This is a genomic window from Anaerohalosphaeraceae bacterium, from assembly GCA_037479115.1.
GTDB lineage: Bacteria > Planctomycetota > Phycisphaerae > Sedimentisphaerales > Anaerohalosphaeraceae > JAHDQI01.
The window spans coordinates 57672-102376 of record JBBFLK010000006.1; the positions used below are offsets into that span (position 1 = coordinate 57672).

The 44705-nt window shown below is 55.1% G+C and carries 41 protein-coding genes (1 of these 41 only partly in view); 6 read left to right on the top strand and 35 right to left on the bottom strand.

Annotation, left to right across the window (positions count from 1 at the left end; translation table 11 throughout):
- Both WHS88_04420 and WHS88_04425 read right to left on the bottom strand, forming a co-directional pair.
- Positions 1-312, bottom strand: partial view of a thiamine pyrophosphate-dependent enzyme gene (locus WHS88_04420; GenBank protein MEJ5259417.1) — the 5' portion only. Its footprint begins 561 nt before the window's first position; only the first 312 of its 873 coding nucleotides appear in the window; its start codon is at positions 310-312; its stop codon lies beyond the left edge, outside the window.
- Positions 312-2024, bottom strand: coding sequence for a 2-oxoacid:acceptor oxidoreductase subunit alpha (locus WHS88_04425; protein MEJ5259418.1), 1713 nt, complete (start codon positions 2022-2024; stop codon positions 312-314). The genes WHS88_04420 and WHS88_04425 overlap by 1 nt, the downstream gene beginning before the upstream one ends.
- Before the next feature lie 357 nt (positions 2025-2381).
- Here WHS88_04425 and WHS88_04430 point away from each other — a divergent pair, with 357 nt between their 5' ends.
- Entirely contained in the window at positions 2382-3590 is a 1209-nt protein-coding gene (locus tag WHS88_04430) for a putative peptidoglycan glycosyltransferase FtsW (protein ID MEJ5259419.1), read from the top strand.
- Positions 3587-4702, top strand: a complete 1116-nt coding sequence (locus WHS88_04435; protein ID MEJ5259420.1) for a UDP-N-acetylglucosamine--N-acetylmuramyl-(pentapeptide) pyrophosphoryl-undecaprenol N-acetylglucosamine transferase — start codon at positions 3587-3589, stop codon at positions 4700-4702. The genes WHS88_04430 and WHS88_04435 overlap by 4 nt, the downstream gene beginning before the upstream one ends.
- 13 nt (positions 4703-4715) lie before the next feature.
- On the opposite strand, the gene WHS88_04440 is transcribed toward WHS88_04435, so the two are convergent.
- The 26 genes from WHS88_04440 to polA form a co-directional block, all read right to left on the bottom strand.
- Positions 4716-6119, bottom strand: a complete 1404-nt coding sequence (locus tag WHS88_04440; GenBank protein ID MEJ5259421.1) for a hypothetical protein — start codon at positions 6117-6119, stop codon at positions 4716-4718.
- Between the two features lie 15 nt (positions 6120-6134).
- A complete protein-coding gene (locus tag WHS88_04445) occupies positions 6135-7073 on the bottom strand; it encodes an ABC transporter ATP-binding protein (GenBank protein MEJ5259422.1) in 939 nt (312 codons plus the stop codon).
- A 113-nt stretch (positions 7074-7186) separates the two neighbouring features.
- Complete coding sequence (locus WHS88_04450; protein MEJ5259423.1) at positions 7187-8353, bottom strand: type II secretion system F family protein; 1167 nt, start codon at positions 8351-8353, stop codon at positions 7187-7189.
- A gap of 4 nt (positions 8354-8357) precedes the next feature.
- Positions 8358-10079 (bottom strand): ATPase, T2SS/T4P/T4SS family, encoded by a 1722-nt coding sequence (locus WHS88_04455; protein MEJ5259424.1) that lies wholly within the window; start codon positions 10077-10079, stop codon positions 8358-8360.
- Positions 10080-10096: 17 nt separating this feature from the next.
- The gene (locus WHS88_04460) at positions 10097-10432 is read right to left on the bottom strand and encodes an STAS domain-containing protein (GenBank protein ID MEJ5259425.1); all 336 of its coding nucleotides are present in this window, start codon (positions 10430-10432) and stop codon (positions 10097-10099) included.
- Positions 10429-11670 (bottom strand): HD domain-containing phosphohydrolase, encoded by a 1242-nt coding sequence (locus tag WHS88_04465; GenBank protein ID MEJ5259426.1) that lies wholly within the window; start codon positions 11668-11670, stop codon positions 10429-10431. Before WHS88_04465 ends, WHS88_04460 begins: the two co-directional genes overlap by 4 nt.
- Before the next feature lie 39 nt (positions 11671-11709).
- Positions 11710-12093, bottom strand: a complete 384-nt coding sequence (locus tag WHS88_04470; GenBank protein MEJ5259427.1) for a response regulator — start codon at positions 12091-12093, stop codon at positions 11710-11712.
- A 37-nt stretch (positions 12094-12130) separates the two neighbouring features.
- Entirely contained in the window at positions 12131-13525 is a 1395-nt protein-coding gene (locus WHS88_04475; GenBank protein ID MEJ5259428.1) for an ATP-binding protein, read from the bottom strand.
- Positions 13526-13575: 50 nt separating this feature from the next.
- Positions 13576-14778, bottom strand: a complete 1203-nt coding sequence (locus WHS88_04480) for a tetratricopeptide repeat protein (GenBank protein ID MEJ5259429.1) — start codon at positions 14776-14778, stop codon at positions 13576-13578.
- Positions 14779-14864: 86 nt separating this feature from the next.
- Positions 14865-16568: a secretin N-terminal domain-containing protein gene (locus WHS88_04485; GenBank protein ID MEJ5259430.1), complete on the bottom strand. Its 1704-nt coding sequence runs from the start codon at positions 16566-16568 to the stop codon at positions 14865-14867.
- 16 nt (positions 16569-16584) lie between these two features.
- Entirely contained in the window at positions 16585-17163 is a 579-nt protein-coding gene (locus tag WHS88_04490) for a hypothetical protein (protein MEJ5259431.1), read from the bottom strand.
- A 32-nt stretch (positions 17164-17195) separates the two neighbouring features.
- Positions 17196-17750, bottom strand: a complete 555-nt coding sequence (gene pilO, locus WHS88_04495) for a type 4a pilus biogenesis protein PilO (protein MEJ5259432.1) — start codon at positions 17748-17750, stop codon at positions 17196-17198.
- Entirely contained in the window at positions 17747-18406 is a 660-nt protein-coding gene (locus WHS88_04500) for a PilN domain-containing protein (GenBank protein ID MEJ5259433.1), read from the bottom strand. The genes pilO and WHS88_04500 overlap by 4 nt, the downstream gene beginning before the upstream one ends.
- Positions 18406-19566, bottom strand: coding sequence for a pilus assembly protein PilM (gene pilM / locus WHS88_04505; protein ID MEJ5259434.1), 1161 nt, complete (start codon positions 19564-19566; stop codon positions 18406-18408). The genes WHS88_04500 and pilM overlap by 1 nt, the downstream gene beginning before the upstream one ends.
- Complete coding sequence (locus WHS88_04510; protein MEJ5259435.1) at positions 19566-20102, bottom strand: prepilin-type N-terminal cleavage/methylation domain-containing protein; 537 nt, start codon at positions 20100-20102, stop codon at positions 19566-19568. Before WHS88_04510 ends, pilM begins: the two co-directional genes overlap by 1 nt.
- Before the next feature lie 350 nt (positions 20103-20452).
- Entirely contained in the window at positions 20453-20893 is a 441-nt protein-coding gene (locus tag WHS88_04515) for a hypothetical protein (GenBank protein MEJ5259436.1), read from the bottom strand.
- Between the two features lies 1 nt (position 20894).
- On the bottom strand, positions 20895-21338 hold the full coding sequence (locus WHS88_04520; GenBank protein ID MEJ5259437.1) for a type II secretion system protein: 444 nt from the start codon (positions 21336-21338) through the stop codon (positions 20895-20897).
- A 1-nt stretch (position 21339) separates the two neighbouring features.
- Entirely contained in the window at positions 21340-21759 is a 420-nt protein-coding gene (locus WHS88_04525; GenBank protein MEJ5259438.1) for a type II secretion system protein, read from the bottom strand.
- A gap of 45 nt (positions 21760-21804) precedes the next feature.
- Complete coding sequence (locus WHS88_04530) at positions 21805-22272, bottom strand: hypothetical protein (GenBank protein ID MEJ5259439.1); 468 nt, start codon at positions 22270-22272, stop codon at positions 21805-21807.
- A 315-nt stretch (positions 22273-22587) separates the two neighbouring features.
- Positions 22588-23031, bottom strand: a complete 444-nt coding sequence (locus tag WHS88_04535; GenBank protein MEJ5259440.1) for a prepilin-type N-terminal cleavage/methylation domain-containing protein — start codon at positions 23029-23031, stop codon at positions 22588-22590.
- Between the two features lie 811 nt (positions 23032-23842).
- Entirely contained in the window at positions 23843-24295 is a 453-nt protein-coding gene (gene tnpA, locus WHS88_04540) for an IS200/IS605 family transposase (protein ID MEJ5259441.1), read from the bottom strand.
- Between the two features lie 578 nt (positions 24296-24873).
- Positions 24874-26271 carry a putative oxidoreductase C-terminal domain-containing protein gene (locus WHS88_04545; protein ID MEJ5259442.1) on the bottom strand — a complete coding sequence of 466 codons (1398 nt, stop codon included), beginning with the start codon at positions 26269-26271 and terminating at the stop codon, positions 24874-24876.
- 14 nt (positions 26272-26285) lie between these two features.
- Positions 26286-27668: a Gfo/Idh/MocA family oxidoreductase gene (locus WHS88_04550; protein ID MEJ5259443.1), complete on the bottom strand. Its 1383-nt coding sequence runs from the start codon at positions 27666-27668 to the stop codon at positions 26286-26288.
- Positions 27669-27695: 27 nt separating this feature from the next.
- The gene (locus tag WHS88_04555) at positions 27696-28724 is read right to left on the bottom strand and encodes a PmoA family protein (protein ID MEJ5259444.1); all 1029 of its coding nucleotides are present in this window, start codon (positions 28722-28724) and stop codon (positions 27696-27698) included.
- Positions 28721-29758, bottom strand: a complete 1038-nt coding sequence (locus tag WHS88_04560) for a uroporphyrinogen decarboxylase family protein (protein MEJ5259445.1) — start codon at positions 29756-29758, stop codon at positions 28721-28723. Before WHS88_04560 ends, WHS88_04555 begins: the two co-directional genes overlap by 4 nt.
- A gap of 70 nt (positions 29759-29828) precedes the next feature.
- Positions 29829-32588, bottom strand: a complete 2760-nt coding sequence (polA, locus tag WHS88_04565; GenBank protein MEJ5259446.1) for a DNA polymerase I — start codon at positions 32586-32588, stop codon at positions 29829-29831.
- 159 nt (positions 32589-32747) lie between these two features.
- On the opposite strand from polA, the gene WHS88_04570 reads away from it, so the two are divergent.
- The 3 genes from WHS88_04570 (at position 32748) to WHS88_04580 (ending at position 35484) form a co-directional block, all read left to right on the top strand.
- Positions 32748-33023 (top strand): hypothetical protein, encoded by a 276-nt coding sequence (locus tag WHS88_04570; GenBank protein ID MEJ5259447.1) that lies wholly within the window; start codon positions 32748-32750, stop codon positions 33021-33023.
- Positions 33020-34435: an ATP-binding protein gene (locus WHS88_04575; GenBank protein ID MEJ5259448.1), complete on the top strand. Its 1416-nt coding sequence runs from the start codon at positions 33020-33022 to the stop codon at positions 34433-34435. The genes WHS88_04570 and WHS88_04575 overlap by 4 nt, the downstream gene beginning before the upstream one ends.
- Positions 34436-34578: 143 nt before the next feature.
- On the top strand, positions 34579-35484 hold the full coding sequence (locus tag WHS88_04580; protein ID MEJ5259449.1) for an endonuclease/exonuclease/phosphatase family protein: 906 nt from the start codon (positions 34579-34581) through the stop codon (positions 35482-35484).
- Between the two features lie 6 nt (positions 35485-35490).
- On the opposite strand, the gene WHS88_04585 is transcribed toward WHS88_04580, so the two are convergent.
- From WHS88_04585 to tsaB, 7 genes are all read right to left on the bottom strand, one after another.
- Positions 35491-35793, bottom strand: coding sequence for a zinc ribbon domain-containing protein (locus WHS88_04585; GenBank protein ID MEJ5259450.1), 303 nt, complete (start codon positions 35791-35793; stop codon positions 35491-35493).
- A 2-nt stretch (positions 35794-35795) separates the two neighbouring features.
- Complete coding sequence (locus WHS88_04590) at positions 35796-36422, bottom strand: nucleotide exchange factor GrpE (protein ID MEJ5259451.1); 627 nt, start codon at positions 36420-36422, stop codon at positions 35796-35798.
- A gap of 12 nt (positions 36423-36434) precedes the next feature.
- Complete coding sequence (gene dnaJ / locus WHS88_04595; GenBank protein ID MEJ5259452.1) at positions 36435-37571, bottom strand: molecular chaperone DnaJ; 1137 nt, start codon at positions 37569-37571, stop codon at positions 36435-36437.
- Between the two features lie 88 nt (positions 37572-37659).
- Positions 37660-39276 (bottom strand): chaperonin GroEL, encoded by a 1617-nt coding sequence (gene groL, locus WHS88_04600; GenBank protein ID MEJ5259453.1) that lies wholly within the window; start codon positions 39274-39276, stop codon positions 37660-37662.
- A gap of 55 nt (positions 39277-39331) precedes the next feature.
- The gene (gene groES, locus WHS88_04605) at positions 39332-39622 is read right to left on the bottom strand and encodes a co-chaperone GroES (protein MEJ5259454.1); all 291 of its coding nucleotides are present in this window, start codon (positions 39620-39622) and stop codon (positions 39332-39334) included.
- 53 nt (positions 39623-39675) lie between these two features.
- Positions 39676-41337, bottom strand: a complete 1662-nt coding sequence (gene groL / locus WHS88_04610; protein MEJ5259455.1) for a chaperonin GroEL — start codon at positions 41335-41337, stop codon at positions 39676-39678.
- A 275-nt stretch (positions 41338-41612) separates the two neighbouring features.
- Positions 41613-42326 carry a tRNA (adenosine(37)-N6)-threonylcarbamoyltransferase complex dimerization subunit type 1 TsaB gene (gene tsaB / locus WHS88_04615; protein ID MEJ5259456.1) on the bottom strand — a complete coding sequence of 238 codons (714 nt, stop codon included), beginning with the start codon at positions 42324-42326 and terminating at the stop codon, positions 41613-41615.
- Positions 42327-42552: 226 nt separating this feature from the next.
- Between tsaB and WHS88_04620 the strand changes: the two genes are divergently transcribed.
- The coding region (locus tag WHS88_04620; protein ID MEJ5259457.1) for a hypothetical protein at positions 42553-44705 on the top strand (2153 nt) is incomplete at its 3' end.

Consider the following 44705-nt stretch of genomic DNA (forward strand, 5'->3'; position numbering starts at 1 on the left):
AAAGTGGTTTCCACCTTCGCCGTACATATCGCCGTCGCCGCTTTCGGCGATCACCGTCAGATTTGGATTGACGGCAGAAATCGCAAACGCCGCCGGCAGCGCCCGCCCGTGCAGACCGTTGAAGTAATGGCAGTTGAAATAATGCGGCAGTTTGGCGGCCTGCCCAATCCCTGAAACCATAACCAGATTGTGCGGGTCTATATCCAGTTCCGCCAGGGCCTTCTGCAGCACGCGCAGAATCCCGTAGTTGCCGCAGCCGGGACACCAGGCAATATCCAGCTTGCCAGGATAAAATACTTTTTCATCCAGCATTATTTCAAAATCTCCTTGAGCCGTCGGACAACCTCTTCAACCGTAAAGGCCGCTCCGTTGTATTTGAGAATTCTGTGGGTGATTTCGACATCCGCATACGCTTTCAGAAGCCGGGCAAACTGCCCGCCGGCATTGCCTTCTAAGCAGATTCTTGTTCGGGCCGGAGCCAGAATCGCAGCTGTGGAAGGGTGCAGCGGAAATACCTGCGGAAAATGCACCAGCCCTACGTCCTCGCGTCCGAGGACCTCAAGGGCTTCCTGAACAATCGGCAGCGTGGAGCCCCAGCAGATAACCAGGTGTTCTTTCTTCGGAGCCGGCCGCACCATCGGAGCGATTGCCTGCTCAATCAGGAATTTCTCTTTGCTCCGGCGTTTTTCAACCATTTTGGTTCGAAGATTCAGGTCTTCCGTAATCCGGCCGAACTCATCGTGTTCATCGCTGTCCACCGCGACCAATCCCCGGCCCAATCCCGGAATGCCGCGCGGCGAGAGTCCCGATTCCGTCAGAGCAAATCGGAGATACCCTTCCTGCGTTTCAACAAAATGATGATTTACCCGGACATCGGAAAGGTCAAAGGGCTCCGTATTGTAGTAGGTATCGGCCAGATACTGGTCTGTCAGAACGAATACGGGCACCTGGAATTGGTCGGCCAGGTCAAAGGCGTGTCTGGTCAGCTCAAAGGCCTGCTGCAGATTGCCCGGCGCCAGAATGGCCCGCGGGAACTCTCCGTGTCCGGCATACAAGGCCAAATCAAGGTCGGCCTGCTCCGTTCGGGTCGGCAGGCCGGTCGCCGGTCCGGGCCGCTGGGCCAAGTGAATCACCAGCGGGCTTTCGAGCATGCCCGCCAGACTGAACCCTTCCGTCATTAAAGCAAAACCGCCGCCGGAGGTGCTGGCAATGCCTCTGGCTCCGGCATACCAGGCCCCCAGAGCCATATTAATCGCCGCTATTTCATCCTCGGCCTGCTCGACGACAACCCCGAATCGTTTCCCATGTTTGGCCAGAAACGTCAGGAGCCCCGTCGAAGGCGACATCGGATAGGCCCCGATGAAATTGCATCCCCCTGCCAACGCCCCGAAACCAACGGCCTCTATACCTTCCATGACGATTTGGTTTTTGACACGCGAGTCGGGTTGGAGACGAATATCCAATAGACCGGACTGGACCAGACGAAGCCCCTGCTCAAAACCGGCCCGGATGGCTTTTTTGTTTTCCTCTACGATTTTTTGTTCCTTGCCGGCGAAACGCTTCTGAACAAAATCCTCCAGTGTCGCTCCTTCAACATGAAAAACAGCCCCCAGCAGCCCTACGGCCACCGTATTCGAATAAAGTTTATTGCCGATAGCCGAAGCAATCTGCTCAAAAGAGATATCTATGGTCCGGATTCCAGCCGGTATTTCCTGTTCAAACTGTTCCTTTTCTCCGAGGATGATGGTGGTAGGACTGATTCGTTCGGAAACATGGCTGACTCCGCCGGGGGCTAAAGCCAAAAGCAAATCAATCCGCTCTACCGGTGCCGAAACCGGAACGGACCCGACACGCAGACTGGTGGAATTCATCCCCCCGCGGACACGGGACATATATTCTTTGGTGGCAAAGATATGGTATCCTGCGGATTTGAGAATTTTCACAAGGGCCTGCTCAACCGTCTGGATGCCCATGCCTGCAGGCCCAACCAAGACAACAGAATAATCTTTATGCTCCGTATTCACTGAGCCCTCACTGCTGAATTCAGACAAAAGTTTACTTCTTCTTTTTGTACAGACAAACAAAAAAACTGTTCAGATTTTATGAATCCAAAATGCACACAGAAACAACGGAAAACAAAAAACGCCCTATCTCATTTATTTATAAATAGATACGAAACTTCGAAACGAACTTTCAGTTCCGATTTTCTTTGAACCGCAACGCCTTTCCCGCAGGAAATGGACATGGATTTCCTAAAAAAGACTTGAATGACAGTCAACCCTGCCGCTATATCCGAAACACCCGTGGAGAAACTGAAAAAGCATTCGGAAGCGATTTTTAACCGGAAAGACGGCTTGATGTCGAAAAGATAAGAAATGAGCATGATGCTTTCAAAAACAGTCAAAAAAAATCCGCCGAAGAAAATATACGGGTGGCGGGAAAAACCGACCTCCCCTATCGGGGATATCGGCATTGAAATCGTCGTTCTGCTTTTGATGGCCACCGGAACGGTCTTTGTTTACTCTGCCGGAGCCACGCTGAATCCTATTTTGGAAAGGGCTCATTTCTATGAGACCCCTATGTTCAAACAAATTGTTTTTTTCCCGCTGGCCGTCGGCGTTCTGCTGCTGATGAGACAGGTCAATTATCAGTGGTTTCATCTGCGGCGTCCTCTCTGGAAATCCCTGACATTTTATCTGGTCATTGTGAGTTTTCTCCTTCTGGTTGCTGTGCTTTTATTTGGACAGGAACGAAACCAATCCAAACGCTGGCTGGACCTGATGCCCGGACCGGGGTATCTGAGCTTTCAGCCGTCCGAGCTGGCCAAATGGGTGATGATATTGTTTACGGCCGCCTATCTGGACAAAGTCGGCGATGAAATTCGGTTTTTCACAAAACGGTTTCTTCCGCTTTGCAGTATTGTCGGCCTGGCCGTCTTTCTGATTGTTATTGAAGACTTTGGAACCGCCGCCTTTATCGCCCTGATTGTTTTCCTGCTGCTGTGGCTGGGCGGAGCCGCCTGGTGGCATCTGATATCCCCCTTGGTTCTGGCCTTGCCGGGTTTCTTTGCCGCCGTGATGATTTCGCCGACCCGAATCAACCGCATTAAAAGTTTTTTCTCGTATCTGTTTGATGAACAGGGACTTCCTTACCAGGCCCAGCAGTCGCTGAAAGCCATCAGTACAGGGGGATTGTGGGGTGCCGGCTTAGGCCGCGGAGTCTTCAAATACGGCCACTTGCCCGAAGACACCACCGACTTTATTTTTGCCGTGATTTCGGAGGAACTGGGCTTTATCGGAGCGATGTGGGTTCTGCTCTTGTTTATCCTTTTCGTTCTTTTCGGTCTTCGAATCATCCTGCGATGTGAGGACCGATTCGGAAAGCTGCTTTCCGCGGGCATTGTTTTTGCAATCAGTATTCAGGCGGCTGTGAACATCGGTGTCGTCACTGTGGTGCTGCCGACCAAAGGCATTCCTCTGCCGTTTGTCAGCGCAGGCGGAACGAGTCTGCTGCTGACGGCGGCCGCCACCGGACTTTTGCTGAATATCGCCCGACAATCTTCCGAATCCGAGGAGCTTCCAAACCCGTGAATTCCGGCCAGATTCAGCATATTTTTTTTGCCGGCGGCGGAACAGGCGGCCATTTGTATCCGGCCCTGGCCGTCGCAGAAAGAATCCAGGAACAATATCCCAACACGGAAATTACTTTTTTCTGCAGCCCTCGCGAAGTGGACGCCAAAATTTTAAGCCCGAGCAGATTTAATTTCCTGCCCCTGCCTGCTGTGGGACTGTCGAAATCTCCGTTACAGGCCATCCGCTTTTTTGGGCAGTTTTTGAAAAGTTATTATTTTACAAAGGAAATCCTTCGTCCGGTGCGGTCTGAAGCCGCCGTTGTCGGAACGGGCGGTTTTGTCTGCGCACCGGCCGCGGCGGCGGCTCGCTCTCTGCACATCCCCATCTTTTTAATCAATGTGGACAGTGTACCCGGCAAAAGCAACCGACTGACGGCTCGCTTTGCCCGGCGGATTTTCGTCCAATTCGAGCAAACTCGGAACTGTTTCGGCCGCTTCAGCGAACGGGTCGATGTGGTCGGCTGTCCGCTTCGGAAAGACTTTTTTGCCCCGCCGGAAAATATTCACAAAGCATACGATTTAGACCCGAACAAAAAGATTCTGCTGATTACGGGGGCCTCCAGCGGCTCGATGAGCATCAATCAGGCCGTCCTGGAGATTCTTCCCTCCCTGGAGCGGTTCGCTGCAGATTGGCAGGTCGTTCATCTGACGGGCATGGCTCATTATCAGTGGGTGCGTACGCAGGCCGGCAATCCGGCTGTTCTCTATCGGGCGATTGATTACTGTCATCAGATGCCCGCCCTGCTGAAGGCCTCTTCGCTGGTTGTAGGGCGTGCCGGAGCCGTCAGCATAGCGGAATATGCCACGGCGGGTGTGCCGGCCGTCTGCCTGCCCTATCCGTATCACAAAGACCGGCACCAGTTTCTGAATGCCAAACCGCTGGCCGACGCAGGCGGTGCCATCATTATCGAGGACGACATTCGGCAGCCCTCCAGGACCCGACAGGCCCTTTCCCAGACCCTCACGGACCTGATGAGCAGCCCGCAGAAACTGGCTCGAATGGCGGCTGCCGCCAAAACACTCGGACGGACAGACGCCGCCGAACGGATTGTCCGCTGTCTGTTCGAATAACGGCTGTGGGAAATCAGGAAACTCCGGCCATCGCCTTTCGGGTATCCATCATCCATTTGTACCGCCCGAAAATCTGGAAAATCGGCGCTGTGCACAAAAACAGATTCGGGAAAACGGGCGGAAGAGGAATCTGCCACGGATACCGGGAAGACACATACACCAGATAGCCCAGCGGGCTGAAAACGGACAGGTATTCCGAGTCAAAAAGCCCCGAAAGGATAAACGGCAGAAACAGATACAAAACTATTACAAACCCTGTCAAAAAAATGATTTTGGAATGGCTCTTATAAAACACAACCGTCAGCTCCAACAGCCCCAGCCACACCAGATAAAACGTAAATACAACCCCGGCAAAAAGCAAGAACGGCGCTGCTGACAGCGCAAACAAACGGCACACCGCCAGACAAAATCCCAGCCAAATCAGATAAATCAGGACCGACAGCAACGGATTGGAACGGCGAAGCAGTTCGAAAACCGACAGTTTCTCGGTCGGAAATCCTCGCGATAATTCAAGATATTTTTCGTAGGTTCGGCAGGCCCCTGTCGGCAGCAGAACCACCGGAACCAATCCGGCTATGCAGAACCCGATAAAAATCTTTTCATGCTGCCAGGCCTGTCGATACGGATAAAAGAACCCGAACAGCAGGATAAGAAAAAGCAGCTGAAACAGCAGCGCACCCTTCCAGGAAAACAGGGACTCATATTCATAGGTAAGCCATCGCCGGTTTCCGAGAAAAGCCCACACCGAAAAGTACAGCAACACCCCGCTGACGGCCATCAGCAGGGGCATCCGCCAAAAATAAAACGAAACGTCCATCGCCTTGTTGGTATTGTAAATCAAAGCCGGGAAAAACGGCAGGCCGAAGATAAAAAACAACACCAAAAACAGAAGGAACGGATTGCCCCGTTTGGGAGAGGAACGCAGCGAAAGCAGCAGCGACAGCAAACACAGAAAAAGTCCAACGGAAAGCAAAAGAAGTGTTATCTGCAGCAGCAGACTCCAGGAAACCCGGCCCAGAAGGCCGAACATCGCAAAAAAGAGAAAATTGGCGGCCGCCGCCGACAAAACAATCAGATTGCGTCCGAGAACAATCCCAACAATCTTCTGAACCGCCGACAGCGGCAGAAGACGCAGAAAATCATAGGCCTTCTGAAGCATCAGGTTCGGAATCACACCCCCTGTGTTGGAGGGGGCCAGGACCCAAAGAAGAATGCCCTGAAACACCGTAAACTGGAAAAACAGACTCCGAAACGGCTGCCAGGGCTCCTGCTGAATCAAAACAGACTGACGGGCATAAAACATAAGATTGACAATCAGAATCAATCCCACCAGGGATACATAAACAACTCCGTAAATCCAGCCCTGTTCAGGACGCAGCAGCGAATACTGATACCGTCGAATCAGCGGATTGGCCATATCCTCCTCCTTTTATCAGGAAAAAACATTTCCTTTTTCCGATATCGCCAGGAACAAGTCTTCCAGGTCTTTTTTTTCTTCGGTAAGCTCCGCAACCAATACACCGCGTCCGACCAGAAACGCATTCAGCTGCGCCGCCGTCTCCAGACCGCCTCGGACAGACAGACGAATGACCGTATCGCAGCTGTCCTTTACCGCCGCATCCGGAAACTCACGAAGGGCGGCAAGGGCTTTTTGCGGGTCCCCCAGCACCCTGACCCGAACGATTCGCTCGGGCAGGCACAATTCCCGAATCTGCTCAACGGAACCGAAGTATCGGATTTGTCCCTTGTCCATTATCGCAATATGGGTGCAGAACTCCGACAACTCGTGCAGAATATGAGAGGAAATCAGAATTGTTTTCTTTTCATCAGCAAGCCGTCTGAGGATATTCCGGAGATTGATGCGGGCAATCGGGTCCAGCCCGGATGCCGGTTCATCCAGAAGGTAAAGTTCCGGCTCGTGCACCATCAGTACCGCCAGGCCCATCCGCTGAACCATTCCGCGGGAAAGATGCCTGCAGAGGTCGTGTTTTTTGTCCGCCAAATTGACATATTCGAGCACCGAATCAATTTTCCGGGGGATTTGGTCAGACGGAATGCCGTAAGCGCGGGCGGTAAAATCCAGACACTCCCAAAGGGTCAAATCGTGATAGAGATTAAAGAAATCGGGAAGATAACCGATTCGCCGGCGGATTTCGAGAGGATGACGGCGAAGGTCTATCCCCATGATTGAGGCGGTTCCGTCGGTCGGCGGCAGCAGCGTAGCCAGCAGTCGAAGCAGGGTTGTTTTTCCGGCACCGTTGGGACCGATGAGCCCAACCACCTGTCCCTGCTCAATGGTAAAAGAAACATCCTGAACCGCCGCTAAAGGCCCGAACTCCTTTCGAAGCCGCTGAGCTTCCAGCACCTGCATCCTTTTTTCCTCCATTTTGCGAAGCCGATAAATGGTTCGGAGGAGATTTTACTCAGGAATCCCAAAAACTCCAACAAAAAACCGGAATATTTCGGAGCCGGAAGCTGCCGGAATTATTGAGAAATGACGCTGGAAATCCGGAAGACAGGCAGCAGCAGCGCTACCGCCAGCGTTCCGATGACCGCTCCCATAATGATAATCATCAGCGGTTCAATCAGGGAGGTGGCTGTTCGAATGGAATTTTGAAGTTTCTTTTCGAGAAAAACGGAAATTTTGTCGCAGACCTGTCCGAGCTGGCCGGATTTTTCTCCCGCCCGGAGCATCTGAAGAATCCCGGAGGCAATCAGACCGCTGTACGGCGAGAGCATCAGGGCATCCGACAGCTGATAGCCATCGCGGATTTTTCGGTCCGCCGTCTCCCAGAGGCACTGGAAATAATAATTGCCGCAGGTGGTTTTCATCACATCCAGCGCATCCAGCAGATTGACACCGGTATTGACCATCGTCGCCAGTACCCGCATCGAGCGGGTCAGGACAGTATCAATATACATCCCGCCGAAAATGGGCAAATGCACCTTCATCCAGTCCAGCGCTTTTCGCCCCGTCAGAGTCTGTTTCCACGCCGAAAACGCAAACCCTCCGACAATCAGCATCGTCATCATCGAAGCCAAAAAGGTCGGATTCCCCAAAAGGGCGCTGAAATCCACCAGAATCTGGGTTAATTTGGGCAAAGCCGTGCCGCGGGCCTCATAAATTCGAGTAAACCGCGGCAGGACAAAGAACATCAGAGAACCGGTGGCTGCTACAGCCATCAGCAGCATCACAACCGGATAAATCATCGCACTTTTGACCTGTTTTTTGGTCTCTGCATCCGCCGTCAGATACCCGCTGAGCACCCGGAGCATCTCCGCCATCCTGCCGGAAACCTCGGAAGCCCGGACCATGCTGATAAACATCGTGCTGAAAATCTTCGGATAAACCGACAAGGCGGCGGAAAAACTTTCGCCGTTCTTAATGCGGTCCGCCAGGTCCTGCGCCACTTCCCGGAATACGCCGGGACGCATCTGGTCCGCAATGGCTTCAATCGCATCGCTGAGCACAACCCCGCTGTCCAGCATCACAGACAGCTGCGTGGTAAAAAGAATCAGGTCGGCTTCTTTGACCCTTGCGGCGGACAGCGCCGGATTGAGCCGGTGCGGCTCCGGACGAACCGTTTTCGTCGGATGGGCCGGCTTCTTCGGCAAAGGACGTTCCAGTGTTTTCGGAGCGGAGACCGGCATCGATTTAATCCTCCATCGTGACATTGGCCACGCGCAGCACTTCATCGATGGTGGTGATGCCCGCCGCCACCTTCTCGATTCCGTCCAGGTGCAGCGGCTTCATTCCATTCTGAATTGCCGCCGCCCGCAGTTGCTTTAGGGTCGCCCCCTGCGTAATCATCTCCAGAATCTGGTCATTCGGGATAAACAGCTCATGGATGGCGATTCGTCCGATGTAGCCGGTGTTCCGACATTTCTTGCATCCAATGCCCCGGTAAAATGTCGGCAGTGAACCGACCCATTTTTCCACAGCCCGCCGAATGCCTGCCGAAGGCGTGTACTGGTCTTTGCAGGTCGGGCAGATTTTCCGGACAAGACGCTGAGCCAGCACCCCGATCAGCGAAGCACTGACCAGATACGGCGCTACGCCCAGGTCCAGAAGACGCGTGACAGCCCCCGGGGCGTCATTTGTGTGAAGCGTTGACAGAACCAAATGCCCCGTCAGGGCCGCCTGAACGGCGATGTTGGCGGTTTCTTCATCCCGAATTTCGCCGACCATGATAATATCCGGGTCCTGACGCAGCAGAGACCGCAGGGCGCTGGCAAAGGTGAATTTGGACAATTCGTTGACCTGAAACTGGTTGACCCCGTGAATATTGCACTCGACAGGGTCTTCCACCGTGCAGATATTCACCTGTTCGCTGTTCAGCTCAGACAGAGCTGCATAGAGCGTTGTATTTTTTCCGGAGCCGGTCGGGCCGGTCACCAGCACAATCCCATTGGGCGTCTTGATAATTTTTTTGAAGGCCTTCAGATTCTCATAACTGAATCCGAGGGACTCCAGATTGGTCAGGATTTTTCGGGTGTCGATAATTCGGATGACAACTTTCTCCCCGTATGTGCCCGGCATGACAGACACACGCAGGTCGATAGGCCGGCCCTGCATCAGAACATGGATGCTTCCGTCCTGCGGAAGCCGCCGCTGGGCAATGTCCAGTTCGGCCATAATTTTGATGCGGGAGACAATCGCCGCATGCATCTGGTACGGCGGGCGCATCTTTTCATACAGCAGACCGTCGACGCGATAACGAACCCGCACCTTTTTTTCATCCGGCTCAATGTGAATATCACTGGCATTTTCGTGGACGGCGCTGCAAATCAGATAATTGACCAGTTTGACGACCGGGGACTGGCCGGCAATCTCCTCCAGATTGGTAATGTCCTCCGGCAGATGCTCAATCATCGAGAAATCCTGCAGCGCCGTATCGTCAATGATGTCGTCAATCACAAAGACGTTGGCTGCAGGCATATAGGTCTGCAGCGTGGCCTGAATATCCTTGACCGTCGCACAGACAACCTGCACACGGCACTGGCTGAGCCGCTCGATTTCCTCAATCAGAAAGACGTTGGCCGGCTCGCTGACCGCCACCGTGAGCGTATCAAACACCTTAAACAGAGGCAGAACCGAATGCTCCTCCAAAAAGTCCCGAGGCAGAATCTCCACCACAGCCGGGTCGCACAGTTTGGGCGTAATCTGGGCATACGGCAAACCGTAGGTTTCCGCCAGAGCCGAAGCAATCTGGTTTTCGGTGCAGAAATTCATCTCGACCAGCAGCTCTCCGAGCAGCCGGCTGTGGCCGGTGCGGGCCTGCTGCTGAAGCGCCTGCTCAATCTGCTCCGGCGTAACAATTCCCCGCTGCACAAGCAGCTGGCCGAGCTGAAGACGTTTTTCCGTGCCGAGTTCCATCCGGTATCGGTTCCTCCTCACACAAAGCTTTTCATCGCCTCCGACAGATCCGCATAGGTATCCAGTCGGGAAAGCAGACGTGTAATTTCCAGAATTTTCTGACAGGTTTCATCCAGTCCCGCCAGCTTCAGGGGCTGGTTTCGCTTCCGGCAGTCCTCGTGAAGTGTCAGCAGCTGCTCCAGCGCCGCGCTGTCCATCAGAATCACCCGGCTCATATCCAGCAGCAGTCCCCGGGGACTGGCCGTGCGGGCATTGGAAACCGCATCTTCGAATGATTTGAGTGATTCGACGGTGAACTCGCCCTGCAGCTGCAGAATCGCAATCTGGTTTTGGACCTGCACCTCAATTTTCATCGAATGAGTGCTCCCACCGCCTTGATTCCGTATTCTTCAAAGCTGCTGTAATCCCAGGTTTCAATAAAGCCGTCCTGAATGACTTTCCAGAGGTGCTCGACGGGGCTGCCCAGAAACGCCTGCACCACAGCGGGGTCAAACTGTATCCCGCTGCCTTTTTCGACCTCGGTCAGGGCCCGCCGGATGCTCATCGCCTCCCGGTACACGCGCCGGGATGTCATCGCATCAAACGCATCCGCCAGCGCAATAATCCGGGCGCTGAGCGGAATATTCTGTCCACGAAGCCCGTCTGGATACCCCTGTCCGTCATAGCGTTCATGATGATGCAGCACACCGGGAATAATCGGACGCATCTGGGGAATCTCCGAGAGAATGGAGGCCCCGATTTTCGGATGAGCCAGAATCACCGCCCGCTCTTCCTCCGTCAGTCGGCCCTGCTTGCGCAAGACCGTTTCGGCCACGCCGATTTTGCCGATGTCGTGCAGAAGCCCGGCCAGATAAATATGATGAATCTCCTGCTCCGAGATAGGCTGAGTTTCCTTCAGCTGTTCGGCAATCCAGCGGGCAATCAGGGCCACCCGCTCCGAGTGCCCCCGCGTGTACTGGTCTTTGGCATCAATGCTGTTAGTCAGCGCCTTCAGAGACCCGATAAACAGCTCTTTGAGGTCGTTAAACAGCCGTCCGTTTTCAATGAAAACCGCACACTGACTGGCGACGGAATGGAACAGTTTTACATCCGTGCTGTCAAAATCGGGCTTGTTCTGAATATTGGTGGCCACCAGAAATCCGGCCATGCGGTCCGCCGGTCCGACGGGCACCGCCAGAATATTGCGAAGCCGCGGGGGCCAGACATATTTGAAGGGACCGTCCACCTGACTGTCCAGAAGGGCCTCTCGACCCGCCGTCAGTTCCGCCGTCAGATGCATCTGGAGGATATCCGCCATAGACGGTTCGACGGACAGAAGACCCGAACCGGCACTGAGGACCAGCTGTTTGCCCGTCTCGGTCTTTCGCTCCAGAAAAACGGCGATTCCCTCCACCGGCACAATCTGCGTCAGCTGGTCGCAGGCCAGCTGCAGATAGGTCGAGCAGGACTGGTCCAGCGTCATATGGGTGCTGAGGTTGTAGAGCAGCATAATCTGCTCATAGCACTCCGAGAGCTCCGTGCTGAGCTTCTCCAGATGCTTTTCCAGCAGAGCCGGGTCATCCCGCAGGTACTGATTCAATGAGGCATCCATTCGCGACATCCTTTTCTCTCGAGGAACGGGGGTTGACGGTCAGACACCAGCTCGCTGAGCCAGCACATCCTCCACACAATGAAGCACTTCCCGCGGACTGAAGGGCTTGCTCAGGCACGCCGCCACCCGCAGGGCCTCCTTCTGCTGCGGGTCCACGGCAAATCCTCGCGCCGTCAGCAGGAGCACCGGTGTGTCCGCCGTACTCGGATTGTGCCGAAGTTTCTCAATCAGCTCCAGCCCCGTCATAGCCGGCATCTGATAATCCGTGATAATCACATCCGGACGATGCTCACAGGCCAGCTGATAGGCCTGACTGCCGTTATCGGCCGTATAGACCTCAAACCCGTTATTCCGCAGTTTGATGGCCACGACCTGGACAATGTGGAATTCATCATCCACAACCAGCGCTTTTCGTTCCGCCATATCTTGTTCTCCTGTTTTTCTGCAGCCGCCGGAACCGTCAGGACGGGCTGCCCGCTGAAACAGCGGCACAGCCGGTCCTCACCAGCGGCAGTTCAAACCCGAATGTACTTCCCTGTCCGACAACACTGGACACAAAGACCCTGCCTCCGTGTACTGTTTCGACAATCTGCTTGACCAAATTCAGTCCCAATCCGGTTCCTTTAGCCATATGGTTGTTGGCCTGGACCCGATAAAATTTCTCAAATACCCGCCCCAGTTCTTCCGGCGGAATCCCGACGCCTGTATCCGAAACGCTCACGGTCAGCCGCCCATCCGCCTCATTCACTTCCAGGCCCACCGTAATTGTCCCGCCGGCGGGGGTGTATTTGACGGCATTGCTGAGCAGGTTGATGACGGCCTGCGACATCATGTCCCGGTCCACATAAACCTGGTCGTAGAGAATCGGGGCCGGGGCGCGAACGGTGATATTCTTTTCCTGCGCATAGCTTTGAATCATCTCCACGGCATCGCGAACAATCAAAGCCATGCTCTGACAGCTTCGGTTGACCTTAATTAAGCCCGATTCTATCCGGGAGATATTCAGAATATCCTCAATCAGGCGGTTCAGCCGAAGGGCCTGGCTTTGGATAATCGAGCAGAACTGCCGAATCATTTCGGGTTCCCGAGCTTCTCCGTCCACCAGCATTTCAGCATAGGCATTGATGGAAGCCAGCGGCGTTTTCAGCTCATGGGAAACATGACTGACAAACTCATTTTTCATCTGGGAGATTTCCCGTTCGCGGCTGATGTCATGAAGAACCGCTACCACGCCGCCGCTGGTTGCGACCGATTCATCCAGACAGGAGAGAACCGCCTCAAAAAAGTGCTGCTGCCCCTGGAGCTCCATCGTGAATTCATGGCGGACATGACGGATGCGTCCGTTTCGGCACCGCTGAATCTTTTCCCGGAGCTGTCCGGCCGGCTCCGGTTCGTCCGGGAACCTCTGAGGCTGCCCGCCCGCGTCCAGATTCAGCAGCTCCCGTGCTGCCGGATTGGCAAAAAGCACCTGATCCTGTTCATCGACCACCAGCACGGCATCGCGAATGCTTTCCAGAACGGCCTGCCCCCAGGCATGCTGCCTTCGAAGCATCTGGAGTTCCAGACGAAGCCGGCTGTTTTCCTGCCGAACCTGTTCAATCTCCCCGCGATATGCGGTATCCCGGTCCTGAAGCGGCACAGAATCCGAGGCCTGGCCGGTTCGAATCAGAATCTCCGGATTTTTGAGCAGTTTCCAGAGGCTCCATCCCAAAAGAACCGCCGCCAGAACAGCCGCCGGCCAGAGACACCAGACCGCCGCCGTTCCCGGAAAAAAGATGCAGAAACCTCCGGCAGCGGTCAAAAGGACCGTCGTGCCTGCCCAGAGCCCCATCAGAATGCCTGTCGCCTGTTTCATAGACCGCAAAAACCGTGTTTCACCGGCAAACCCATCATTCGCCGAAACTGCTACAGCGTCTTCTTTTCCGGCTCGGTAAAAAGACGAATCAGCGGACTGTCCGGATTCAGCTGACTGGCCTTCTCAAAGGCACTGCGTGCGAGCGCATTCTGTCCCAGCCGCTGATAGCAAAGCCCGCTCATCCACCAGCCGAAGGCCTCCCATTTGGAATCGAGACACACCTTTTGGAAGAGCGCAACGGCCTCGGCATAATTGTTTTTCAAATAGAGGGCGCAAGCCGTCACCACCTGAGCATCCATCAGACCCGGCTGAAGCTGAAGGGCCTTTTGCCCGCAATACAGAGCCCGATCCGGAAGGTCTGCACCGAGAGCAGCCTGTCCCATCTCCAGCCACACCTGCGGGTCATCCCGGCGCAAGACACTGAGCTCGTCATACCACTTCAGAGCCGCCGCATACCGTCCGGCCTGCAGCGTACAGTAGCTCAGCCAGCGGAGCGTCATCTGACGCCGCTCCTGGCCGGCTTGAATCCGATACAGCTTCTCAAACAGCTCCGCCGCCGGCACCCACAGCTGACGGTCCATATAATGCAGCCCGACCGCCTCGAGCACACGGGGATTATCCCCCTGCCTCCAGAGGGCCTCCTTGTACAGGGCGGCGGCCCGTTCTCCATCGCCGCTCCGCTGAGCCAAATCCGCAGCCGTCAGCAGCAAATCGGTGTCGTAAGGCAGGGTTCGGCGTTTGGTTTCAATCAGGTCAAGGGCCTGCTCAATCCGTCCTAGCCGTACATAGCAATGACTGAGGGTCAAAATATACTCCACCTGCAGAGGCTTCAGTTCGACGGTTTTGCCGAGAGATTTGGCGGCCTCCTCCAGCCGTCCCTGTTCGAGAGCCGTCAATCCCAAAGCAAACCACGCCTCATCCATTTGAGGAGCCCCATCCACCGCCTTTTTCAGACAGGCCTGTGCGGCCGGCAGACGGCCCTCCGCCAAATGCACGCGGGCCAGCAGATAGTTGACCTCCGGATGCTCCGGTTCGGTCTGGATATATTTGACCAGAAGCTTCTTGGCTTCTTCGACCTGCCCTCGGTCCAGCAATCCGCGAACCGCCGCCAGATTAGGCCCGATGGAGGATTTTTCCCAGGTCTTGAGCATCTGCTCTTTCTTGGACGTACGGCCGGATGCGGCACAGCCGCTCCAGACGCCGCATACTCCCGCCAGAATCAGCAGCAAAATTGTCTGTTTTGTCCGTTCCATCGCATACTCCTGTCTTCAGAACTCCTTTCACAAAAGCCTCCGGCTGCCTGCCTCTGGGCCGACAGCCGGAGGAACACAGTCATCGTTTACCAGCGAAACCACTTGCCGGATTCTTCCCGTTCAATCTTCTGAAGCATCAGACGCTCCATCTGCTGGGCCGCCTGAGGCTGCGTCTCCCGGAGAATCCGCTCCCGAAGCCGGATGGCCTCGAGGTAATTGCGGTGGATCGTCAGGATATTGTTCAGCTCGGTCATAGCGCTGTTGTAATCCCCGTTCAGATAATACTGAACCGCCCGAGCATACCGGTCTTCATCAATCTTGACCCGGCTCATCCAGTACAAATTGCTGCGGGCCTCATGAGCCAGACGCTGGACATCCTCCAGACGCTCCGCACCCTGGGCCTGCTCAGGCCGCTGGATGATATGAGGAGTAATCAGGATAATCAGCTCCACCCGGGTTGAATTGTCGGAGACCCCGCGGAACAGTTCTCCGATGACAGGAATATCCCCGACGATAGGCACCTGATTGCGGGACAGATTGGTGCTTTCCTTGAACAATCCGCCCAGAACAATCGTCTGCCCGTCCCGCACCATCACATTGGTCATAATTTCCGTCTTGGTTTTCTTGGGCAGCTGAGTACTGCCGAACTGAACAATTTCCCCATTGCTTTGTTCAGGCCGGATTTCCATTCGAATCAGACCGTCCTTGCCGATGAAAGGCCGAAACTCGAGCACAGTACCGCTTTCCAGAAACTCCACCCGTTGGGTGGCGGTGCCGCCTTCGGCCACATTCGTTAAGGACTGATATCCTTCTTCTTTACCGATAATCAGCTTGCCGGCCTGTTTGTTGAGGGCCAGAATCTTCGGATTGGCCATAATGGTCAAATCCGAGATGGTTTCGACGGCCTTGATCAGTGCGGCGATATTATCGAAGGTCACACCCACGGTAATTCCGGAGGCATTGGTTCCGGTTACAGCGGGGGCAAAACCGCCCTGGTAAAAACCGCCGGTGCCCATATCAATCGTCACGCCGGGCACATTCGACCAGTCAATGCCGAATTTGGTGGCTTCCGTCAGGGTAGCTTCCATCACCGTTACTTCCAGCAGCACCTGAAGAGGCTCAACATCCACATCAGCCAGCACTTCCCGAATCCGCCTGATGTTTTCCGGATAATCAGACACAACCAGCCGGTCGTGAATGGCCAGCGAATCACCGCCCTGGCCGGGGGTTGTGTTCCGCTGAGCCGGACTGGTCACCCCCAGCTGTCCGAACTCACTCAGGAGAGGTTCGGCCAGCTTCTTGGCCTCTTCCGCATTGATGTAGTACAGCGGAATCACCGCGTATTCAAACCGCGTCTTGTCCGCACGGAATTCCTCGTTGGTGTAAATCTTGACGAAGTTGCCCTTGATTTCATACTTGTGCGTGCCGAGAATGGCCTGGAGAGCCTCTTCAAACGTCACATCATACAGGTTGGTAACCGTCACAGTTCCGTCCACCCGGGCCGAAGGCACAATGTTTTTGTGGTACATCTGCGCCAGCATCTGCAGGGCATCGCGAATCGGCATATCTTTGCGGAAACTGATGCTCTGAACCGACTGCATCGAAAACGAAGGCGACGGGGATGCCTCCGCCGGAGCAGCCGCCTCCGCGGCTTCCGCCGGCGCTGCGCCTTCATTTTCCTGACCGATCACAAGTGCCGTCAAGCCCAGCACCGCCAGCAGCCAAACGCTGAAGGCCGTCAGGTAAGTTCGGAATTTCAATTTTTTCTGCTTTCTACGCTGAGTCTTCATAAAACACCGCCTTTCCTTAATCGAGCCACTCCGAAGAGGGCATTTTCACCGTCAAAACGTTATCCAGACAGTCAAACTGGACTTCCTGGGTTCCTATCTCCCGCACTCTCAATTCATAAATCTCCCCTTTTTCTCTGATTTTCAGGGTTCCTCCCCGGGACAAAACCACTCCGTTTACACACACCTGCACCGGCACACCGCCGGGGTCTTTAATAACCGCCTGCAGCAGCAGCTGTCCGGCGATTTTTTCCAGCAGCCCTTTCTGTATCGCCGCGGTCGAATCCGCCGGCTCCTGAACTGAAACCGAGCTCTGAATTTCTGCAGGAAACCACTTGGCAGGGGCAAAAACAAAAGGATTTGTTTCCGTCCGGCCGTGTCGTTCGGACTCCACAGGCAGCGGCCTTGCTTCGATAAGCAGCTTCGGCGCTGCAGGCTCTTCAGCAGACCGCTCGGCCGGTCCCGATAAAAGACTCTGGGCCTGGGCCTCTTCCGGACCGCTGCGCCCTCTCAAAAAAACCCGAAGCCACAAAACCGCCATGACCAGCAGAAGCACCGCCGCCAGAACAGCCTTCGGGTTCATGGTTCCTGCGAGCACTCCGATGCTCCTGACTGCGTGTCCATGTCGCCTCATAGATTCTGTTTGGGCCCTGAAGACTGATAAAATGCCCGGCCTTTTGCCTGCAGAAGCAGAGTTCCGGTCATCTTTTCGTCATTGCGCAAAATAATTTCTTCAAATCGAATCAATCGCTCGAACCGCTCAAACGCCTGAAGCAGCTCAAATATCTTTTCAAAACTGCCGCTACAGCGGATTTCCAGCGGAATGGAACACAAGCCGTCTTCGCAGCTGACCTCTCCGGGACGAATCGACTGATCGGACAGTTCGGCGCGAGCCAGCGTCTCGGTCATCTGCTGCCAGAGCCGCGAATACCCCTGCTCATCCGGAAAATACCGCTGGAACTGTTCCGCCGCCGGCTTTAAGGCTTTTACCTGGCGATGCAGCACCGGCAGCCGTTCGGAGCAGTCCTTCACCTCATCCATCCGAGACTGCTCTTCCGCCAGCAAAGCCTGAAAGGCCTTCCGCTGCTGATAGACCGGATAATACTGATAGGCCCCCAGCGCCGCCGCCGCTGTCAGCAGCAGTCCGAACACCGTCAACGGATACTGGTCAATCAGCTTCTTCAATTCCGTTCCCTCACCGTATAATCCGCCACAACACACTGAATTTCGAATCCGGTAACCGTGTTTCCGAGCAGCTTCTCATTTTTGGTATAAACAGGGGTCACCTGCTCGAAATACTCCGATTCCTCCAGTCTGGAAATCAGAGCCGCCGCTTCGGCTCCGTCGCAGGCCAGGCCGACCAGTCGAATCCGCGTGACCGTCTCAGAAGCCGACGTCCAGTCATTTCGGCCGCCGGTGCCGGCCCGGAGCCGAACCGCCGTTGCCGGTTTCACAGCAGACAGACTGAGAGATTCCAGAGGAACCTGGACAATCGTCAATTCCTTCAAAACCGCCCGCTCCCCGATGCACCGGCTCAACTCCGCCAGGACAGGCGAAGGAAGGGTTCGCGGCCGGAGTCGATTGACCAGGCGGCTCTGGCGGTTCAGAACCGCAAGCTCCTCCTGAAGCCGGCGGGTCTGAAGAATGGTTCGCAGTCCCTTTTCATAGGTGCTGCGAAGACCTTCCAGGTCGGCGTAGGCCTTTGAGACCATCCCTCCGCTGAGCAGATTGCCCACAATCCACAGACCGGTCAGGACGGCAATCGCCAGGTAGCGTCGAAGATACCAGTTCCTTCGACGGCGATTCTCATGGTACCAGGTTGGAATAAAATCCAGTTCCATCAGACAGCCGCCTTCATTTTGGAAACAAGTTCCGACTTCGATTGTCCGGGCCGCCATCCCTTTAAGGCCAGCCCGACCGCCACCGCCCATTCCGCCCGCTGGGGATTGGGACGGCGGTCAAAGGACACATGACTCAAATCAATTCCGCGCAGCGGTTCCGCTGTCCGGATATCCAGATTCAGCTGCCGACAAAGCATGTCCATCAGAAGAGACTCATACAGACAACCGCCCGCAAACACCACTTCCGAGGGGCGCTCGCCGCGAAAGGCCACGGCGTAGTATTTAAAGCACAGGGAAATTTCCCGCGCCAAATCCTCGATGGTTCGCTTCAGGGCCGATGAAAGCGTCTGATGAATCGGGGAATTGTCCGACTCGCAGCCTTCCGCCCATTCCCGAGCAATTTGACGAGCCGCCTCGTCACACGAAATCCCCAGAACATCCGCCGCCCGCTGGGTCAGATGCTGTTCGGCCAGAGGAATCTGTTTGATCAGGGAAATAGACGTTCCTTTTCCGATGATAACCGTCGTAAAATAGGTCCCCAGATTGACCAGAACGCTGACGACTTCGCGGTCTTCCTGACGCCGAAGACTCCGCTGAAAGCTGCGGAACAGCGCGCACGGCATGGCATCAACGGCTACCGGCTCCAGTCCGGCCTCCTCCAGCAGAGCCAGATGTCCGAGCAGCTGAGTCCGATTCATTCCGAAAAAAATAACCTCTTTTTTGATTTCCTCGCCCTGATACACGCTGCCGGCAACCAAATACCGGATTTCATCCTTATCCGGGTCCAGTCCAAAGCGTTCCGCCAGCTCGTCAATCCGCCCTTCTTCGAGCCGTTCGGCTTCGAGGCTGTCCAGCCGCTGGCTTTTGATTTTCAGTGCATCACCCGGAAGACAGGAAACCGCTTCCCGCCCCGAAAAGCGGCCCCGGGCCAGCATGGCTCGAATCGCCCGCACCACGGCCGTTCGATGCGCATGGCCTCCCGCCGGTGATGCCGGCTCCAGGCATTCCTGTTCGGCACTTTCCACCCGTATCCGGCCTTCCCGGCATCCCAGCTGAATCATCCGGATGCAGGAGTGCCCGACATCAATGCCGATAGGGCCTTTGGGGCCCCAGCCGAACCACTCCAGCCACGAACAAATTGACGGATTGGCTGCACTCATCAGGTCTTTGTCTTCTCCACAGAGATATACCCGGTAACCGGTTCGATTTTTACATACAGCACAAACGAATCGGCCTGAATGGTAATCCACCCGGCCTCATTCAAACGGTTGGCTGTATCGGTTCCCGAATAAGGTGTTCCCAGATAGTCAAATGTCACAGCATCGCCGCTGAAGGTCGTACTGACAACATCCACCTTTTTGGTCCGCCGGTCCACGCTGAAATTTTCAACAAACTGCCGTCCGCTCCGCAGAGGATGAGGCAGCACAGTGCCGGCGGCATCCTGGACCTGATACCGCTCCTCCAAAGGAAAAAACACGACGGTATAGGTTTTCTGTCGGGTCACAGCCAGGCCCTTGGCATAATCCAAATCTGCGGCAATCTTGTCGGCCGCCGCCCGGACCTGCATATCCGCCGCCGTCCCGAAAACAGGCACGGCCAGCAGGGCTGTAATCGACAGAATCACCAGAACGACAACAATCTCAATCAGAGTAAATCCTCGGCGAATGCTTCGATTCTGACCGGTTTGTTTTTTCATAGTTTCACCTTCCGATTTCTCCGCCGACAACACGGCGGAATACCGCCGAACGATTCACAGATGTTTTCGACCGACTCTTTCGGCGGCTTAACCGTCTGAAAAACCGCAAAGCCCTTCCCACAGACATTTCGAACAAATCCGAAATCATACGCATTACAGGCCATATAATCGGACCTGCCGCTCTTCAATTTTCAGGGTCAAAAAACGGCTTTTTCCCTTTCTGCAACCCCCCAAAACTGCTTCAGTCTGCACAGCCCCTACAGACCTGTCCTTCTGCACAGTATTTGAAAGAGCATCTCAAAGGCAGCCCCCAAACGGAGGAAATGTCGTACGATTTTCGTGCCTGTCCCTTATCGGACCTGCCGGTCAATCCGCTGGTAATAGGTCCCCCCATCATTGGGGTCATAATAAAGCCGGCCGGTGAGAATGCTTTCCACGCGTCGGATACCGTCTTTTTCAAACCACGCCCGGCTGACAACCGGATAAACCCGTTCATTGGGGTCGGAAATCTCGAGTTCACAGACAAAACCAACCACCTGCCCTTCGAGCTCCACAGGTCTGCTCCAAGGCAAAACCAGATTGGGTTCCCGAACCAGAACACGAGCAAATTCCAGACCTGAATAGGCAAGGGCCTCTGTCTGTGTATGCAGCACAAAATTGCGGCCGGCCGCCAGGGACATATCCGTGCGGGCAAACAGCCCCAGCGCAATGACCGCTACGGCCATCACCAAAAACAGCACGGTTATCAGGGCCGCCCCTTGATTTTGATGACAACATCTTTTCGCCGACATCTTATCCCCCGCTGCGGCAGCGTACCGCCGCACAGATTTCGTAATCTCTCCAGCCCGTCTCCGCCTGCATTTTGAAGCGCACAATCAGCAGCCGACCGTCGCGAACTTCCATACTCAATCCGCTGCAGTTTTTCAGCAAAGGTTTCCCATTCAGATTCAGGGTCGTGCCGCTGACGGCCAGAGTCGATGTGCCCGCTTCACTCTGAATTGTCACGGTGTTGCCGCCCGTCTGAAGCGTATGGGCTCGATGAACCAGGTCGGTGATGCGAACGGAGGCCCCGCGAACGGCTGACAGACCGTCCAGCATCAGGTCGGTGGTTTGCTGCCCTTGCCGCATCGCAAACGAAAAGGTCGCCGCCGCCAGCAAAACCACACCGGCGATGAGCATCCCCATCACCAATTCAATCAGGGTAAAACCGCTCTTTTTTTTCGTTTGACGAAGCATGTCAGGGGCCTATCAGAGATTGAAGACGAATTATGTTCCGTCCCTTATAGTGCGCACGAATGGTAACCTTCAGACATTCAGCATCGTTGTTAAACTGAACAGTTTCCACCGAAACCGAACGAGCAAAGCCGCTGTAAATTGGATCGGAAAACACTGCACCCGAGGCATTCTTGACCTGCCCCTCCGCTTCCGCATAGCCGTCCCACTGTGTCCGGATTTCCTCAAAAGGCGTGCTGACAATCTGTTCCATCAGGTTGGAGGCCAGTTGGGCGGCCAGCACCTGACAGACCGCCTCCCGCTGCACCTGCGCTGCACTGACAAAAGGCAAAAGTACCCCCGCCGCCGCAGCGCCGAGGATAACCATTGCCATCAGCATCTCCAGCAGAGTAAAACCGTCTTGTCTGTACCTCTGTTGTTTCATTTTTTTATCAAAATCCGCCGAATCCGTGAAATTGGCGGTTTGTTTTTAAAAAGCAGAATGGTATCGGCTGTCGCAGGCCGCAAAGTGCCCCGTCGCCGTGTTATACCACCAGCCCGTCCCTTCGCGTCCTGTAGGCCGGTTCGCAGGGTCATCCGTCACCGTTACCCGATAGGCGGCAGGCCCCTGAACAAAAGGATTGGCAGGGATTTGACATCCCTGTTTGGCAAGGTCGGACAGGAATTGTTCCGCCGCAGGGTTTCCATCGACTCCCCGGCCGGGCAGCCGGCCGTCATTCTGGGCCCGATAAAGAGCAATCCCGGAACGAACCTGATGAAGCCGTTCCATCAGAAGGGTGATTCGATTCTCTGCAGCGGCCTGAGCCATTTTAGGCAGCATCCAGCCGACGGCCCCCGCAAAAAGAATCAGCCCCAGCATCGTCCGCTCAAAAAGAGCAATCAGAGGACTTTGGCCCGCCTTTTCCCGTTGGTATCGCCTTAATTTTTTTCGATCCATTTTTATGCCTCTCACGCCGCATCCGAAAACCCGGACAGGAAAAACCGTTTTACGATTTCCGCATCTTTCTTCCCCCGGGCTCACGCCCGGGGCTATCTTCCCCGCAAGCTTCTCCGGCTTACGCCCGGGGCTAATACCCTCGCCGGGCCCTCTGCCAGACGGGCTTATCGCCCGGGGCTATCTTCCCCGCCGGGCCCTATGCCCGGGGCTAATCACCGGCTGATTCAAGCAATAAAAAAGCCGACCGACCCCCGAATTTCTCGCAAGGCCGGTCGGCTTGGCTTCCAAATCATCGCTCAATAGAGCCGCTGCTGATTAGAGAGCATCTCCATTGTTCCGAAGTTCCGTAGCAACGGCAGCAGGAGCATCGGCTACGCCGACATAAATCGCACCGGTGGCCTCATCATAGACCCAGCCGACACCCGAAGCATCCGTAGCCGCCAGCGTTTCAGAATTGTTCCAGGGGTTCCGAGGAACCTTTTGCAAATAAGGTCCCAACGTGCCGCCGGCAGTTCCGTCAGGATTGGTCTTTCCGGTCATCTGAGCCGCGAAGCTAGCCAGCGCAGGGGGCTGGTCATTGTGCTGAATCTTGTACAGTTCAATCTGCGACCGTAAGCTCTGCAGCGAGGAGCGGCAGCTGTTCAGCTTGGCTTCGGTGCTGGCCTGGCTGAACTGGGGTATCACAATCGCCGCCAGGATACCCAAAATCACAACCACAATCAGAATTTCAACCAGTGTAAACCCTTTTTTTGCTTTCATTGGTCATTCTCCCTTTCTTGTACCTGTATTTCGGTATCGGTTACATACGGTTTTGTTAGTTTCGTTAACACTTGGTTCAAGCCGGCGGAACCGGCTTGGGGATTTTTCAAACACGTTTGTCCACCGCGTCCGGATTTTCTCGTATGGGCTTGTCAAAGAACCTTTAACGCTTCCATAGAAAACCTAAGAAATAAAAACCGGCGCGGCAAACTGGGCAGAAAAATATTTTAAGAAAATGCAAAGATAGGAAATTTTTGACGTGCGTCCGATAATGCTTTCGAGCCCGCAGCTTGTCCTCCGAAGCTTTAGCGAAGGAGGACAGCGGGCGATATACTTTACTTTAGATAGCCACGCCCGCAAGGGCGTGGAAAAAGGACGAAAGCGCCCGTCCCCTTTCCCCGGGCTTACGCCCGGGGCTAATACCCTCGCCGGGCCCCGCGGCTAATGCATTTCCGACTTTTCCTCATTATTCCCGCTCTTCCTTCGTCATTCCCGCGAAGGCGGGAATCCAGTCCTCTTTGGCGCCCATCCCTTTTCCCCGGGCTCACGCCCGGGGCTACTTATCCCTCGCCGAGCCTTCCGACACTCGCGCTCGGGGCTATCTTCCTTGTCTTTCGAGCCCGCGGCTTGTCCTCCGAAGCTTCAGCGAAGGAGGAAAGCGGGCGCCATAGAATAGCCACGCCCGTAAGGGCGTGGAAAAAGGACGAAAACGCCCGTCCCCTTTCCCCGGGCTTACGCCCGGGGCTATATCCCTCGCCGAGCCTTCCGACACTCGCGCTCGGGGCTATTTTCCCCGCAGAGAACGTCTGAATCAATCCAGACAGCGCTGCGGGTCATATTCGATTCCATTCCGTTCAAAAAACCGCTTTAACTCCTCCTCAAAAGTCAGCCGCCTATGATGTTCCGCCTGCCTTTCGATATAGTCCCTGACCTGAGCCGCCGCAGACTGGCTGACCGTAAAACTCGAAAAGCCGCTTTGCCACTGAAAACCAAACGGCGGGTCCAGCTGCTCCTTTATCCAGCGAGAGGAATTGGCCTTCAGTTTGCCGACAAATTCGGACACAGCCAAAGAAGGCCTGATGCGGACCAGCAGATGAATATGGTCCCCAACACTGTTGACGCTTAACATCGCACAATCAAGCGTCTGAGCAAAGCCCCACAGATATTGATGAAAGTCGGGGCGTCGGCGGTCCTCCAGGAGCCCCTTACGATATTTCGTGCTGAAAACAATATGATAAAGGTGGTTGGTAAAGGTATGACCCATCCGGCCTCCTTCCTTCGCCCCCAAAGGGACTAAAATAAGAGTTTTTTTACGCATCCTTCTTCCCCCGGGCTCACGCCCGGGGCTACTTATCCTGCCGGACGTTACGAGCTCGCCCGCAGATTCTTTTGAGCCCGCGACAGCGGGCGCCATAGAATAGCCACGCCCGCGAGGGCGTGGAAAAAGGACGAAAGCGCCCATCCCCTTTCCCCGGGCTTACGCCCGGGGCTATATCCCTCGCCGAGCCTTCCGACACTCGCGCTCGGGGCTATCTTCCTTGTCTTTTGAGCCCGCATAAGCGGGCGCCATAGAATAGCCACGCCCGCAAGGGCGTGGAAAAAGGACGAAAGTGCCCGTTCCCTTTCCCCGGGCTCACGCCCGGGGCTAATACCCTCGCCGGGCCCCGCGGCTAATGCATTTCCGACTTTTCCTCATTATTCCCGCTCCTCCTTCGTCATTCCCGCGACTTGTTCTCCGCAGCTTCAGCGAAGGAGAAAGGCGGGAATCCAGTCCTCTTTGGCGCCCATCCCTTTTCCCAGGGCTTATCGCACGGGCTATCCTGCCCCCTGCGGCTTAGGGGACTAATTGTCCTGCCGGTCAGCAGCTTTGACGGCCTCCATCGTCGTATAATACTTGGCCAGCATGTTCGGCACCTCCCAATCCGGCAGCCGCCCTGCTTTCAGATAGCGCAGAAAGTTCTGCATTACCTGCGCAAAATGCGCCTCATGCCCGACATAATAGAAGTCCGGAACCAGAATCTTCCACGTGCGCTCATCAATCCTTTCCAGCCCGATTCCCGGATATTTTTTCTGAAGCGTCCGCAACACCGCTTTCTCCAAATTCCCGTGCGAAAACTTTCCCTGAATCGATTCCACATAGAGGGTGGGTTTGTACTTTTCCTGCGGTCCCTGGCGTATCACCAAATTGCATCGGCTGCCCCGCAGAATGGAATAATGCATATCCCCCGCCCCCTCCGGCGCCCGATACTCCCAACGAACACAGACGCGCGCGTGAATCCCCCGCAGGGTGTAATCCATCTGCCCGTTTGCTTTCACATAGAGCACATTGTCTTTGACATAGGGCTTCAGATACTCCGGCCAATCCTCCTGTCCGGTCACCTCCCGGAACTGTTCAGCGGTCATCGGCGTCGTCCAGCGGCGGGCCCGGAGCATTTGAATATCCCGCCGGTAATCGATCGGCTCTTCCGGGAAACACTCCCACTGAATCAAATCCACCAGATGCGTCGAAACATCCGCCAAATCCTCTCCGCGCTGGGCGGGGTCAAAGAACCACGCGGGCCTTCGCAGCGGGCGGCCCGCCACATATTTGAAAAAGTGATGAACGCTTTCCTTGACCGCAGCCGGCTCCTCCGGACTGCCCCGCTGCAAATCTCCGAAGACCTCCGGTATCGCCGCCAGCTCCTTCTGCAGAATTGTCGTTATCTCAAACCGCTCCGTCATAATATCATACAGCAGCACGCCGTTTTTCTCCGCGGTTCGGAACGACTCAACCAGAAGCGGAAATTTGTCCGGCGCAATCACCATGGGCTTGTCGGCCAGAACATGCAGCCCCGCCCGGACCGATTGATAAATGTAGTCGGTTTTCAGCGAGTTCTTCCCGGAAATCACAACAACATTGCCTTTTTTTTCCGAGAGCATCCGCTCCAGATAATCCGGCCCTTGATAGACCCGCTGAAGCCAGGCGGTCGGATTGTCCGTGCGCGTGTTGAAGGATTCGATGGTGCCCAGATAATTGTCCAGTTCCGGTCCGCCCGGTGCATACACAAAAACCTCCGGACTGACCTGTTCATACATCGTCTTCTGGACCAGGGCGGCATGAAAATGCCCGGGGTCCAGCACCAGCAGCCGCACGGAGGGTTCCGGCTGTTTTTCAGCTGCCGCCCGTTTCATCTGACACCCGGCCGTCAGTCCCGCCAGAAGCCATACCGCCGACAGAGCCAGCCAAATCCGCCCATTCATCACTCCCTCCTTTGCTACAGAACGTAATTGGTGCCGTAGGGCTTGCGCTGAGGCCGGGAACGCATCGCATTGGCCTGCTCGTCCCCGACGAAAACCTCCCGAACCGGGTCCCAGGTGAGTTTGCGTCCGAGCTTCATCGCAATATAACTGACCAGACAGGCCGTGCCGGAACGGTGTCCCACTTCCGCCGGAGCCACCGGCTGCCGGCGGCTTTGAATGCACTGCAGCCAGTCCAGATGCTGCTCCGGGCTTTCATAGAGGTGAATCCCGTTGGACGGAATCGACGCCTGAAGAATCTTCGGGTCAGATGCCTGCAGAGGAGCCGGACCATCACCCGGGGCAATCGGGTCGCTGGGCGTCATCCGCTCCGGACCTCGCGTCACAAAAATCCACCCTTCCGTCCCTTCAAAGCGAATTCCGTTCGGATGTCGGCTGCTGATATGCATCGCGACACCGTTGGCATATTTGGCATGCACATCAAATTCCCCATGGACATCCCACAGGCCGGATTTGGGATACTCCGCCTTTCCTTCCACTTCGACGGGACCGGTGTATTCGGTCCCCATCCCCCAGTGAGCCGTATCGACATGATGCGACCCCCAGCCGGTAATCATTCCGCAGCAGTAGGCATCGCAGCGTAGCCAGCCGGGGCGGTCATAACTGTTCTGCGGATGAACCCGTTTTTCCGTATAATAGACATACGGGGTACAGCCCAGCCACATATCATAATTCAGGTTGGGCGGAATCGGCATTTCCGGCTCTTCCTGTCCGGCCGGGTCGGTCGGCAGGCCGATTAGAATCCGCTGAACGTCTCCGATGAAGCCGTTTCGGACCAGCTCGCAGGCCCGCTTGAAATGCGGCCAGGGCAGCTGCGAACGCTGCTGACTGCCGACCTGAAGAATTCGGCCCGTCCGGTGGATGATATCGCTCACCTGACGGCCTTCTGCAATCGTCATCGAAAGCGGCTTCTGCAGATAAATATCCTTGCCCGCCAGCGCCGCCTCCATGGCCTGCTGGGCATGCCAGTGGTCCGGCGTGGAGATGATGACCGCATCAATGCTCGGGTCGGCCAGCAGCTGCTTATAGTCGCCGTATGTCTTGACCTCCAGATACTTTTCCTGTCCGGTTTTTCTGGCATAATAATTTTCAATCCAGCGTTTGCCGTCGGCCAGACGTTTGCTGTCCACATCCGCCACCGCCACAATCCGGCAGAAATCATGCTTGATTGTCTCCGGCAGGTCGTGTCCGCGGGCGATTCGTCCGAATCCAATCTGTCCGATTTGAATCCGGTCATTCGGTTTGGTCCGCCCAAAAACCGTCGAGGGGATGAACATCGGAAACCCCACCGCTCCGGCCGCTGCCGCCGCTGCACCTTTCAGAAAATCCCTTCGTCTCATACGATTGTCTCCTTATCTTTTTTTGACTTATTGACCGATTTGAACTCCCGCCGAATAAGCGTACTCCTGCCAAAACCGCTCCGCGGTTTCCGGCTGGAGCGTGCCGTCATACACAATCAGCCGATAGCGCAGGCGATATTTTCGTCCGGGCTCCAATGTCCAGCTGTTCAGGCGAATCGGGCAGAACTCCACAAACAAGTCGCCCCGTCCGCCGTTGGCATCCGTCGGCCAGACCCGCATGGGTTCCGGATGCTCCCGATTTTCCGGATGGCTCAGAAAAACAATTCCCGCCCGCGTCCCGTCGGCAAACGAGCCGTTGACATCACACCAGCGGGCCCGCTGCCCATCGGCATCCTTTCGCGTCCGTCCCTCCGAGGTCAGCACGGTACAGTTGTCTTTGGTCCATTCCTCCGTCGCTCGAAAGCCCAGCCCCCCTCCGTAGCGATAGGCATCCAGCAGAATCGGGCTGTTCAGCACATTCCAGAAGTGGCTGTCAAAATCGACAACCCAGACGGTGCGTCCTTCCGCCTGCGCGGCAAAAGCCCCGATTCCCCAGACCTCCTCAATCGCCACCCGCCCCTGCGGAACCGCTGTAAAATCCACGTGTTCCTGACGAACCTGAAAACGCCCGCCGGATGAATCACACAGCACGGACTCCAGCCCTGCAAACCGAACCGTCCCCTGCCCCTTGGCCAGATTCCAGAAATCCACTTCCCGCCCTTCGATATGCGTCATGGTCCAGGGATTCCAGATTCCGTAATGATGATAATGGTCCGGCGGCTGAATGCGGGTCAGCACCTTGCCGGACGGCGACCAGAGCGGATGAACAAAACCGCTTCGGCGATAAATCGGATTCACCCCCTCCGGAACCGGACAAAGCGCCGTATAGTAGCGTACAACCGGCTTGTTCCGAAACCAAAGGGTAATCGCCTCCTCATCCTGGACCACTTTTACCGGTGATTCCATAGCTGTTTCCTGTTCTTTTTGGCCGTTGCGGCAGGCACTTATCAGACAAATCAGACAAACCGCCGCCCAGACTTTGTTGAAAGTTTTCATAGGGCTGCTTCCTTACAGGCATCCAGAAATGCACGCAGATTTTCCGTTGAGACACCATCGGGCACTCCCCCGCCGCAGGACAGAATCACCCGCCGGCAGTCCGAAAGGGTCTTGATTGTATCGTGTACACATCGGCGAACCTGCTCCGGGCCGCCCTGTGCCAGTACATCCCGCGGCGGGATATTGCCCAGCAGGGTCACCTGTCCGCCGGTCCATTCCTTCATTTCCGCCAATGAATGCTGAAAACTGAAGTTAAACAGATTAACCCCCAGCCCTGCCAGATACGGTGCACAAACGCGCCCGTCGGCATCGTTATGGAAAAACCGCACCGAAACATTCAGACAGCCGAAAATCTCCTTCAGGTACGGCTGTGCAAACGTCTCGAAATCCGCCTTGCCCAGAAACCCAACGATGTCATCCAGAATCAACACACCGTCAATCGTATCAAAATATTTCTTCTGCACCCCCAGCCAACGGATGATGTAATCCGTGATGATTCGCAGCAGACGATGAACCGGCTCCGGCTCCAGAGCCAGGGCTGTCAGAAACTCCGTCGTACCCATCAGAAAGGAGGCAATATTCAGCGGCCCGCGGGAAACCGCAAACCGAATCTGATGCCCGAGCTTTTCAATTGCTTTACGGTTCAGCGCCAGCCGGTTGAGCACAAACGGATTCAGGCCGTCTTTTTCCGGTTTGGGTACTTTCAGACGGTCTATATCCTTTGTCTGGTGAATTATTTTGTCCGCAAACGGCAGCTCATTGCGGTGAAATGTGCATTTCGCACCGAAGGCGCTGGGCTCTGTGCACATCCCGTATTCCGCCCAGAAGCCCGGCAGAAACATCGTCTCCGGAAATGCCTCGATTGCCCTCCGGTTGGCCTCAAACCAAACCGCATCGCTGGTAAAATAATCCAGCGTTGAAACGCCGAACCAGCCGGGCAGCCAGGGGCTGTCGATAATAAAACCAGTTGCAATCGGCTTCCTTTCTTTGCCGGCAAGCACATCCGCAAGCAGCTGCCATTGTTCGTGTGTCATTGGTTCTCCTCAGACGGCTCGTTTGTCCTATTTATTAATGTCTTGAGAATCTCTTTTTTTTCGGTTTTTTCTATTTATCGTCCGTCAGCCAGCTGTCCCCGATGGAAATATCCACCTTCAGCGGCACCTCCAGCGGCACCGCTGCGGTCATTTCTTCTGCAATCCAGCGGGCATCCTCCTGCGAACGGCTTTTCGGCAGTTCAAAAACCAGTTCATCATGAATCTGCAGAATCATTTTAATCGGCAGTTTTTCCTGCTCAATCCGTCGATGAATCCGAATCATCGCCGCCTTAATCAAATCCGCCGCCGAGCCCTGAATCACTGTATTGACCGCCAGCCGCTGGGCCTGCGAGCGGACATTCGGGTTGCGGCTGTCCAGCCCTGTAATCTTACGGCGGCGATGCAGAATGGTTTCCGCATACCCGTTCCGTTTGGCCTGTTCAATCACCCGGTCCATAAACGAGCGGATAGACCCGTACCGGCGAAAATATTCTTCAATAAAGCGTTTGGCCTCCGCCTGCGGCATTCCCGTCGTGCGGGCCAGTCCGAACGGGCCCTGTCCGTATATAATCCCGAAATTGACCGCCTTGGCCTTCGTCCGCATCTCGCCGGTCACCTGTTCCATCGGCACCCCGTAAATCTCCGAGGCCACAAATCGGTGAATATCCAAATCCTGAGCAAAGGCCTCCCGCAGGGCGGCATCCCGGGAAAAATGAGCCAAAAGCCGCAGTTCAATCTGCGAATAATCCGCGCTGAGAATGCAGTCCGTCTTCTTTTCCGGAACAAACGCCGCGCGAATCTGTCTGCCCAGTTCCGTCCGCACCGGAATATTCTGCAAATTCGGGTCCGACGAGCTGAGCCGTCCGGTGGCCGTGACCGTCTGATTGAACGAGGCATGCACCCGTCCGGTCCTCGGATTGACCAGCTGGCCCAGTTTTTCCGTGTAGGTATTGCGGAGTTTCTCCACCTGGCGGTACTGAAGAATCAGCGGGACGATTTCATGCTCTTCGGCCAGCTGCTCGAGGACATCCGCATCGGTGCTTCGCTGGGTTTTGCCGGACTTAATGCTCGCAAGCCCCAGCCGGTCAAAAAGCACTTCACCCAGCTGCCTGGTGGAATCAATGTTGAACGGTCCGCCGGCCAGTTCGTAAATCCGCTCTGTCAGCTCTCGCTGCATCTGAGCTATCGACTCCGACAGCCGGCTGAGTTTTTCCGTATCCAGACAAACCCCGTTCATCTCCATCCGCATCAGCACTTCGACCAGCGGCATCTCGATTGTCTCAAAGAGCTTTTGCAGGGCAGGCTGGGCCTTCAGCCGGGCGGACAAATACTCATACAGCTGCCAGGTCACATCCGCATCCTCCGCCGAATAGGCACAGGCCGCCTGCGTATCCACCTGCTCAAAGGAAATCTGCTTTTTGCCCTTGCCGATCAGCGCGGAAATCGGGGTCGTCTCCAGCCCCAGATAGTCCCGCGCCATCGTATCCAGAGAATGGCTGGAACGGTCCGCCGCGAGCACATAGGAAGCCACCATCGTATCAAAGCAGCGTCCATCCTGCAGCCCAACCGGCACCCCGCTGTTTTCCAGCACAATCATATCGTATTTCATATTCTGGCCGATTTTATAACGGCTCTTGTCCGCCAGAATCGGCCCCAGCCGACGGCGAACCTCCTCCAGCGGCAGATGCCTCTGCCCGGCCGGAGCCCGAACCGGCAGATACCACCCTTGTCCGGCCCGCCACGAAAAACTCAGCCCAACCAGCTGGGCCCGCATCGCATCCAGAGAGGTAGTCTCTGTGTCGAAAGAAAACCGTTCCTGCTGTCCCAGAAGCTGCGAAAACCGCTCCAGTTCCTCTACTGTATCCACAAGAACATAGTCCCGCCCCTGCTGTTTTACCGTCGGCTGTCGACCATTGTCCTCCGGGAAGAGCGAGTCCGCAATCTTCGGTTTGGTCTGCACAGGAACCGGCTTTAAATCCATTTGAGTCAGCAGCCGTGTAAACCCAAGTTCCGCAAAAATCTTCGCCAGTTTTTCCCGGTCGCCCTCTTTCCGAGCAAACGCCTGTTTATCAAACTCAATCGGAACCTGACGATGAATGACGACCAGTTGACGGCTCAGAAAAACCTGCTCCTTAAATTTCCGCAGATTCTCCCCCCGTTTTCCTCCGATTTCATCGGCGTGTGCATACAGATTTTCCAGCGAGCCGTACTGCTGAATCCATTGAAGAGCGGTCTTGGGACCGACATCCGGCACCCCGGGGATATTGTCCGCCGTATCCCCCTGCAGCGCCAGCACATCAATAAACTGCTGCGGCGTAAGACGAAGCTCCTCGAGCATCTGCCTGAGGTCATAACGCTGACCGGTTTTGATGTCATACGTACAGATCCGCTCATCCAGCAGCTGAAGCATATCTTTATCTTTGGAACAGATGTACGTTTCAATTCCCGACTGAGAAGCCTTTGCGGCCAGTGTGCCGATGACATCATCCGCCTCATACCCCTCCACGCGCACAACCGGGATTTGCATCGCCTCCAGAATCTGTTCAATCCGCTGAATCTGGGAAGGCATATCTTCAGGCATCGGGGGACGATGGGCCTTATATTCCGGATAAAGATTCACCCGAAAACTGGGGGTTTTGGAGTCCATCGCCACCACAAGATAGTCCGGTTTTTCCCGCTCGATTAAAGACAGAAGGGCTGTCGTAAAGACAAATACGGCTTTGGTCGGCTCACCGGAGGGACTGGTCAGCGGCCGCATCGGCGCATAATAGGCCGCATAGATATGGGCATGACCATCCACAATAAATAATTTGGGCGATGATACAGACATGCTTTTTACTATAAAGCCGACCCGAAAAAATTAAAGAAAAAACTCTTGCATTCCGGTATGCTCCCATACAAAATAAGGGAAATTAAAAACGCCTCCCTGGCTTTTTCAGAATAACATAGGTCCTAAACTTATCGAGTTCGGGTTTCTGGAAAGGTCAATATGTTTGAGGAAAGCGAACTGATCACACTCCTGATTACGCTCGGTGTCAGTTTTTTTCTGTGGGCCACCCGAAAAATTATCATTACTCTTCCCTTCTACCGTCTTTTGCTGGTCAACTTTGGCTTTTATCTGTTCTCGAAGGTTTGCACGGTTCTGGAAGGTTTTTTCTGGGAAAGCGTTCTGAACTCTCTTGAGCATATCTCTGCAATTCTGTCTTGTGCGGTCTTTTTCTGGTGGTGCCTGCGGCTCGGGACGAGAAAGGAGACCGGCAGATGAATCCTATTGTCGGACTCAACGCTGTTTCAATTTTTTTTATCGTCCTGTCTTTAGGAATTTTGCTGGTCTGGAAACTTCAAAAACTGATTCCTACGGACCTGTTTTTGCCGGCAGTTCTTTTTCTCTTTCTCGGCCTATTCGGACACATCAGCAATCTTTTCGAATGGTCCGGGACGGCCCCGTATTTAGACCGCTACGGCGATTTGTCCGATGTTCTCCAACCGATTCTGTTTGCGGTTTTGGTTTACACGATGATTCAGCACCGTCAGCGGGAACAAATCGTCGCCAGCGAAGCCAAATATCGTCTTCTGGTGGACAACCAGAGCGACCTGATTACCAAACTGGACGCCAAAGGCAATTTTCTGTTTGTCAGCCCCTCGTACTGCCGGCTGTTCGGAAAATACGAAAAGGACCTTCTCGGACGGGCTTTTCTGGAGGAAGTGTTGCCGGAAGAACGCGGGCGTATTCGTCAGGAAATGGATATTCTTTATCTGCCTCCTTATACCTGCCGATTTCGCCATTCGGCTCAAACCAAATACGGGCTTCGCGTTTTATCCTGGTCTTACCGCACGCTGCTGGATGAAAAAGGGAAACCCGCCGCCATCGTCGGCATCGGACGAGACATCACCGAACAGGTTCAGGCCGAACAGGAACGCGAAAAAACGCTCCACAAACTGGAGTCCAAAAACCGTGAACTCCAAAGTCTTGTCTATATCTCTTCCCATGACCTTCAATCCCCCCTGGTCAATATCCGCGGGTTTGCCGGCGAACTGAGAACCACCTGCGAACAGGTTAAAATGGCCCTCAAAGAATCCGGACAATATGAACGGATGGAACCGCTCTTGAAAGATGTGGAACAGTCCCTCTATTTTATCGATACAGGGGCGGAAAAAATGCAGATTCTGATTGACGGACTGCTGAAACTGTCCCGTATCGGCTCCATGGAACTGACGCTTCAAACCATCCACATGAACGGTCTGATCAAATCCATCATTGAAGGGCTTCGATTCCAGATTCAAAAGGCCGGCTGCGAAATCACAGTGGACAACCTTCCCCCCTGCCACAGCGACCTCTACCAGGTCAATCAGGTCTTTACCAATCTGTTGGACAACGCCGTCAAGTTTCTGGACCCCTCCCGTCCCGGCAAAATCCGCATTCAGGGACAGGAACGAAACGGTGTGTGCGAATACCGAGTCATCGACAACGGCATCGGCATCGCGCCGGAGCACCATGAAAAAATCTTCGAAATCTTCCACCGGCTCAATCCGGACGGTCCCGTCAAAGGGGTGGGGCTCGGTCTGGCAATCGTCAAGCGAATTCTCGACAAGCTGGACGGAACCATTCAGGTGATTTCCGAATCCGGAAAAGGGGCAGAATTTATTGTCACACTTCCGGCAGTTCCCGCCTCCTGAAAATCGGACATAGCCGATTTTTTATCTCCTTCTTTTTTCACCTCATCAAAAAAACCGGATTCTTTCAAGTTTCTGACCCAAACCGGGCGAATCACTTAGCGGGGAGACAGACGGAAATCGTATTTTTGATACCGGGAATGTCTATGACAGCTCACAAACGATTCGTCTTTTTATCCATCCTGACGGGAATTGTCTTTTCATTTACAGCCGAAGGGGCTTTATCGCCCATATCCTCCGGCAGCGTAAATGTTTCCAGTTCAACCCAGGGGATTGTTCACGCGGCCACGTTCAATATCCGCGTCGGGCGCTACACGTCCGGCAGCCGGCACTGGTCCCAGCGTCGAGCCATGGTCATTTCCCTCCTGGCAGCGGAACAATACGATGTCGTTGGCCTTCAGGAAGCCCTGCCCTATCAGTTGGACGAAATCCTGCAGGCACTGCCCCAGTATGACGCATATGCCGTCGGACGCGGCGATGAACCGGACAAGGGGGAAACCTGTGCCATCCTTTACAAGAAAAAACGTTTTTACAGAATCGATTCCGGTACAATCTGGTTTTCCAATTCCCCCTGGGAGCCCGGTTCCAAATTTGCAGGTACACTCTTCCCCCGGATTTGCAGCTGGGTACGCCTGGCTGACCTGGAGACTGCCCGCTGTTTTTACGTTTACAATGTTCACCTGGATAATTTGTCGCAGCGAGCCCGCACCCGCAGCATTGAAATCTTGAACGACCTGATTGCCTCCCGCAAACACAGGGACCCCTTCCTTGTGATGGGAGATTTCAACATGGAAATTAACAATCCGGCGATGCAGATTCTTCAAAATGACGGGAAAAACAGAATGCTGGATACCTGGGGAGCCCTGTATCCCCACCGATTAGACGAAGGGACATATCACAAATTCCACGGTTCCATCCTCGGCTCAAAAATCGACCACATACTCGTCGATGCAAGGGTTCGAGTACTGGCCGCTGCGATAAATCGAAGGGACTTTTCAGGCCGGTATCCCTCCGACCACTACCCCGTCTCCGCACTCGTTCAAATTCCGTAGGCCGATTCATTCACTGGAAGCGGCTGCTGTTTTGCCGGCCGATTTCGTTTCCGTGGAAGCGGAACCGGCCGATTTTTCGCTTTTCGGCTTCGGGGAGTCCTTTTCAGATGCCTTCTTATAACTGTCCGAGCGGTAATCCGTCTGATAAAAACCGCTGCCTTTAAAAATCACTCCGGCTCCGGTCCCCAAAAGCCGTTTCAGCTTCGACTTTCCGCAGTGAGGGCATTTCTTCCGGGGAGATTCCGTAATGGACTGAAAAATCTCCATCGTTTGTCCGCAGGAATCACAAAGATATTCATACGTCGGCATAATCAAGACTCCTCAGAAGACTCTTTGGACTGTTCGGCATCTTTCCTATCATCCGCTGCAGGTTCCGTCGGGGTTTCCGCCGCCGGGGCTGAAGGAAGCTTATTGACAATCACCTTGGCCGGACGCAGCACTTCATCGCCCAGCAGATACCCCGACTGATGAACCTGCAGGACAATATTATCCGCCTGTTCCGGCTGGGCGCAGGTCATCAGCGCTTCATGAGGTCCCGGCGTAAACGGCTGTCCGAGCGCTTCCATTTTCCGAACCCCCAGACTGTTCAGCGTTGCCAGCATATGCTCATACACCATCCGAATCCCTTCAATCAGTTTCGCAAGAGCATCCGGACCGGTCTGATTTGCTGCCGCAGCCAGTGCATGCTCCAGGTTGTCCAGCGAAGACAGCCAGGACCGCAAAAGGGTCCGTTTCTCATAGGCCACGGCTTCCGCAATCTGCCGGGCTGTGCGCTTCTGATAATTGGCATAATCCGCACTGAGCCGCTGAAGCTGCTCAAAGAGCTTCTGCTTTTCCTCTTCGAGGGCCCGGCACTTTTCCTGAAGCGATGCAAGTTCCGGCGCCGCAGCGTCCGTTGTTTCCTTTTCTTTTTCCTGTTTATCCGGTTTCTGGGGCATACAAGCTTCCCTTTATCCGCCGAAGTGCTTTCGAATCCGCTCAAAAAAACTGCTGCTCTCCGAACCGCTCTGTTTGGCTTCAATCTCGGCATACTGCCGCAGGAGACGCTCCTGTTCCGGCGTAATCCGGCGGGGAATCTCCACCGCCGTCTGGACCAGCAAATCACCTTTAACGCCGGTCCGCAGGTCCGGCAGTCCCTGTCCGCGCACCCGAAAAATGCTGCCGTGCTGAGTCCCCGGAGGGATTTTCAGCTGACGCGTTCCATCCAGCGTCGGCACGTCAATCGTCGTTCCGAGCGTCAGCTGGGTAAAACTCAGCGGCACCGTCACCATCAAATCCGAACCGTTCCGCATCAGGAACGGATGCGCTTTGATGCGCACGTAGCAGTACAAATCCCCGTGCGGTCCGCCGAAACGGCCGGGCTCGCCTTCGCCGCTGACACGAATGCCCTGCCCTTCATGGACCCCCGGCGGAATCTTGACCGTCAGGGTGCGCTGCCGAGGCGTTGTTCCGGTCCCCCGGCAGGTTCGGCACGGGTCTGTGATGATTTGTCCGCTCCCGCGGCACTGCGGGCAGGTCGAGACCATCTGGAAAAATCCGCCCAGACCGGCCCGCTGAACCTGTCCGCTGCCTCCGCAGGTCGGACAGCGGCTCGGGGATTTTCCCTGAGCGACTCCGCTGCCGCGGCAGTCGCTGCAGGTATCCTGACGCGTAAACTCAATCGTCTTTTCCGTTCCCCGGGCGACTTCTTCGAGGGTCAGCTCCACCGTCGTCTCCAGGTCATACCCTCGAACCGGACCTCGGGCGGCCCCGGTTCGGCTCCGGCGTCCGAAGATATCCCCGAAGATGTCGCCGAAGATATCGCCGAACATATCGCCGATATCCTCGACGTTCATCCGACTGTAGTCGTGGACGCCGACTCCGCGAAGCCCGTCATGACCGTACTGGTCATATCGTTTTCGTTTTTCGGGGTCGCTGAGAACCTCATAGGCCTCGGCACACTCTTTGAATTTGGCCTCGGCTTCTTTGTTGCCCGGGTTTTTGTCGGGATGGTATTTGATGGCCATTTTTCGATAGGCGCGTTTGATCTCGTCGGGGGTGGCGTTGCGCTCCACCCCCAGCACTTCATAGTAGTCGCGTTTGGCCATCGTCGCCTCGATAAGAAAACAATGCCGCGTCCGAATCCCTCACCGGTCAGCCGGCGGTCCGGACGCGGCACTGGGGTTGCTGTTTCCCTTAGAATACCGCACCCGGCACGGCATTCTCCTTTTTGTCTTCTTTCAGTTCCGTAATCACCACATTGGTTGTGAGCATCAGACCGGCCACCGAAGCAGCATTCTGCAGAGCCGTTCTGGCCACTTTTGCCGGGTCGATGATGCCGGCCTTGAACATATCAACATACTGGCCCGTCAGGGCATCATAGCCGATTGTCTCGCCCTTCTCGAGCAGTTCGGCCACGACAACCTCCCCGTCTCCGCCGCCGTTATCCACAATCTGGCGGGTCGGGGCCTTCAGGGCCTCGATGAGAATATCATATCCGATCTTTTCATCGCCTTTGGCCTTGGCCCGGGCCTTTTCTACCTCCGCAATCGCCCGCAGGAAGACCACACCGCCGCCGGGCACAATGCCTTCCTCGGCCGCTGCCTTGACGGCATGCAGCGCATCCTCCAGCAGGTCTTTGCGTTCCTTCATCTCTGTTTCCGTCGGAGCACCGGCTTTAATCACGGCCACGCCGCCGGTCAGTTTCGCCAGACGCTCCTGGAGCTTCTCGCGGTCATAGTCGCTGGTGGTTTTCTCAATCTGATGACGAATCTGGTCGCAGCGGGCCTGAATGTCCTTCTTTTTGCCGGCCCCTTCAATGATGGTCGTGGTTTCCTTGCCCACCACCACCCGTTTGGCCCGGCCCAGCTGAGACAGCTCAATCTTTTCCAGCTTGATGCCCAGGTCCTCCGTAATCACCTGACCGCCGGTCAGAACACCGATATCCTGCAGCATGGCCTTGCGGCGGTCGCCGAAGCCCGGCGCCTTAACGGCACAGACCTTCAGCACGCCCTGCAGCCGGTTAATCACCAGCGCCGCCAGCGCTTCGCCTTCTACATCCTCGGCCACAATCAGCAGAGGCGCAGACACATGAGCAATCTTTTCCAGCAGCGGAATCAGCTCCCGCAGATTGCTGATTTTCTTTTCGTGAAGAAGGATATAGGCATCTTCGAGCACACATTCGAGGGTATCCGGATTGGTCATAAAGTACGGAGAAATATATCCTTTATCAAACTGCATCCCCTCGACTACCGTCAGCTCGGTCTCCATTCCCTTGCCTTCTTCGACCTCGATGACGCCTTCCTTGCCGACCTTATCCATCGCCTGTGCCAGGATTTCGCCTACATCGGGATTGTTGTTGGCACTGATGGTCCCGACCCGGGCAATATCGTCATGCCCTTTCACCGGCTTGCTGACAGACTTGATGTACTCAATCGCGGCCTCAGCGGCTTTGGTAATGCCCCGCTGAATCGCCACAGGATTCACGCCGGACGTCACATACTTCAGTCCTTCCGTATAAATGGCCTCCGCCAGAACCGTCGCGGTCGTTGTACCGTCTCCGACGACATCGCTGGTCTTGCTGGCCACCTGATTGACCATCTTGGCCCCGACATTCTGGAACGGCTCGGGCAGCTCGATTTCCTTGCTGACCGATACGCCGTCTTTGGTAATCTTCGGCGAGCCGTAGCTTTTCTGCAGCAGGACATTCTTGCCGGTCGGTCCCATCGTGACCTTTACCGCCGCGGCCAGACGGGACAACCCCTCTTTCAGCTGGGCTCGCGCCTGTTCCTGAAACATCATCTGTTTTGCCATATCTTCCTAAACCTCCCGCCTTTGCAGGCGTTTGCTGGAATCCTGTCTTTTTCCCTTACTGTTCGACAACGCCTAAGATTTCGCTTTCGCGAAGAATCTTATACTCCACGCCGTCGATTTCCACATCACTGCCGCTGTACTTGCCGAAGAGCACAATATCATTTTTGCTCACGGACATTTTGGCCCGGGTCCCGTTTTCCAGCCGTTTGCCTTCCCCAACGGCTATCACTTTGCCCATCAGAGGTTTTTCCTTGGCTGTATCCGGCAGCACAATGCCGCCCGGGGTCTTTTCTTCCGCTTCCTGAGGCTTTACGACAACTCGATCATCCAGTGGTTTGAGCTTCATAGGGTTCCTCTCCTGTTATCTTCTTTCAGGGTTTTCCGTATCGGTTGATTCCATTACATCATATCCATATCATCCATATCTTCCATGTCCGGACCGCCGCCGAACCGGTCGCGCTTGCTGCCCTTCTTGCTGTCCTTGGGCTTTTCCGTGACAACGCAGTCCGTCGTCAGCAGCAGACCCGCCACGGACGCCGCATTCTGCAGAGCAATCCGCGTCACCTTCACCGGGTCAATGACCCCGGCCTCCAGCAGGTCTTCATAGGTATCCTTGTCTGCATTGTACCCGAAGCCGCCTTTGCCCTTGGCCACCTTGCTGACCACCAGCGCCCCGACGGCACCGGCATTCTCCGCAATCCAGTAGCAGGGCATCTTCAGGGCATTCATCACAATTTCAGCCCCGGTTTTCTCATCGCCCTTCAGGTCCAGCTTGGCCACTTCCTCCATGCACCGCACCAGGGCCACCCCGCCGCCGGGCACAATGCCTTCCTCAATCGCCGCACGGGTAGCGTGCAGCGCATCTTCAATGCGGGCCTTCTTTTCCTTCATCTCCGCCTCGCTGGCGGCCCCCACATTGATTTGCGCCACACCGCCGGTCAGCTTGGCCAGCCGCTCCTGCAGCTTCTCCCGGTCATAATCGCTCGTGGTAGTCTCAATTTCACTGCGAATCTGCGCGATGCGGCCCTGGATGGCTTTCTGCGTGCCGGCCCCTTCAATAATTGTTGTATTCTCGCTGTCAATCGTCACCTTGCGGGCCTGGCCTAATTGAGACAGACGAACCCGATCCAGCTCGATGCCCAAATCCTTGAAGATAGGCTCGGCACCGGTGAGAATCGCAATATCCTCCAGCATCGCTTTTCGTCTGTCGCCGTATCCGGGCGCCTTGACCGCCGCCACCTGCAGAATCCCGCGCAGCTTGTTGACCACCAGCGTCGCCAGCGCCTCGCCTTCCACATCCTCCGCAATAATCAGAAGCGGACGCTTCACTCGGGCGATTTCTTCCAGCAGCGGAACCAATTTGGCTACGTTGCTGATTTTTTCTTCATAGACAAGAATATAAGGCTTCTCCAGCTCACAGACCATATGGTCCGGGTCCGTGACAAAGTGCGGAGAAAGATAGCCGCGGTCAAACTGCATTCCCTCCACATACTCCACAGTAGTTTCCAGGCCGCGTCCTTCTTCCACCGTGATGACGCCGTCCTTGCCCACCCGCATAAACGCTTCCGCCATCTTTTTGCCGATTTCAAAGTCGTTGTTGGCGCTGATGGCGGCAATGTTGACAATGTCATCCTTTTTGGAAATATCGATGGGTTTGGCGAGGGATTTCAGTTTTTCCACCGCCGCCGCCACAGCCTTCTGGATGCCCCGATTCAGAGCCATCGCATCGGCTCCGGCGGCCAGATTTTTGTAGGCCTCTTTAAAAATCGCTTCGGCCAGGACCGTCGCTGTAGTCGTCCCGTCCCCGGCCACTTTTGAGGTCTTGCTGGCGGCCTCCCTCACCAGTTTGGCCCCCATATTTTCCGTTTTGTCCAGCAGTTCAATCTCTTCGGCAACCGTTACGCCGTCTTTGGTAACCGTCGGGCCGCCCCAGCCCTTGTCGATGACGGCATTCCGTCCGCGGGGCCCCAATGTGGACCGCACCGCGGCAGCAAGCTTTTCTACTCCGGCCAGCAAGGCACTGCGGGCATCTGATTCAAACGCTAATTGTTTCGCTGCCATAGCACTTCTCTCTCCTGTGTTTTTTCTTTCAACACTATGTCTCCGTACTCATTTTGGCAAAACCACTTATGCAAACCAAATACCAGAAGCAGCAAAGGTCAAAAAAGAACAAAAAGAAATCAGGCTTTAAAGTCTTACAAAATCTTGCCTTATGAAAATTCAATAAAAAGTTGTCTTTGCCTGGTCCCTTTTCGTATCTCTGCCAATTTCAACTTGAAAACTCTTTAAAACCGGTCAACTTGACAGGATGAGAAAAAGCAGGCCTGAAGCCCCCCTTATTTTTTTGCTTTTTCCGTAATTTCAGGCGGGCGTATATAATAAGGAACCAGCTGGAACGCATTGTCAAACTGACCGGAGCAATACTTTTCATAGGCCGCTTTCAGAACGGCCCTTGCGGAGGCAGGCCAGTATGCATCAGGAATGATTTGAATTCCGGCCGTTTGAAACAATTCCCTGTGATAAAGAAGCCCTTCCCCAACAACTGCACAGTTTCCTAAAGCAACAAGCTGCTTGACCAATTGGGCCCCGGGAATCATCATATCTCCGATATGCTTTATCCACTTGTTTTTATCCCAACGATAAATCGCAGAAAAAAAAGATTGATGTTTTGCATCCAGAACAACAGACAAATAAGAAGGGGCCATCTCATTCTTTAAGATATAATCTGTCGCATTATAGGTGATTGTGTCAAGCGTATTGACGGCAATAAGCGGGATTTTCCGGGCAAAATGAATCATCTTGGCGGCGGTAACGGCTATCCGAAGGCCCGTAAAACTGCCGGGACCGACTGTAAAACAGAAAGCGCCGATGTCTGCCAAACCGCAGCCGGCTTCCTTTAAAACCGTCTCCAAAGACACAAACAGTTCCCGGCTGTGGCGCATTTTTCCGGAAAAGACCCGTTCAGCCAGTAGGCAAGGCCCCTGCCCGACTGCCGCCGAGCCAATGCGGCCCGAACAATCTATCGCCAGCAAATACGGTTCTTCCTTCACGTTCTTTTCCCGTCAACTTTCTTTACTGATTTCCGCAACCGGCGGAATCTTAAAGACCAACACCCCCAAAAACAAGGCGCTGTTCACAAAGTTTTGGGTTTTTTCACTTGCAAGAACAATCTGTTGTCTTTACACTGACCTGTCAATCCGAGGGGAGTATATCTAAAATAGGTTTGTCGGATGGTTTTGAAAACGTCATAATTTATATGAAATGCTGGAGGTAACGGTGTCAACAATCGACAACTTCAAAAAGGGGTATCTGCCTTGGTTTTGCCTGTTTGCTTTGACCGCTTTTTTGGCTGTGTTTGCGATTCAATCCGTCCGGGCGGAAACGCTTTCTGAAACCCAGTCCAAACAGAAAAGAGCCGAAGAATACATCCGCGTTGCCCAGGAACAAATTAAACGCGGGCTTTATCAATCCGCAGAAACCCTCCTCAAAGAAATCCGCGACAATTACGCCCCTTATCTGACGGACGCTCAGATTGCGACTGTTGACGCCCTCTCCAGACAGACGGCCGAAGCACTCGAATCACGCCGACGAATGCCGGAAATCATCAAACAGGCCGAAGAATTATCCTCCGCCGGCCAGCATCAGCAGGCCCTCACACTTCTGAACGGCATTCTGGCCAGTCCGTATCTGTCTGAGAAAGAACGCAGCACCATCCAGGGCATCGCCCAGAATGTCCAGGCCAATCTGGATGCAGAACGGGCGAAAATCCAGGCGATTTATGACCAGGCCGTCCAGGATTATCAGCAGAAGAACTATGAAAAAGCCAAGGCCGGTTTTATGCAGGCCGCCCAGTCCGGTATGGAGGTGCGAGGTTCGATTTCTCCAATGGATTATCTGAAAATGATTGAGCAGGTGCAGCAGACGCCGCCGGCCGTTCAGCCCGCACCGACTGTTTTGCAGCCCGCCTTAAAACCGCAGGAGCAGATTGAAATCGAAATTATGCAGATGGTTCCGGCAACCCCTGCTCCGGCCGAATCAGCTCCCGCAGAAGTCTCTTCTGCGGCTCCGGCTGCACCGGAGGCCCCTGCGGAACCTTCTGTGCCGGCTTTGCCTGAATCCGCGGCGACCGCTGCCGTAACCGCCGCAGAACCTCAGCCGGCCCCCGCCGCAGCACCGGTTCAAACTGTTCCCGCTCAACAGACCGATTCTTACTTAAATGAAGTTCTGCGAAAGCAGTCCGTCCAAATCGGATATGTTACGGCGATTGTTCAGGACGCATTAGCCAAGGCTGACCAGGCGCTGGCCCAAAAAGATTTCACCCAGGCCCGTCAGGCCCTGCGAAGGGCTTTCGCCTCGATTGAAACCAACAAACTTCTCCTCGGAGATGAACGATACAAAAACTTCCAGCTCCAGCTGGCTCAGAAGGAAGAAGAGGTCAACCGAAGCCAGGATGCCTTCACCACAGCCCAGCAGAGACAGCAGGAACTGCAGGCCCGTCAGCTGGCCGAGCAGAATCGCGCCGAGATGGAGCAGCGGCGGGCCAGAGCCATCGCTGACTTCATGCAGAGAGCGTATGCGTTTCTCGATGAGCAGCGCTACGAAGAAGCCCTCGGCCAGCTCGAGCAGCTGCTGGCGGTTGACCCGCTGAACCAGAACGCCCTGATTCTCAAGAAAACCCTCGAAGATACCGTCCGTTGGCGGGAACAGCGCGCCATTCAGGAAGAGTCTCAAAAAGAAGAATTACGGCTGCTTCTGGAAGCGGACCGGCGGTCAATTCCCTATTTCAATGAGATTACCTATCCGAAAAACTGGAAGGAAATCGCCGCTCGCCGAGAAGCCGCTGAAAAAGAGGACTTAGACCCCAAAACCACCGCGGTCGAAAAACAGCTGGAAACGATTGTGGATTTATCCGGCTCTATCACAGAAGAAACTACCTTCCAGGAGGCTCTCGAGATTCTGCGTACAGCCGTGGACCCGCCCCTGCGCATCACCCCCATCTGGGCCAATTTGGTTGATACGGCCTTTGTTCAGAGGGAAACAATCTTAAATATCCCGGGGGCCAGTCTGCACGGCATTACACTAAAAATGGCCCTCGAACTGGTTATCAATGCCATCAATGCCAGCGCCATCTCCGAAATCGGCTATATGATTAAGGAAGGCGTGATTATCATTGCCACCCTCGAATATCTCGATACCAACGTCAGCAACCGCTACTTCCACAAAGTCTATGACATCTCCGAACTGCTCAGTCCGCCGGCCAATTTTGATGAGTACAACAGCGGCGGCTGGGGCGGCGCCGGAACCAGCGGAACCAGCGGCGACGGCGGAACCCGAAGCGGCGGTACCAGCCGCGGCGGCGGAAGCATGGGTGGAATGGGAGGAGGCATGGGGGGCATGGGCGGCGGCATGATGGGCGGCGGCATGATGGG

Coding starts and splice junctions, on each gene's coding strand:
- WHS88_04520 (MEJ5259437.1), bottom strand. CDS start 21,338: ATGCTTCGTCAAACGAAAAAAAAGAGCGGTTTTACCCTGATTGAATTG.
- WHS88_04480 (MEJ5259429.1), bottom strand. CDS start 14,778: ATGGAACGGACAAAACAGACAATTTTGCTGCTGATTCTGGCGGGAGTA.
- polA (MEJ5259446.1), bottom strand. CDS start 32,588: ATGTCTGTATCATCGCCCAAATTATTTATTGTGGATGGTCATGCCCAT.
- tnpA (MEJ5259441.1), bottom strand. CDS start 24,295: ATGGGTCATACCTTTACCAACCACCTTTATCATATTGTTTTCAGCACG.
- WHS88_04455 (MEJ5259424.1), bottom strand. CDS start 10,079: ATGGAACTCGGCACGGAAAAACGTCTTCAGCTCGGCCAGCTGCTTGTG.
- WHS88_04485 (MEJ5259430.1), bottom strand. CDS start 16,568: ATGAAGACTCAGCGTAGAAAGCAGAAAAAATTGAAATTCCGAACTTAC.
- groL (MEJ5259453.1), bottom strand. CDS start 39,276: ATGGCAAAACAGATGATGTTTCAGGAACAGGCGCGAGCCCAGCTGAAA.
- WHS88_04545 (MEJ5259442.1), bottom strand. CDS start 26,271: ATGAATGGGCGGATTTGGCTGGCTCTGTCGGCGGTATGGCTTCTGGCG.
- WHS88_04525 (MEJ5259438.1), bottom strand. CDS start 21,759: ATGAAACAACAGAGGTACAGACAAGACGGTTTTACTCTGCTGGAGATG.
- WHS88_04460 (MEJ5259425.1), bottom strand. CDS start 10,432: ATGAAAATTGAGGTGCAGGTCCAAAACCAGATTGCGATTCTGCAGCTG.
- WHS88_04515 (MEJ5259436.1), bottom strand. CDS start 20,893: ATGTCGGCGAAAAGATGTTGTCATCAAAATCAAGGGGCGGCCCTGATA.
- groES (MEJ5259454.1), bottom strand. CDS start 39,622: ATGAAGCTCAAACCACTGGATGATCGAGTTGTCGTAAAGCCTCAGGAA.
- WHS88_04575 (MEJ5259448.1), top strand. CDS start 33,020: ATGAATCCTATTGTCGGACTCAACGCTGTTTCAATTTTTTTTATCGTC.
- WHS88_04590 (MEJ5259451.1), bottom strand. CDS start 36,422: ATGCCCCAGAAACCGGATAAACAGGAAAAAGAAAAGGAAACAACGGAC.
- WHS88_04470 (MEJ5259427.1), bottom strand. CDS start 12,093: ATGGCGGAACGAAAAGCGCTGGTTGTGGATGATGAATTCCACATTGTC.
- WHS88_04450 (MEJ5259423.1), bottom strand. CDS start 8,353: ATGCCGGTCTCCGCTCCGAAAACACTGGAACGTCCTTTGCCGAAGAAG.
- WHS88_04445 (MEJ5259422.1), bottom strand. CDS start 7,073: ATGCAGGTGCTGGAAGCTCAGCGGCTTCGAAAGGAGTTCGGGCCTTTA.
- WHS88_04510 (MEJ5259435.1), bottom strand. CDS start 20,102: ATGAAAAAACAAACCGGTCAGAATCGAAGCATTCGCCGAGGATTTACT.
- WHS88_04530 (MEJ5259439.1), bottom strand. CDS start 22,272: ATGGATCGAAAAAAATTAAGGCGATACCAACGGGAAAAGGCGGGCCAA.
- groL (MEJ5259455.1), bottom strand. CDS start 41,337: ATGGCAGCGAAACAATTAGCGTTTGAATCAGATGCCCGCAGTGCCTTG.
- WHS88_04560 (MEJ5259445.1), bottom strand. CDS start 29,758: ATGACACACGAACAATGGCAGCTGCTTGCGGATGTGCTTGCCGGCAAA.
- WHS88_04570 (MEJ5259447.1), top strand. CDS start 32,748: ATGTTTGAGGAAAGCGAACTGATCACACTCCTGATTACGCTCGGTGTC.
- WHS88_04550 (MEJ5259443.1), bottom strand. CDS start 27,668: ATGAGACGAAGGGATTTTCTGAAAGGTGCAGCGGCGGCAGCGGCCGGA.
- WHS88_04535 (MEJ5259440.1), bottom strand. CDS start 23,031: ATGAAAGCAAAAAAAGGGTTTACACTGGTTGAAATTCTGATTGTGGTT.
- WHS88_04475 (MEJ5259428.1), bottom strand. CDS start 13,525: ATGAAACAGGCGACAGGCATTCTGATGGGGCTCTGGGCAGGCACGACG.
- WHS88_04580 (MEJ5259449.1), top strand. CDS start 34,579: ATGACAGCTCACAAACGATTCGTCTTTTTATCCATCCTGACGGGAATT.
- dnaJ (MEJ5259452.1), bottom strand. CDS start 37,571: ATGGCCAAACGCGACTACTATGAAGTGCTGGGGGTGGAGCGCAACGCC.
- WHS88_04440 (MEJ5259421.1), bottom strand. CDS start 6,119: ATGGCCAATCCGCTGATTCGACGGTATCAGTATTCGCTGCTGCGTCCT.
- WHS88_04500 (MEJ5259433.1), bottom strand. CDS start 18,406: ATGGAACTGGATTTTATTCCAACCTGGTACCATGAGAATCGCCGTCGA.
- WHS88_04585 (MEJ5259450.1), bottom strand. CDS start 35,793: ATGCCGACGTATGAATATCTTTGTGATTCCTGCGGACAAACGATGGAG.
- WHS88_04465 (MEJ5259426.1), bottom strand. CDS start 11,670: ATGGATGCCTCATTGAATCAGTACCTGCGGGATGACCCGGCTCTGCTG.
- pilM (MEJ5259434.1), bottom strand. CDS start 19,566: ATGAGTGCAGCCAATCCGTCAATTTGTTCGTGGCTGGAGTGGTTCGGC.
- WHS88_04430 (MEJ5259419.1), top strand. CDS start 2,382: ATGATGCTTTCAAAAACAGTCAAAAAAAATCCGCCGAAGAAAATATAC.
- WHS88_04555 (MEJ5259444.1), bottom strand. CDS start 28,724: ATGAAAACTTTCAACAAAGTCTGGGCGGCGGTTTGTCTGATTTGTCTG.